This is a genomic window from Planococcus chinensis (assembly GCF_020071995.1).
Lineage (GTDB): Bacteria > Bacillota > Bacilli > Bacillales_A > Planococcaceae > Planococcus > Planococcus chinensis_A.
This window is the reverse complement of the sequence record NZ_JABWTK010000002.1, coordinates 1-57,671: the sequence shown is the minus strand read 5'-3', so window position 1 is coordinate 57,671 and position 57,671 is coordinate 1. Positions and strand designations below refer to the sequence as shown.

At 46.2% G+C, this 57,671-nt stretch carries 51 protein-coding genes (1 of these 51 running past the window's edge); all 51 read left to right on the top strand.

Annotated features, from left to right (window positions below; translation table 11 throughout):
- Nucleotides 1-2,321: the 3' portion of a chromosome segregation protein SMC gene (gene smc, locus HU147_RS03380; protein WP_224074912.1), read on the top strand. The gene continues 1,228 nt to the left of window position 1, outside the view; the window shows 2,321 of its 3,549 coding nt (coding positions 1,229-3,549); its start codon lies beyond the left edge, outside the window; it ends in the stop codon at nt 2,319-2,321.
- 13 nt (nt 2,322-2,334) lie between these two features.
- Nucleotides 2,335-3,351, top strand: a complete 1,017-nt coding sequence (ftsY, locus tag HU147_RS03375; RefSeq protein WP_224074911.1) for a signal recognition particle-docking protein FtsY — start codon at nt 2,335-2,337, stop codon at nt 3,349-3,351.
- A gap of 68 nt (nt 3,352-3,419) precedes the next feature.
- Nucleotides 3,420-3,743, top strand: a complete 324-nt coding sequence (locus HU147_RS03370; protein WP_224075284.1) for a putative DNA-binding protein — start codon at nt 3,420-3,422, stop codon at nt 3,741-3,743.
- 12 nt (nt 3,744-3,755) lie between these two features.
- Nucleotides 3,756-5,111, top strand: a complete 1,356-nt coding sequence (gene ffh / locus HU147_RS03365; protein ID WP_224074910.1) for a signal recognition particle protein — start codon at nt 3,756-3,758, stop codon at nt 5,109-5,111.
- Between the two features lie 92 nt (nt 5,112-5,203).
- Entirely contained in the window at nt 5,204-5,476 is a 273-nt protein-coding gene (gene rpsP / locus HU147_RS03360) for a 30S ribosomal protein S16 (RefSeq protein ID WP_224074909.1), read from the top strand.
- A 13-nt stretch (nt 5,477-5,489) separates the two neighbouring features.
- Nucleotides 5,490-5,723, top strand: a complete 234-nt coding sequence (locus tag HU147_RS03355) for a KH domain-containing protein (protein WP_036806711.1) — start codon at nt 5,490-5,492, stop codon at nt 5,721-5,723.
- A gap of 527 nt (nt 5,724-6,250) precedes the next feature.
- A complete protein-coding gene (gene rimM / locus HU147_RS03350) occupies nt 6,251-6,769 on the top strand; it encodes a ribosome maturation factor RimM (RefSeq protein WP_224074908.1) in 519 nt (172 codons plus the stop codon).
- The gene (gene trmD, locus HU147_RS03345) at nt 6,766-7,494 is read left to right on the top strand and encodes a tRNA (guanosine(37)-N1)-methyltransferase TrmD (RefSeq protein WP_224074907.1); all 729 of its coding nucleotides are present in this window, start codon (nt 6,766-6,768) and stop codon (nt 7,492-7,494) included. Before rimM ends, trmD begins: the two co-directional genes overlap by 4 nt.
- Before the next feature lie 133 nt (nt 7,495-7,627).
- The gene (gene rplS / locus HU147_RS03340) at nt 7,628-7,972 is read left to right on the top strand and encodes a 50S ribosomal protein L19 (RefSeq protein ID WP_036806705.1); all 345 of its coding nucleotides are present in this window, start codon (nt 7,628-7,630) and stop codon (nt 7,970-7,972) included.
- A 258-nt stretch (nt 7,973-8,230) separates the two neighbouring features.
- Entirely contained in the window at nt 8,231-8,788 is a 558-nt protein-coding gene (gene lepB / locus HU147_RS03335; protein WP_224074906.1) for a signal peptidase I, read from the top strand.
- An 11-nt stretch (nt 8,789-8,799) separates the two neighbouring features.
- On the top strand, nt 8,800-9,666 hold the full coding sequence (ylqF, locus tag HU147_RS03330) for a ribosome biogenesis GTPase YlqF (protein WP_224074905.1): 867 nt from the start codon (nt 8,800-8,802) through the stop codon (nt 9,664-9,666).
- 66 nt (nt 9,667-9,732) lie between these two features.
- A complete protein-coding gene (locus HU147_RS03325; RefSeq protein WP_224074904.1) occupies nt 9,733-10,524 on the top strand; it encodes a ribonuclease HII in 792 nt (263 codons plus the stop codon).
- A 121-nt stretch (nt 10,525-10,645) separates the two neighbouring features.
- Nucleotides 10,646-11,806, top strand: a complete 1,161-nt coding sequence (gene sucC, locus HU147_RS03320; RefSeq protein WP_224074903.1) for an ADP-forming succinate--CoA ligase subunit beta — start codon at nt 10,646-10,648, stop codon at nt 11,804-11,806.
- Nucleotides 11,807-11,824: 18 nt separating this feature from the next.
- Complete coding sequence (gene sucD, locus HU147_RS03315) at nt 11,825-12,727, top strand: succinate--CoA ligase subunit alpha (protein WP_036806696.1); 903 nt, start codon at nt 11,825-11,827, stop codon at nt 12,725-12,727.
- Nucleotides 12,728-12,790: 63 nt separating this feature from the next.
- Nucleotides 12,791-13,687 (top strand): DNA-processing protein DprA, encoded by an 897-nt coding sequence (gene dprA / locus HU147_RS03310; protein WP_224074902.1) that lies wholly within the window; start codon nt 12,791-12,793, stop codon nt 13,685-13,687.
- 101 nt (nt 13,688-13,788) lie between these two features.
- On the top strand, nt 13,789-15,858 hold the full coding sequence (gene topA / locus HU147_RS03305) for a type I DNA topoisomerase (protein ID WP_224074901.1): 2,070 nt from the start codon (nt 13,789-13,791) through the stop codon (nt 15,856-15,858).
- A 19-nt stretch (nt 15,859-15,877) separates the two neighbouring features.
- Nucleotides 15,878-17,188 carry an FADH(2)-oxidizing methylenetetrahydrofolate--tRNA-(uracil(54)-C(5))-methyltransferase TrmFO gene (trmFO, locus tag HU147_RS03300; RefSeq protein WP_036806690.1) on the top strand — a complete coding sequence of 437 codons (1,311 nt, stop codon included), beginning with the start codon at nt 15,878-15,880 and terminating at the stop codon, nt 17,186-17,188.
- Nucleotides 17,189-17,260: 72 nt separating this feature from the next.
- The gene (gene xerC, locus HU147_RS03295) at nt 17,261-18,154 is read left to right on the top strand and encodes a tyrosine recombinase XerC (protein WP_224074900.1); all 894 of its coding nucleotides are present in this window, start codon (nt 17,261-17,263) and stop codon (nt 18,152-18,154) included.
- Nucleotides 18,155-18,167: 13 nt separating this feature from the next.
- Entirely contained in the window at nt 18,168-18,716 is a 549-nt protein-coding gene (gene hslV / locus HU147_RS03290) for an ATP-dependent protease subunit HslV (RefSeq protein WP_036806686.1), read from the top strand.
- Nucleotides 18,713-20,110, top strand: coding sequence for an HslU--HslV peptidase ATPase subunit (hslU, locus tag HU147_RS03285; protein ID WP_224074899.1), 1,398 nt, complete (start codon nt 18,713-18,715; stop codon nt 20,108-20,110). Before hslV ends, hslU begins: the two co-directional genes overlap by 4 nt.
- A gap of 86 nt (nt 20,111-20,196) precedes the next feature.
- Nucleotides 20,197-20,976, top strand: a complete 780-nt coding sequence (gene codY / locus HU147_RS03280; protein WP_224074898.1) for a GTP-sensing pleiotropic transcriptional regulator CodY — start codon at nt 20,197-20,199, stop codon at nt 20,974-20,976.
- Nucleotides 20,977-21,377: 401 nt separating this feature from the next.
- A complete protein-coding gene (gene rpsB / locus HU147_RS03275; protein WP_036806680.1) occupies nt 21,378-22,094 on the top strand; it encodes a 30S ribosomal protein S2 in 717 nt (238 codons plus the stop codon).
- An 87-nt stretch (nt 22,095-22,181) separates the two neighbouring features.
- On the top strand, nt 22,182-23,066 hold the full coding sequence (tsf, locus tag HU147_RS03270) for a translation elongation factor Ts (RefSeq protein WP_053166445.1): 885 nt from the start codon (nt 22,182-22,184) through the stop codon (nt 23,064-23,066).
- A gap of 81 nt (nt 23,067-23,147) precedes the next feature.
- Nucleotides 23,148-23,873 carry a UMP kinase gene (pyrH, locus tag HU147_RS03265; RefSeq protein ID WP_224074897.1) on the top strand — a complete coding sequence of 242 codons (726 nt, stop codon included), beginning with the start codon at nt 23,148-23,150 and terminating at the stop codon, nt 23,871-23,873.
- Complete coding sequence (frr, locus tag HU147_RS03260) at nt 23,873-24,430, top strand: ribosome recycling factor (protein ID WP_224074896.1); 558 nt, start codon at nt 23,873-23,875, stop codon at nt 24,428-24,430. Before pyrH ends, frr begins: the two co-directional genes overlap by 1 nt.
- Before the next feature lie 153 nt (nt 24,431-24,583).
- The gene (locus HU147_RS03255; RefSeq protein WP_224074895.1) at nt 24,584-25,390 is read left to right on the top strand and encodes an isoprenyl transferase; all 807 of its coding nucleotides are present in this window, start codon (nt 24,584-24,586) and stop codon (nt 25,388-25,390) included.
- Complete coding sequence (locus HU147_RS03250; protein ID WP_224074894.1) at nt 25,387-26,178, top strand: phosphatidate cytidylyltransferase; 792 nt, start codon at nt 25,387-25,389, stop codon at nt 26,176-26,178. Before HU147_RS03255 ends, HU147_RS03250 begins: the two co-directional genes overlap by 4 nt.
- Before the next feature lie 16 nt (nt 26,179-26,194).
- Complete coding sequence (gene dxr, locus HU147_RS03245) at nt 26,195-27,340, top strand: 1-deoxy-D-xylulose-5-phosphate reductoisomerase (protein ID WP_224074893.1); 1,146 nt, start codon at nt 26,195-26,197, stop codon at nt 27,338-27,340.
- Nucleotides 27,341-27,382: 42 nt separating this feature from the next.
- Complete coding sequence (gene rseP / locus HU147_RS03240; protein WP_224074892.1) at nt 27,383-28,642, top strand: RIP metalloprotease RseP; 1,260 nt, start codon at nt 27,383-27,385, stop codon at nt 28,640-28,642.
- 167 nt (nt 28,643-28,809) lie between these two features.
- The gene (locus tag HU147_RS03235) at nt 28,810-30,513 is read left to right on the top strand and encodes a proline--tRNA ligase (RefSeq protein ID WP_224074891.1); all 1,704 of its coding nucleotides are present in this window, start codon (nt 28,810-28,812) and stop codon (nt 30,511-30,513) included.
- A 91-nt stretch (nt 30,514-30,604) separates the two neighbouring features.
- Nucleotides 30,605-34,912: a PolC-type DNA polymerase III gene (locus HU147_RS03230; RefSeq protein ID WP_224074890.1), complete on the top strand. Its 4,308-nt coding sequence runs from the start codon at nt 30,605-30,607 to the stop codon at nt 34,910-34,912.
- 251 nt (nt 34,913-35,163) lie between these two features.
- Nucleotides 35,164-35,649 carry a ribosome maturation factor RimP gene (gene rimP, locus HU147_RS03225; RefSeq protein ID WP_036806649.1) on the top strand — a complete coding sequence of 162 codons (486 nt, stop codon included), beginning with the start codon at nt 35,164-35,166 and terminating at the stop codon, nt 35,647-35,649.
- A 23-nt stretch (nt 35,650-35,672) separates the two neighbouring features.
- Nucleotides 35,673-36,800 carry a transcription termination factor NusA gene (gene nusA / locus HU147_RS03220; protein ID WP_224074889.1) on the top strand — a complete coding sequence of 376 codons (1,128 nt, stop codon included), beginning with the start codon at nt 35,673-35,675 and terminating at the stop codon, nt 36,798-36,800.
- Nucleotides 36,801-36,820: 20 nt separating this feature from the next.
- The gene (gene rnpM, locus HU147_RS03215) at nt 36,821-37,102 is read left to right on the top strand and encodes an RNase P modulator RnpM (RefSeq protein ID WP_224074888.1); all 282 of its coding nucleotides are present in this window, start codon (nt 36,821-36,823) and stop codon (nt 37,100-37,102) included.
- The gene (locus HU147_RS03210; protein WP_224074887.1) at nt 37,102-37,419 is read left to right on the top strand and encodes a YlxQ family RNA-binding protein; all 318 of its coding nucleotides are present in this window, start codon (nt 37,102-37,104) and stop codon (nt 37,417-37,419) included. Before rnpM ends, HU147_RS03210 begins: the two co-directional genes overlap by 1 nt.
- Before the next feature lie 4 nt (nt 37,420-37,423).
- Nucleotides 37,424-39,673: a translation initiation factor IF-2 gene (gene infB / locus HU147_RS03205; RefSeq protein ID WP_224074886.1), complete on the top strand. Its 2,250-nt coding sequence runs from the start codon at nt 37,424-37,426 to the stop codon at nt 39,671-39,673.
- Nucleotides 39,670-39,948, top strand: coding sequence for a DUF503 domain-containing protein (locus HU147_RS03200; protein WP_036806634.1), 279 nt, complete (start codon nt 39,670-39,672; stop codon nt 39,946-39,948). The genes infB and HU147_RS03200 overlap by 4 nt, the downstream gene beginning before the upstream one ends.
- Before the next feature lie 18 nt (nt 39,949-39,966).
- Nucleotides 39,967-40,320, top strand: coding sequence for a 30S ribosome-binding factor RbfA (gene rbfA / locus HU147_RS03195; protein WP_036806631.1), 354 nt, complete (start codon nt 39,967-39,969; stop codon nt 40,318-40,320).
- A gap of 116 nt (nt 40,321-40,436) precedes the next feature.
- Nucleotides 40,437-41,366 carry a tRNA pseudouridine(55) synthase TruB gene (gene truB / locus HU147_RS03190; protein ID WP_317985483.1) on the top strand — a complete coding sequence of 310 codons (930 nt, stop codon included), beginning with the start codon at nt 40,437-40,439 and terminating at the stop codon, nt 41,364-41,366.
- Nucleotide 41,367: 1 nt separating this feature from the next.
- On the top strand, nt 41,368-42,318 hold the full coding sequence (locus tag HU147_RS03185) for a bifunctional riboflavin kinase/FAD synthetase (protein ID WP_224074885.1): 951 nt from the start codon (nt 41,368-41,370) through the stop codon (nt 42,316-42,318).
- A 134-nt stretch (nt 42,319-42,452) separates the two neighbouring features.
- Nucleotides 42,453-42,722, top strand: coding sequence for a 30S ribosomal protein S15 (gene rpsO / locus HU147_RS03180; RefSeq protein WP_074509517.1), 270 nt, complete (start codon nt 42,453-42,455; stop codon nt 42,720-42,722).
- 268 nt (nt 42,723-42,990) lie between these two features.
- Nucleotides 42,991-45,105 (top strand): polyribonucleotide nucleotidyltransferase, encoded by a 2,115-nt coding sequence (pnp, locus tag HU147_RS03175; protein WP_224074884.1) that lies wholly within the window; start codon nt 42,991-42,993, stop codon nt 45,103-45,105.
- Nucleotides 45,106-45,162: 57 nt separating this feature from the next.
- Nucleotides 45,163-46,374, top strand: a complete 1,212-nt coding sequence (locus HU147_RS03170; RefSeq protein WP_224074883.1) for a M16 family metallopeptidase — start codon at nt 45,163-45,165, stop codon at nt 46,372-46,374.
- Between the two features lie 182 nt (nt 46,375-46,556).
- Nucleotides 46,557-47,567 (top strand): aspartate-semialdehyde dehydrogenase, encoded by a 1,011-nt coding sequence (locus HU147_RS03165; RefSeq protein WP_440137288.1) that lies wholly within the window; start codon nt 46,557-46,559, stop codon nt 47,565-47,567.
- Between the two features lie 136 nt (nt 47,568-47,703).
- Nucleotides 47,704-49,371 carry a ribonuclease J gene (locus HU147_RS03160; protein ID WP_224074881.1) on the top strand — a complete coding sequence of 556 codons (1,668 nt, stop codon included), beginning with the start codon at nt 47,704-47,706 and terminating at the stop codon, nt 49,369-49,371.
- Nucleotides 49,372-49,451: 80 nt separating this feature from the next.
- On the top strand, nt 49,452-51,764 hold the full coding sequence (locus HU147_RS03155) for an FtsK/SpoIIIE family DNA translocase (protein ID WP_224074880.1): 2,313 nt from the start codon (nt 49,452-49,454) through the stop codon (nt 51,762-51,764).
- A gap of 175 nt (nt 51,765-51,939) precedes the next feature.
- Nucleotides 51,940-52,668: a GntR family transcriptional regulator gene (locus HU147_RS03150; RefSeq protein ID WP_224074879.1), complete on the top strand. Its 729-nt coding sequence runs from the start codon at nt 51,940-51,942 to the stop codon at nt 52,666-52,668.
- 49 nt (nt 52,669-52,717) lie between these two features.
- The gene (locus HU147_RS03145; RefSeq protein ID WP_224074878.1) at nt 52,718-53,782 is read left to right on the top strand and encodes a BMP family lipoprotein; all 1,065 of its coding nucleotides are present in this window, start codon (nt 52,718-52,720) and stop codon (nt 53,780-53,782) included.
- 166 nt (nt 53,783-53,948) lie between these two features.
- Nucleotides 53,949-55,511: an ABC transporter ATP-binding protein gene (locus HU147_RS03140; RefSeq protein WP_224074877.1), complete on the top strand. Its 1,563-nt coding sequence runs from the start codon at nt 53,949-53,951 to the stop codon at nt 55,509-55,511.
- Nucleotides 55,501-56,547 carry an ABC transporter permease gene (locus tag HU147_RS03135; protein WP_224074876.1) on the top strand — a complete coding sequence of 349 codons (1,047 nt, stop codon included), beginning with the start codon at nt 55,501-55,503 and terminating at the stop codon, nt 56,545-56,547. Before HU147_RS03140 ends, HU147_RS03135 begins: the two co-directional genes overlap by 11 nt.
- Nucleotide 56,548: 1 nt before the next feature.
- On the top strand, nt 56,549-57,508 hold the full coding sequence (locus HU147_RS03130; RefSeq protein WP_224074875.1) for an ABC transporter permease: 960 nt from the start codon (nt 56,549-56,551) through the stop codon (nt 57,506-57,508).
- Nucleotides 57,509-57,671 lie beyond the last annotated feature (163 nt).

Here is a 57,671-nt window from a genome sequence, read left to right as displayed (position 1 = left end):
CTGCATCCAGCAGCCGGATTGCGGTGCAGCAAGCGGACTTTACAGCTGAAATCGCTAAGCTTGAGAAGGAAAAAGCTGCAGCGGACCAGAAAATGGTTGAAATCCAAAAGTTGCTGGCAGATAAACGAAACCAATACAAAGAAACGGAAACATCCTTCCGCGACATGAAAGAAGCTTTTGATAAAAAGCAATCAATGCTTTTCCAGGCATATCAATCGCAGAAGCAGTTAAACGCCCGCGTGGACACGCTTCAAGAATTGGAAGCGGACTTTTCCGGGTTTTTCCAAGGGGTGCGGGAAGTGCTCGTTGCTCGCGATAAACGCCAGTTAAATGGAATTGTCGGAGCAGTAGCGGAAATCGTTCAAGTTGAACAAGGCTTTGCGAAGGCCATTGAAACGGCGCTCGGCGCCGCCAGCCAGCACATCGTGACAGAAACGGAACAGCATGCCCGTGAAGCGATTGAATTTTTGCGCAAAAGACGTGCCGGCCGGTCGACTTTCCTGCCGATGACCGTAATGAAATCCAGAAAAATTTCAGGGCAGACGATTGCTTCGATTGAAAAGCATCCGTCATTTGTCAAAATGGCATACGAATTGGTGGGCTATGATGCGGCTTATGGCATGATCGTTGAAAATCTGTTAGGAAACGTCATCATTGCCTCCGACTTAAAAGGGGCTTCTGCGATTGCGAAATTGACAATGAACCGTTACCGTGTCGTTACGCTGGATGGAGATGTAGTCAATGCCGGCGGATCGATGACCGGGGGAGCGAGCAAATCACAGGCTTCTTTCTTTACCCGTAAAGCAGAGCTTGAGCAATTGATTGCCCAGTCGAAAGAACTGGCGGAAACGATTTTAAATGCGGAGAAAACGGTCCAAAAAGAACAAGCCGAAGTGCATGCTACAGAACAGCGGTTAAACAATCTTCGTTCTGAAGGCGAAAAATACCGCGACTTGGAATCCGAACGCACAATGATGCAAAGAGAAATTGAAGCCGTATTGAAAACGACGAAAGACCGTTTCCTCCTTTTCCAGGCGGAACGGAAAAACCGGGATTTCGATTTGACTTCAGTGGTGTCAAGAAAAGAAGCAGCGGCTGCGCGCCTTGATGAAATCGGCGGCGAACTGGATGCCATTTCCCGCCAGATCGAGGAATTGACGCAGTTTAAACAGCAAAATGAATCGGCGCGTGATTTGGTTCTGGCCAAGCTGTCGGATCAAAAATCCCAGCTGGCTGTCATGAAAGAACGTGTTGCCCAGTTGATGCGGAGCGAATCGGAACTTCTTGAGCGGAAACTGAAAAGCGACCGTAAACTGGAAGAAATTCAAAAAGAGCTAGAATGGATCCAGTCGGAAGAGGCGACGAAAGTCTATTCGGATGAAGAAATTATTCAGGAAATCGCTAAATGGACGGAAAAGAAAGTGCTTGAACAGCAAACCACTCAGAAATTGCGGCAGGAACGCACGGAGCGCCATGCCGAAATGACTGCGGTGGAAGAACAATTGAAAGAAATGCAGCGCATATATAAAGGTTATGTAGAAGCCATCCGCATATGCGAAGTGAAATCGACGCGCGTGGAAGTCCAAATCCAAAGCTTCCTTGCACAGTTGGAAACCAACTATCAAATCACATTTGAAGAAGCGAAAGCCTATGAATTGGCAGATGAAGAAGCGGTTGTCCGCAAAAAAGTGAAGTTATTGAAGCAATCCATTGAGGAATTAGGGCCGGTCAATATTGGAGCAATAGAAGAATTCGAACATGTCTCCGAACGGCACGGCTTTTTGACGGAGCAGCGCAACGACTTGAACGAAGCGAAAGAAACGCTGCGCACCGTCATCAGTGAAATGGATGAAGAAATGACGAGCCGCTTTGATGATACGTTCCATGCAATCCGGCAGCAGTTCCAGCGGGTCTTCAAGGAGCTGTTCGGCGGCGGTGCAGCAGATCTTGTCTTAACCGATCCGGACGATTTGCTGATGACCGGCATCGAGATCATCGCACAGCCTCCTGGCAAGAAACTGCAAAACCTCAGCCTGTTGTCAGGCGGGGAACGGGCTCTTACAGCGATTGCCTTATTGTTTGCGATTTTGAAAGTCCGGCCGGTGCCGTTCTGTGTGCTCGATGAAGTGGAAGCGGCGCTTGATGAGTCGAATGTTGTGCGCTACAGCCAGTATCTGAAGAAATTCAGCGAAGACACGCAATTCATTGTCATCACGCACCGCAAAGGCACAATGGAAGGCGCAGACGTTTTGTACGGCATCACGATGCAGGAATCAGGGATTTCAAAATTGGTTTCTGTTAAACTGCAGGAAGAACTATAAAAGGAGTGGTTACATGAGTTTCTTTAAAAAATTAAAAGACAAATTTGCAGGAAATCCGGAGGCTGAAGAGTCGACTGAAAAATATAAAGAAGGCTTAACCAAAACACGCACCGGCTTCACTTCAAAAATCAATGATTTAGTGGCGAAGTACCGCAAAGTGGATGAAGATTTCTTCGAAGAATTAGAAGACATCCTGCTTCAGGCGGATGTCGGGTTTGATACCGTGATGGAATTGATGGATCAGTTGCGCTTTGAAGTGCAGCGCAAGAACGTCAAGGATACTTCCACTGTGCAGTCGGTCATTTCCGAGAAATTAGTGGAAATCTACCAAGCCGGGGAAGAGGAAATCAATGAACTCAAATTCGCGGATGATTTGACGGTCATTTTATTTGTTGGCGTCAACGGCGTCGGCAAAACGACGACCATCGCAAAATTGGCGCACCGCCTGAAAAACGAAGGGAAATCGGTCCTATTGGCGGCGGGGGATACGTTCCGTGCCGGCGCAATCGAACAATTGGATATTTGGGGGCAGCGCGTCGGTGTTGACGTGATCAAGCAAAGCGAAGGGTCCGATCCGGCAGCCGTCATGTATGACGCTGTCCGAGCTGCCAAATCACGCGGCGTGGATGTGTTAATCTGTGATACAGCAGGCCGCTTGCAGAACAAAGTGAACTTGATGAACGAGCTGGAGAAAGTATACCGCGTCATTTCGCGCGAGATTCCGGGAGCTCCTCATGAAGTGCTTCTTGCTTTGGATGCCACAACTGGCCAAAATGCCTTGATCCAGGCCCAGATGTTCAAAGAAGCGACGGACGTAACCGGTATTGTTTTGACAAAACTGGATGGGACGGCAAAAGGCGGAATCGTTTTGGCGATTCGCAGCAAGCTGAACATCCCTGTGAAATTTGTCGGTCTTGGCGAGCAAATGGATGATTTGCAGCCGTTTGACCCTCAGAAATATGTATATGGCTTATTTGCCGAAGGCTTGGATAAAGAAGAAGAAACAGAAAACGCAGAAGCAGACAAGTAAAATTACTTGACGCTACTTGCGGTTTTCAGTATTCTAAACAGTAGAGTCAGTGGGGGTGAACAGCGATGATGGGGTTAGAAAAGACAACACGCATGAATTATTTGTTTGATTTCTATCAAGAATTGCTGACGCCAAAGCAGCGCAGTTATATGATGCTGTACTATTTAGATGATCATTCCTTAGGTGAAATTGCTGAAACTTATAACATTACGCGTCAGGCGGTTTATGACAATATCCGCCGGACAGAAGCGATGCTTGAAGAATACGAAGCAAAACTGCAGCTTTTCGAGAAATTCCAAAAGCGGCAGCAATTGGTTTCGTCATTTGAAAAACAGCCATTCACAGAAGACCGTGTCCGGGAATTGCTGGACCAGCTGAAAGAATGGGATTAGGAGGCGGAAACAATGGCATTTGAAGGATTATCCGAACGCCTGCAAGGCACGATCCAGCGCATCAAAGGCAAAGGGAAAGTGTCTGAAGCAGATGTAAAAGAGATGATGCGTGAAGTCCGTTTCGCATTAATCGAAGCGGATGTTAACTTGAAAGTCGTCAAAGAGTTTGTTAAAAAAGTCAGTGAACGAGCTGTCGGGGTAGACGTCATGCAAAGTTTGACGCCCGGACAGCAAGTTGTGAAAATCGTTAAAGATGAATTGACGACGCTAATGGGCGGCGAACAAAGCAAAATCGAGTTCTCGTCTAAACAGCCGACTGTCATCATGATGGTCGGATTGCAGGGTGCCGGGAAAACGACCACTACAGGGAAACTTGCAAGTTTGCTGCGCAAAAAACACAACCGCAAACCGTTAATGGTGGCAGCGGACGTGTACCGTCCGGCAGCGATTCAGCAGCTGGAAACCATCGGCAAGCAACTGTCTCTTCCGGTTTTCTCGAAAGGGACGGATATTTCTCCAGTGGAAATTGCGCGCCAGGCCATTGAATATGCAAAACAGGAACATATGGATACGGTCTTAATTGATACCGCCGGGCGTCTGCATGTGGATGAAAATCTGATGCAGGAACTGAAAGACATCCGTGCATTAAAAGAACCGGATGAAATTTTCCTTGTGGTTGATGCGATGACCGGGCAGGATGCAGTCAATGTTGCGCAAAGCTTTAACGATGCGCTGGGCATTACCGGCGTTGTTTTGACGAAGCTTGACGGGGATACCCGCGGTGGTGCTGCGCTTTCCATCCGTTCGGTAACCGAGAAACCGATTAAATTTGTCGGGATGGGCGAAAAAATGGATGCGCTTGAAGCTTTCTATCCAGAACGCATGGCATCGCGGATTCTTGGCATGGGCGATATGCTGTCGTTGATTGAAAAGGCACAGTCCAATGTCGATGAAGAAAAAGCACGGGAACTGGAAGAGAAGTTCAGAACTTCTTCTTTCACTTTTGATGACTTTCTTGACCAAATGACCCAAGTGAAGCAAATGGGGCCGCTTGATGAAATTTTGAAGATGCTCCCGGGCGCCAATAAAATCAAAGGCCTTGAAAATGCGAAAGTGGACGAAAGCCAGATGGGCCGCGTCGAAGCGATTATCCGGTCTATGACCAAACAGGAGAAAATCACTCCTGAAATCATCAATTCAAACCGCCGCAAGCGGATTGCGAAAGGATCGGGCACGTCCATCCAGGACGTCAACCGCCTGTTGAAGCAATTTGAAGACATGAAAAAAATGATGAAACAAATGTCCGGCATGAACCAAAAAGGCAAAAAGAAAATGTCAATGCCGGGATTGGACTCGCTTTTTAAATAAAATTTAAGGTGTTAAGAAAAAATACTTTACAAACTATTTAAAGCTTGCTAATATAATATCTTGTGTGAAACTATTCGGAGGTGCTTTAAGAAATGGCAGTAAAAATTCGCTTAAAACGTATGGGAGCTAAAAAATCTCCTTTTTACCGTATCGTAGTTGCTGATTCACGTTCACCACGTGACGGCCGTCAAATTCAAACAGTAGGTACTTACAACCCGCTAACAGTTCCAGCTGAAGTTAAAATCGACGAAGAATTAGCGTTGAAATGGCTTCACGATGGCGCAAAACCATCTGACACTGTTCGCAACTTGTTTTCTGAAAACGGCATTATGGAGAAATTCCATAACGAAAAATTAAGCAAGTAAGGGAGTTTTTCTTATGAAGCAGCTGATTGAAACCATTGTGAAACCGTTGGTTGATCATCCGGATGAAGTTCGAGTCGAAACCGACGAAAATGCAAGCCGTATTGTCTACAAGCTTTCCGTGCATTCAGAAGATACAGGGAAAGTGATCGGGAAACAAGGACGTGTGGCGAAAGCCATCCGCTCCATCGTGTATTCAGCAGCAAGCAACTATCATAAGAAAAAGACTTACGTCGATATCGTGGATTAAGCAAAAAAGGAAGGAGCCCTGGTTCCTTCCTTTTTTGTCAGATTAAAAGGAAATGAAAAACTAATAAAGATATGAATTTAGTTATTTATATAGGCTGAATAAATATTTTTGCTTTCTGATATTCCGCAAAACAGCTGCGCTTGCCGCGGGCGAGCGCCAAGCCTCCTCAGTCGCTTCGCTCCCTGCGGGGTCTCGGCTGTCTCGCTGTCCCGCAGGCAAGACAATGGCTGAAGCTTGCGAAGCCACGGCTTTGCGACGAGCTTGCGCAGGAGCAGTACGGTTTTCTCCGCTGTTTAGCTTCATATCTAAGTGAGTAATCTTTAAGGGGCTAACTAAATGAAGCTCTTTCCTATAAAAAAGTGTATCCAGCGCCGGCGCGTCCAGGGGCTAGGCGAGGCAATGAGACGAGTGGTCTTCTCGGCTTATTGCGGGAGCCATGCCCAAAGCGGCCGAAGCGGTGTGTTAAAGGATTATTCTTTAATTGAGAATAAAAATTGTTTAAATAGAAAGTGAAAGGGTGTTTTTGAGTGGAATGGTTTAATGTAGGGAAAATCGTTAATACCCACGGAATCCGAGGAGAAGTTCGGGTTTTATCGCGTACGGATTTCCCGGAAGAACGCTTTGCAATCGGCATGAAACTCGGCCTCTTTAAACCCGATGCCAAAAAACCGATCATGGTAACGATTGCCAGCCATCGCCAGCATAAGAATTTCGAATTGCTGACGTTTGAAGGGTATCCGAACATCAATGACGTAGTGGAATTCAAAGATTCCTACTTGCGTATTGCTGAGCATGATTTGACGGAATTGGAAGACCATGCGTATTACCACCATGAAATTTTGGGCTGCACCGTCTTTTCAGAAGAAGGCCGCGAAATCGGCACGATTACTGAAATTCTTGAAACCGGCGCGAATGATGTATGGGAAGTTACGCCGAAAGCCGGCAAAAAGCATTACATTCCGTATATCGAAGACGTCGTGAAAGAAATCGATGTAGACGAAAAGAAAGTGGTCATTGAAGTATTGGAAGGTTTGTTGAACGAATGAAGATAAATGTCTTGTCTTTATTTCCGCCTATGTTCGAAGGGGTCTTCAACCAATCAATTTTAAAAAAAGCGCAAGAAAAAAATGCGGTCTCGCTCAATGTCACGGACATCCGTGAGTTTGCTGACAACAAACGCCAAGTGGACGATTATCCGTTTGGCGGCGGAGCCGGCATGGTGCTGAAGGCGGAGCCGATTTTCAACGCAGTGGAATCCCTTGCGAAAAGTGAGAAAACCCGTGTGATCCTGATGTGTCCGCAAGGAGAGCGGTTCACGCAGCAAAAAGCGGAAGAGCTTGCCCAGGAAGAAGAACTGGTGTTTATCTGCGGCCATTATGAGGGCTATGATGAACGGATCCGGGAACACTTGGTAACCGATGAAATATCCATCGGAGACTTTGTGTTGACCGGCGGTGAACTTGCAGCGATGACGGTTATCGACAGCGTCGTCAGACTGCTTCCAGGCGTCCTTGGCAATGCAGACTCTCCGGTGCGCGACTCATTCTCGACCGGGCTGCTTGAACATCCTCAGTACACCCGTCCGGCTGATTTTAGGGGCTGGAAGGTTCCGGCTGTGCTGACTTCCGGAAACCACGCAAAAGTGGACCAGTGGAGAGAGCAGCAGGCCTTGAAACGGACGCTTGAACGCCGCCCTGATTTGTTGGAGCATATCGAGCTGTCGGCAAGCCAGCAAAAGCTATTGAATGAACTGAAAAAACAAGAAAATTAATTGGAATGTCTCTTGCATAAGCGCCTGTTTGGTGATACTATGGAGTCTGTACTTTTATGTGAAGTACAGGATCACGGTGTTCCGCTGCAACAGCCAATGTGTGCAAGAGCATCTGTAGAAGGAGAGAAAAAACATGCAAAACATTATTGCAGACATTACTAAAGAACAACTTCGTACGGATCTTCCAGATTTCCGTCCAGGAGACACTGTTCGTGTACACGTGAAAGTTGTCGAGGGAACTCGCGAACGTATTCAGATGTACGAAGGAGTTGTAATCGGTCGCCGTGGAGGCGGAATCAGTGAATCATTCACAGTCCGCAAAATCTCTTATGGTGTTGGTGTTGAACGTACATTCCCTGTACACACGCCAAAAATTGCACAACTTGATGTTGTTCGTCGTGGTAAAGTACGTCGTGCGAAATTGTACTACTTGCGTAACCTACGCGGTAAAGCAGCGCGCATCAAAGAAATTCGATAAGATTGCACTAATGAAAGAGGGCGGAAGCGCCCTCTTTCTTTTTGTTTTCACGACAATTGCGAGCATTTAAAATTTCTACTGCAGTCCTATCTGATAAGATTGTAAGAGAATCGTCTTATTCCTCTTTTAGACGGGTATACCAGCATTCGGGAAGGTGCCTGGATGCTTTTCCGGCAAAGGCTCCAGCCTTCGCTTTTCTTTGCTAAAAAGAGGGAATCCTTGTACAATTAAATGAGAAAGTTTAGGGAGGAACACGGTATGGAACCTGAAGTGAAGAAAAAAAATGAAGTATGGGAATGGTCTAAGGCTCTACTGATTGCATTTGGGCTTGCTGCAATTATACGATTTTTCTTTTTCACGCCAATTGTCGTTGACGGTGAATCGATGATGCCGACTCTTGAGCACGGCGACCGCATGATCGTTAACAAAATCGGCTATACCGTCGGGGATCCTGATCGATTTGATATTATCGTTTTTCATGCACCTGAAGAAAAAGACTATATTAAGCGGATCATCGGTTTGCCAGGGGACCATGTGGCATACGAAGATGACCAGCTCTATATAAACGGTGAAGCAGTGGAAGAACCTTATTTGGATGCCTATAAACAAGGCATTACCGGAACGTTGACAGAAGATTTTACATTAGAAGAAAGAACCAATGAAAGTACGATCCCGGAAGGCTACGTATTTGTAATGGGCGATAACCGGAGAGCCAGCAAAGACAGCCGCCATATTGGCTTAGTGCCGATGGATGAAGTCATCGGCAGCACCAATTTTGTGTTCTGGCCGATGCCGGAAGCGGGAGTCGTTAACTAAGGAGTGTTTTTATGACGATACAGTGGTTTCCAGGGCATATGGCAAAAGCAAGAAGAGAAGTTACCGAAAAACTGAAATTGGTGGATATCATTTTCGAACTTGTGGATGCCCGGTTACCTTTATCTTCACGAAATCCAATGATTGATCAAGTGATTCAGCAAAAACCGCGTTTAATCATTTTAAACAAGATGGACATGGCCGATGAAGTTGAAACGAAAAAGTGGATTCGTTATTTTGAAGAGCAAGGAACCCGTGCAGTTGCAATCAATTCCTTAGATGGAAGAGGGCTGCAATTAGTAACTAGAACATCGAAAGAAATATTGGCGGAAAAATGGGACCGGATGATTGCTAAAGGGATCAAACCCCGCGCCATCCGAGCCATGATCGTTGGGATACCGAATGTCGGCAAATCCACGCTCATCAACCGCCTTTCAAAGAAAAGCCTCGCAAAAACCGGCAATATGCCCGGTGTAACAAAAGCGCAGCAATGGATCAAAGTGGGCAAGGAAATTGAACTGCTGGATACGCCAGGCATTCTGTGGCCGAAATTTGAAGATCCGGAAACCGGCTTTAAATTGGCGGTTACGGGAGCGATTAAAGACTCGGTCATCCAGATGCAGGAACTGGCAATTTATGCTTTGAAGTTTCTCGAAGAACGCTATCCGGAACGTTTGAAAGAACGCTACGGCATTGAAAAAGTAGATGAAGATGTAGCTGTTGCATTTGAGATTATAGCTAAGAGACGAAGTTTCGTATTGCCGGGCGGAGAAATTGATTACGATATGACGGCTGAAGCTGTTGTCCGTGATATCCGGAATCAATACCTTGGCCGTGTCACTTTTGACTATTATGATGAAATGATCGTCGAAGAAGACTGAGGAAAAAGGCTGGCTCAAGCGATTGAGTCCAGCCTTTTTATTTTAGAGAAGAAAAGGAATGAGCGCATGATAAAGATTGGGGAAATTAAAGAACGCCTGGCACAAACCACTGAATGGGAGCCGTGGATGGCCGAGATTCAGCAAGATTCCCGGAAAAATGTCCAAGCGGCACTCGCTGGCTGGCTGCGCAAAAAAAGTATGCGCGACAAGCAGCAGTTTGCGCATAATGAAAAAATCGAGTTCGACGCTTCGTTTAGAATGCATCCGTCTGATCTTGTCTGCGGCATTGATGAAGCCGGTCGGGGACCGCTGGCAGGTCCGGTTGTCACGGCTGCGGTCATATTGCCTGATGATTGTTCCGCATTGATCGGCCTGGATGATTCCAAGAAGCTGTCGAAAGCCAAGCGCGACCAGTATGCCGCGCTTATCAAAGAAATGGCCGTCAGCTACGCCGTACACATCCAGCCGCCGGAAGAAATTGATGCCCAAAATATTTATCAGGCCACGAGAAGCTCGATGACCGAAGCGGCATTGCAGCTAAACCCGAAACCGGATATTATTCTGGCAGATGCCATGCAGCTTGATGCGGGAATCCGGTGTGAATCGATTATCAAAGGAGATGCCAAAAGTCTATGCATTGCTGCTGCATCGATTTTAGCGAAAACCGGCCGGGACGCCATTATGGCGGCATATGCCTTGGAATATCCGGCGTATGGTTTCGACAAGCATTCCGGATACGGAACGAAAGAGCATTTGATTGCGTTGGAGAAACATGGTCCGTGCCCGATTCACCGGAAGACGTTCGAACCTGTTAAATCAATGGTCGAACCGCTGCTTTCACTGGATTTAAATTCATAAAACGGGCGATAAACTGAAGTTTTTTTTAGGATAGCCGTCAACTGTGGACATTTTACGACAACTTTAATACAATGATAAAGGCACTACATAAAGATATAGATGTTTGATTGGAGGATGACAGATGAATATCCATGAATATCAGGGAAAACAAATCCTTAAACAATATGGAGTAGCAGTTCCTGAAGGCCATGTAGCTTTTTCTCCAGAAGAAGCAGTGAAAGCGGCTAAAGAACTAGGTACTGATGTTGTTGTGGTAAAAGCCCAAATCCACGCAGGTGGCCGCGGCAAAGCAGGCGGAGTCAAACTTGCGAAAAACTTGGATGAAGTGCGCACAATTGCGAAAGAATTGCTTGGCAAAGTGCTTGTAACTCATCAAACAGGTCCGGAAGGAAAAGAAGTGAAACGCTTGTACGTAGAAGCGGGAAGCGACATCCAGAAGGAATACTACTTAGGATTGGTGCTTGACCGCGAAACTTCTCGTGTAACTCTTATGGGTTCAGAAGAAGGCGGAATGGACATCGAGGAAGTAGCAGCAAACACTCCGGAGCGCCTTTTCTATGAAGAAATTGATCCGGTTGTCGGCTTAACAGGCTTCCAGGCTCGCCGTATGGCATTCAACATGAACATCCCGGCGAAACTTGTCAACAAAGCAGCTAAATTGATGCTTGGCCTTTACCAGGCTTACGTTGATACAGATGCAGCCATCGTTGAGATCAACCCGCTAGTAGTGACTGGAGACGGACAAGTAGTCGCATTGGATGCGAAATTCAATTTCGATGCAAACGCTTTATACCGCCACCAGAACATTATGGAAATGCGCGATTACGACGAAGAAGATGCAAAAGAAATCGAAGCTTCAAAATATGACTTGAGCTATATTTCCCTAGACGGAAATATCGGCTGTATGGTTAACGGTGCCGGACTTGCTATGGCAACGATGGATACCATCAACTACTACGGCGGAACACCCGCTAACTTCCTTGACGTTGGGGGCGGTGCCACTGCTGAGAAAGTAACGGAAGCTTTCAAAATCATTCTTTCTGATCAGAATGTAAAAGGAATTTTCGTTAACATTTTCGGCGGTATCATGAAGTGCGACATCATCGCAGAAGGTGTTATTCAAGCTGCGAAAGAAGTCAGCTTGAACGTACCTCTAGTTGTGCGCCTTGAAGGGACAAACGTAGAACTGGGCAAAAAACTGCTTAACGAATCAGGTCTTGATATTGTCGCAGCCGGCACAATGGCTGACGGCGCTAAAAAGATTGTAGAACTTGTAGGCTAAAGAAGGGCAGGGACAAAAATGAGTGTATATATTAACAAAGACACAAAAGTGCTTGTGCAAGGGATTACAGGGTCAACTGCCCTTTTCCATACAAAGCAAATGCTCGAATACGGAACTAAAATCGTTGCTGGGGTAACACCTGGCAAGGGCGGCACTGAAGTTGAAGGCGTACCTGTATTCAATACAGTTGAAGACGCTGTGAAAGCTACAGGAGCAAACGTATCGGTAATTTATGTACCAGCTCCTTTCGCTGCAGATGCAATTCTTGAAGCGGTTGATGCTGATCTTGATATGGCAATTTGCATCACTGAACATATTCCGGTATTGGATATGGTTAAAGTGAAGCGCTACATGGAAGGCAAGAAAACTCGCCTGGTCGGACCAAACTGTCCAGGAGTTATCACGCCTGACGAATGTAAAATTGGCATCATGCCTGGCTACATCCATAAAAAAGGCCATGTCGGTGTAGTTTCCCGTTCTGGTACGTTGACGTATGAAGCGACTCACCAATTGTCTGAAGAAGGCATTGGCCAGTCTACAGCTGTTGGTATTGGTGGAGACCCGGTTAACGGAACAAACTTCATCGATGTACTGAAAGCTTTCAACGAAGACGAAGATACTTACGCGGTTGTTATGATTGGTGAAATCGGCGGAACAGCTGAAGAAGAAGCTGCTGCATGGATCCAAGAAAACATGACAAAACCGGTTGTCGGCTTTATCGGCGGACAAACTGCACCAGAAGGAAAACGTATGGGCCATGCCGGTGCGATCATTTCTGGCGGTAAAGGGACGGCTGCAGACAAGATCAAAGCAATGAACGCTGCTGGAATCGAAGTTGCAGAAACTCCTTCCGTTATCGGCGAGACTTTAATCCGAGTAATCAGAGAAAAAGGCTTGTACGATAAGTGCAAAACGCATTAATATAAAAGATAAGGCGCATCTTGCTGATGCGCCTTATTTTTGTTTAAAAAAGGGAGGAATATGATGAGAGATGATTTCTTGCAGCGTTTGCTGGCGTTGCATTATGTTTACCCAAAACCGCTGAACCGGCTGCAGCGATTGATGTCTGACGATCCGGAACTGGAAAGGCTGGCCGCTCAAAGACCATCTGAATTAGCCAGCCGTCTGGAAATGCAGTTTGCCCAGGCAAACCAGTTGAAGAATGCCTACCTTGAAGCCTTAAGGACTCCATTTTGCGAAGTTTATGCAAAACATAAGATAACCCCCATATCTTATCGCCACCGACACTACCCCGACTCCCTCTTGGAACTGATTGATCCGCCGGCAGTCCTGTATGCGAAGGGACGGACCGAATTGCTGCTAGCCCCCGAAAAAATAGCAGTCATCGGCTCGCGGAACGCTTCTCCCTATTCCCAACAAGCCATCCATACGTTGGTGCCTTCTTTGATTGAGCAAAATATTGTCATTGTCAGCGGATTGGCGAAAGGCGCCGATGCCATGGCCCACACAGCGGCAATCGAGCTCGGCGGACAGACCATCGCTGTAACCGGCAGCGGCTTTATGCACCCGTATCCAAAAGAAAATGCCGGCTTGCATAATATAATAGAAGAAAAATATTTATCCATAACCGAATATCCGCCTTATATGCAGCCGAAGCGCTGGAATTTCCCTATGCGGAACCGCATTATCAGCGGGTTGTCGCAGGGCGTTCTCGTGACGGAAGCGAAAGTGAAAAGCGGTACCTTGAGCACAGTGGAACACGCTTTGGACCACGGAAAAGATATTTTTGCTGTTCCAGGAAATATATTTTCCGACTTGTCTGCCGGGCCGCATAAATTGATTGCAGAAGGCGCAAAACCGGTCTGGAAAGGCAGCCATATTCTTGAGGAATACAGGCAATTAATTGGGAAAAATGATTAGCAGCAAATGAAAAGCCTTGCATTCCGCTAAAAACTGTTATACATTTTGCAACAGGTAATTCTTTTATATATTTTAAGAAACCTCTATGAGGAGGAATATTCATGTCGGATTATTTGGTAATCGTTGAATCGCCTGCCAAAGCGAAAACAATTGAACGATATTTAGGGAAAAAGTATAAAGTCCGTGCATCTCTCGGGCATTTGCGGGATTTGCCCCGCAGCCAAATGGGTGTGGATGTTGAAAATAACTACGAACCCCGCTATATCACTATCAGAGGCAAAGGCCCTATTTTACAAGACTTAAAAAAAGAAGCGAAAAAAGCGAAGAAAGTCTTTCTCGCAGCTGACCCGGATCGCGAAGGGGAAGCAATTGCTTGGCATTTGGCCCATGCCCTCGGTGTTGACCAAAGCACTGAATGCCGAGTCGTGTTCAACGAGATTACAAAAGACGCCATTAAAGAATCATTTAAACACCCGCGGAAAATTGACATGGATTTAGTTGACGCCCAGCAAGCCCGGCGGATACTTGATCGCCTGGTCGGATACAGCATCAGTCCATTGCTGTGGAAAAAAGTGAAAAAAGGCTTGTCGGCTGGACGCGTCCAATCGGTCGCTCTTGGCTTGATCATCGACCGGGAAAATGAGATCAAAAATTTCGAACCGGAAGAATACTGGTCCATTACTGGCGAATTTGAAAAAGCGAAAAAGAAATTTGAAGCACAATTCTATGGAACTGCAGATGAAAAGGTCAAATTGCAAAATGAAAGCGATGTAAAAGCAGTCATGGCATCGATGAAAGGCAAGGACTTTTCGGTAAACCGCGTTGTGAAAAAAGAAAGAAAGAGAAATCCTTCCCCTTCTTTTACAACTTCTTCCCTCCAGCAGGAGGCTGCCCGCAAATTGAATTTCCGTGCGAAAAAGACAATGATGCTTGCCCAGCAATTGTACGAAGGCATTCAGATCGGCAAAGAAGGCATTACCGGGTTGATTACGTATATGCGTACCGATTCGACCCGCATCTCCGATACTGCGAAAAAAGATGCACTTGATTTTATCGTAGGTAATTACGGCGAAGATTATGTAACAAAAGCAACCGCTGCTAAGCAGTCCGCCAAATCGCAGGATGCCCACGAAGCGGTGCGTCCCACAAGCGTGCTGCGGACGCCGGAATCGATGAAAAGCATTCTATCCCGTGACCTGTACCGTTTGTATAAGCTGATCTGGGACCGCTTTGTTGCCAGCCAGATGTCGCCGGCTGTCCTTGACACTGTGATGGCAGAACTCCAAAATGGAGATGCTGTTTTCCGTGCTAACGGTTCACAAGTGAAGTTTCCCGGCTTTATGAAGCTTTATATTGAAGGAACTGACGACCAAACGGAAGACAAGGACAATATTTTGCCGGAAATGGCCGAAGGTGATACGGTTAAAGCAGTTGCCATTGAACCAAAGCAGCATTTTACACAACCGCCTCCGCGCTTTACAGAAGCCCGTTTGGTCCGTACGCTTGAAGAACTGGGCATAGGCCGTCCGTCAACGTATGCGCCAACACTGGATACCATCCAGAAGCGCGGCTACGTAGCGTTGGATGCTAAGCGCTTTATCCCGACTGAACTGGGAGAAATCGTCCATAGCCTGGTCAGTGAATTTTTCCCGGATATCTTGAATATCGAGTTTACCGCGAAAATGGAAAATGACCTCGATAGCGTAGAAGATGGGGAAATTGACTGGCGTGCCATTATCGACTTGTTCTATCTGGATTTCGAAAAAGATCTCCGGGTCGCAGAAGAAGAAATGGAGAAAGTGCAAATTAAAGATGAGCCTGCCGGAGAAGATTGCGAACAATGCGGATCGCCGATGGTCTTTAAACTGGGCCGCTATGGCAAATTCATGGCGTGCAGCAATTTCCCGGACTGCCGCAACACAAAAGCAATCGTCAAACACATCGGCGTCACATGCCCGACTTGTAAAGAAGGCGAAATTGTCGAACGGAAAAGCAAGAAACGCCGGATTTTCTACGGTTGTGAACGCTATCCGGAATGTGATTTCGTGTCATGGGACAAACCGATTGAGCGGCCGTGTCCGAAATGCGCGCAGCTGCTTGTAGAAAAGAAAGTGAAAAAAGGCGTGCAGATCAACTGCACAAACTGTGATTACAAAGAAGAAGTTCAATAATTGATAGAGGTGTTTTAAAATGACAAAATACGTAAACATTATCGGAGCTGGACTTGCAGGAAGCGAAGCAGCTTGGCAAGTGGCAAAACGGGGCATCAACGTGCGCCTTTACGAAATGCGCCCAGTCAAACAGACGCCAGCCCATCATACAGACAAATTCGCAGAACTGGTTTGCTCAAACTCGCTGCGTGCCAATTCCCTAACCAATGCAGTCGGCGTCATCAAAGAAGAAATGCGCCATTTGGATTCGGTCATTATCGAATCGGCGGATCGTGCTTCTGTTCCGGCCGGAGGAGCGCTTGCAGTAGACCGCCACGAATTTGCAGGTATGGTAACCGACAAGGTCCGCAACCATCCGCTTGTTGAAGTCATCAACGAAGAAGTAACGGAAATTCCGGAAGGCATTACGATTATTGCAACAGGTCCGTTGACTTCACCGGCACTTGCTGAGAAAATCCGTGAACTTACCGGGGAAGAATATCTGTACTTCTACGATGCAGCAGCTCCGATTGTGGAAAAAGACAGCATCGATATGGACAAAGTTTACTTGAAATCCCGCTACGACAAAGGGGAAGCGGCTTACTTGAACTGTCCGATGACCGAAGAGGAATTCAACCGTTTCCGCACTGCTTTGGTAGAAGCGGAAGTTGTGCCGTTGAAAGAGTTTGAGAAAGAAATTTATTTCGAAGGCTGTATGCCGATTGAAGTCATGGCAGCACGCGGCGAAAAGACTTTGACGTTCGGTCCGATGAAGCCGGTAGGCCTGGAAGATCCGAAGACCGGCAAACGCCCTTACGCAGTCGTGCAATTGCGCCAGGACGACGCAGCAGGTACACTTTACAACATCGTCGGCTTCCAGACGCATTTGAAATGGGGACCTCAAAAAGAAGTGCTGCGGATGATTCCCGGCCTTGAAAATGTGGAAATCGTACGTTACGGTGTGATGCACCGCAACACGTTCATCAACTCGCCACGCGTACTGCAGCCGACATATCAGCTGAAAGCAAATCCGAATATATTCTTCGCCGGCCAAATGACAGGCGTCGAAGGATATGTGGAATCGGCAGGAAGCGGCTTGCTTGCCGGCATCAACGCAGCGAAATTGGCACTGGGCGAAGAGCAGGTTGTGCTTCCGGCAGAAACGGCTCTTGGCAGCATGGCCCGTTATATTACCGAAGCGGACAGCAAGAACTTCCAGCCGATGAATGTGAACTTCGGATTGTTCCCGGATCTTGGCGAACGCATCCGTTCGAAGCAGGAACGTGCAGAAAAGCATGCTGAACGCGCGCTTGCTGCAATTCACAATTATATGAATACAGTGACTGTTTAATTTGAAAAAAGCCTCTAAATGTTGGTATAATTTAGAGGCTTTTTTATTAGCAAAAAAAGGTGGGTGCATTGGATGCAGAAAGAAGAAATGCTCAAATCTTTTATGGCTTATATTCAACTGGAAAAAAATTATTCCGAACACACCGTCCACCATTACGAGAAAGATTTGGAGGATTTTTTTCTTTTTCTAAATAAAGAAAATGTGCAGGATATCCGAGAAGTGGAATATTTGCATGCCAGAAATTATGTCACTCAACTTTACGAAGCCAAATTGTCGCGTACGACAATTTCCCGGAAAATTTCATCAATCCGTTCGTTCTTCAAATATGGCAACCGGGAATTTGCTTTAAATGAAGCAGCATTCCGTTCGTTGTACCATCCGAAAAAAGAAGAAAGGCTTCCTCAATTTTTCTATGAAGAAGAAATGGAGGCCTTGTTTGCGTCCGTGCAAGGAGAAGATAAATTGTCAATCCGCAACACGGCGCTGCTCGAATTGTTGTATGCCACAGGCATGCGGGTCAGCGAATGTGTCTCTATCCGGATGCAGGATTTGGACCGGCAGATGCAGATTGTGAAAGTCATGGGAAAAGGGCGGAAAGAACGCTATATCCCGTATGGCCAGTTTGCGCATGATGCTTTGGAACATTATATCGAGGAAGTTCGTCCTAGATTGATGAAGAAGCAGGACCATCAAGGCCTATTCGTCAATAACAGAGGGGAACAGCTGACGGACAGAGGCGTTCGCCATATATTAAGCGAATGCATGAAAAAGGCTTCCGTCAACTCATCTATTTATCCCCATATGATCCGCCATACATTTGCGACTCATTTATTGAATAACGGAGCGGATATGCGGACTGTGCAGGAATTGCTTGGGCATTCTCACTTGAGCTCGACTCAAGTATATACGCATGTAACAAAAGAACATTTAAGAAAAACGTATTTAAATTCACATCCAAGAGCCTAGGGAGGACATGTATATGCAGGAATTTCATGCAACAACGATATTTGCGGTAAAGCATAACGGTGAATGTGCCATGGCTGGAGACGGCCAAGTCACTTTCGGAAATGCAGTGGTCATGAAACACACTGCGAGAAAAGTCCGGAAATTATACAATGGGCAAGTGCTTACCGGATTTGCAGGATCCGTTGCGGACGCCTTCACTCTTTTTGAAATGTTCGAAGGCAAGCTGACGGAATACAACGGCAATTTGCAGCGTGCTGCGGTTGAACTGGCCAAGCAATGGCGTGGAGATAAAATCTTGCGCCAATTGGAAGCCATGCTGATCGTCATGAACAAAGACGAACTTTTGCTGGTGGCAGGAACCGGGGAAGTCATCGAGCCGGATGACGGCATTTTGGCCATCGGTTCCGGCGGCAACTTTGCCCTTGCTGCCGGAAGAGCGTTGAAAAAGTATTCGGGCGACCAATTAACAGCCAAAGAAATCGCGAAAGCGGCTTTGGAAACAGCTGCTGATATATGTGTTTACACCAACCATCAAATCATTGTGGAGGAGCTGGACAAATGAATAAACAGCAGGATTTAACTCCAAGACAAATAACCGATCATCTTGACCGCTACATTGTCGGGCAAAAAGATGCAAAACGTTCCATCGCCATCGCTTTGCGCAACCGTTATCGCCGGAGCCGGCTTGATGAAGAGCTTCGTGAGGAAGTAATTCCGAAAAACATTTTGATGATCGGCCCAACAGGTGTCGGGAAAACAGAAATTGCCCGCCGCATTGCGAAGTTGACCGGCGCCCCGTTTGTTAAAGTCGAAGCCACGAAATTTACGGAAGTCGGCTATGTCGGGCGCGATGTGGAATCCATGGTCCGCGATTTGGTAGAAGCGGCTGTCCGGATTGTAAAGGAAGAAAAGTTTGAAGCTGTGAAGGTTCAGGCAGAAGCTGCGGCGAACGAACGGATCGTTAAATTATTGGCTCCGTCACGCCGTAAAAAACAAAACAGCCAAAATCCGTTGGAAGTTCTTTTCGGGCAAAAAATGGAAGCGGAAGAAGATGATACGACCGCTGAAGTGGAAGTCCGCGTGAAGAGAAGAGAGATTGCAGCAGATTTAAAAGCCGGCAAACTGGAAGACGAATGGGTCGTTGTGGAAGTGGAAGAAAATATTCCGTCCATGTTTGATGCCTTGCAAGGTTCGGGAATGGAACAAATGGGCGCAAACATGCAGGATGCTTTATCCTCGTTAATGCCGAAGAAAAAGAAAAAGCGCCGCTTGCAAGTAAAAGAAGCACGCCGGATTTTGGCGGCTGAAGAAGCAGCGAAAATGGTGGACGATGAAGAAGTGGCAATGGAAGCCATTCAGCGCTCTGAACAGCAAGGGATAATCTTCATCGATGAAATGGATAAGATTGCGAGCAAAAACAATTCTTCGTCAGCTGATGTGTCGAGGGAAGGAGTGCAGCGGGATATTTTGCCGATTGTCGAAGGATCGACAGTTTCTACGAAATACGGTGCGGTCAAAACCGATTATATGCTGTTTGTGGCAGCGGGTGCCTTCCATATGACGAAACCGTCTGACCTGATTCCTGAATTGCAGGGGCGTTTCCCGATCCGGGTGGAATTGCAGAAGTTAGAAGTAGATGATTTTGTCAAAATTTTAACAGAACCAAAACATTCTCTAATAAATCAGTATAAAGCTCTTCTCGAAACAGAGGGAGTTGTGGTACACTTCAATGATGCGTCTATTGTCAGACTCGCGGAAATTGCGTATGAAGTGAATCAGGATACCGATAATATTGGAGCACGCCGGCTCCATACAATATTGGAACGCTTACTTGAGGATTTATCTTTTGAAGCTTCTGAAATTTCGCCGGCACAAATTGACATTACCCCTCAATATGTGAACGAAAAGCTTGAAAATGTGGCAAAAAATAAAGATTTGTCACAATTTATCCTGTAATTCGAGGCAAAAGAGTTTCATTAAAGAGTAAAAACCTTTAGAATATTTAATAAATAGTGTTTGAAAACTGTAGGAGGTTCATTTAAATGAATTTATTGGAAAAAACAAGACGTATTAACTCAATGCTGCAAGCGGCAGCAGGAAAACCTGTAAACTTTAAAGACATGGCTGAAACATTAAGCGAAGTAATCGAATGCAACGCTTTCGTTGTTAGCCGCAAAGGGAAATTGCTAGGATTTGCAATTAACCAGCAAATCGAAAACGAGCGTATGAAAAAAATGCTTGAAGAGCGTCAATTCCCGCTTGAGTACACGCAAAACCTTTCAAACATCCATGAAACATCTGCTAACTTGGATGTAAACAGCGAACATACAATCTTCCCAGTAGAAGAACGTGAACTGTTCAAAGGCGGTTTGACAACAATCGTTCCGATCATCGGTGGAGGAGAGCGTCTAGGTACACTTCTTCTTGGCCGTGTAAACGAGCCGTTCGAAGACGATGATTTAATCTTGGGTGAATACGGCGCTACAGTAGTAGGGATGGAAATCCTTCGCGAAAAAGGCGACCGCATCGAAGAAGAAGCACGCAGCAAAGCGGTTGTTCAAATGGCGATTTCTTCACTTTCATACAGTGAGCTTGAAGCAATCGAACACATTTTTGAAGAATTGGACGGCAACGAAGGTTTGCTGGTCGCTTCAAAAATCGCTGACCGTGTAGGCATCACTCGTTCAGTTATCGTTAACGCATTGCGCAAACTTGAAAGTGCCGGCGTTATCGAATCGCGTTCTTTAGGAATGAAAGGGACATACATCAAAGTATTGAACACAAAATTCCTAGCTGAATTAGAACAATTGAAAATGAACTAATCAAAACCAAAAGGCGCCGGGTCTAATCCGGCGCCTTTTTTATTTTGCTTTCCAGTTAGCTGAAGGCAAGATCAAGCAAAGTAGCCCAGTAACACTTTTTTAATTCAAGAACGAAGGCTGGAACCTCACTGGCCAGCACGGGGAATGGGAGTTTATGATTGAGCTCTGCAGTTAAAAAAGGTTATCCGTGCGCCGCCCGCTCGAAGAATCGAAAATGCATCGCAGCTCTTTTCCGACTTTATAAGAGAAACTTGTTGCAGAACAGAGAACAGCCGTGGTATAATTTCAAATGGTGTTAAATACACACGCATTCCGATTTGTTCCGTAGGTGCTTTTTAAAAGTAACGGTTCAGAGAAGAAGAATGCGGAGGGAAAAAATAACCTATCAGGAGGAAACACACATGTCAGTAATTTCTATGAAACAATTGCTTGAAGCTGGGGTACACTTTGGCCACCAGACTCGCCGTTGGAACCCGAAAATGAAAAAATATATTTTCGTTGAGCGTAACGGTATCTACATTATCGATCTTCAAAAAACAGTCCGCAAATTGGAGGAAGCTTACAGCTTCATGAAACAAGTGGGCGAAGAAGGCGGTAAAGTACTATTCGTTGGAACGAAAAAACAAGCTCAGGACGCAATCAAAGAAGAAGCAGAACGCTCTGGCAACTACTACATCAACCAACGTTGGTTGGGTGGAACACTTACTAACTTCGGTACAATCCAAAAACGTGTGAACCGTTTGAAACAAATCGAGCGCATGGAAGAAGATGGAACTTTCGAAGTTCTACCGAAAAAAGAAGTTGTTCAATTGAAGAAACAACACGAACGTCTTGTTAAATTCCTTGGCGGTATCCGTGATATGAGTTCACTTCCGGACGTAATGTTCGTAGTTGACCCACGCAAAGAACGCATTGCTGTAGCAGAAGCAATGAAATTGAACATCCCAATCGTAGGTATCGTTGATACTAACTGTGATCCGGATGAAATCGATTATGTAATTCCTGCAAACGATGATGCAATCCGTGCCGTTAAACTATTAACTGGTAAAATGGCAGACGCTTTGCTTGAGTCTAAACCGGAAGAAGACGAAGAAACTCCAGCTGTTGCTGCTGAGTAATTCACAAGTAGTACAGGTGATAAGCGGCCAACCCCACTTATCACCTTTTTTTGAGAAAACGCAGATATTCTAAGGAGGAAATTAATCATGGCAGTTACAGCTCAAATGGTAAAAGAATTGCGCGAAAAAACAGGCGCAGGTATGATGGATTGCAAAAAAGCACTAGTTCAGACAGACGGCGACATCGATGCAGCAATCGATTTCTTGCGTGAAAAAGGTCTTTCAAGCGCTTCTAAGAAAGCTGACCGCATTGCAGCTGAAGGGATTACTTCAATCCTTGTAAAAGACAATGACGCAGTAATTTTTGAAGTAAACGCTGAAACTGACTTTGTAGCGAAAAACGAAGGCTTCCAAACTTTGGTTAAAGAATTGGGCGAGCACTTGATCGAAACGAAACCGGCTACGATTGAAGAAGCAACTGCTTCAACAATGTCTAACGGTGTTACAGTTGCAGACCACATCTCAAACGCAATCGCTAAAATCGGTGAAAAAATCACTTTGCGCCGCTTTGAAGTCCGCACAAAAACGGACGCTGACGCTTTCGGACCATACCTTCACATGGGCGGACGCATCTCAGTACTAGTGGTTCTTGAAAACTCTACAGACGAAACTGCAGCGCGCGACATCGCAATGCACATCGCTGCATTAAACCCTAAATACGTTTCACGCGACGAAGTTTCTGCTGAAGAAGTAGAACACGAGCGCAAAGTATTGACTGAACAAGCTCTTAACGAAGGAAAACCTGAAAAAATCGTTGCTAAAATGGTTGAAGGCCGCCTTGGCAAATACTTCGAAGACGTTTGCTTGCTTGACCAGGCATTCGTTAAGAACTCTGACCAAAAAGTACGTGACTTCGCAGCTTCAACTGGTGGATCTGTAAAAGAATTCATCCGTTACGAAGTTGGAGAAGGCATCGAAAAACGCGAAGATAACTTTGCTGATGAAGTAATGAGCCAAGTCAACAAAAAATAAGGTCTAATCTTATATGATTCAACCTGGGGAACACTGAAAGGTGTTCCCTATTTTTCAATAAAAGTGTAACGGAGGGTACCGATGAGTGTTCAACAGTATAAACGCATTGTACTAAAACTAAGTGGAGAAGCGATGGCAGGCGGACAAGGGTTCGGTTTGTCTCCTGAAATCATCAAGACAGTCGCCAGCCAAGTAAAAGAAGTAGTGGAACTTGGCGTAGAAGTTGCAGTCGTTGTAGGCGGCGGCAATATCTGGAGAGGCAAAATCGGATCTGAAATGGGAATGGACCGGGCAACTGCAGACTACATGGGTATGCTGGCAACTGTCATGAATTCATTGGCGCTGCAAGATTCATTGGAAAAACAAGGCGTCGAAACACGCGTCCTGTCTTCGATTGAAATGCGCCAAGTCGCAGAACCGTATATCCGCAGAAGAGCAATTCGCCATTTGGAGAAAAAGCGGGTTGTTATTTTTGCAGCCGGAACAGGAAATCCTTATTTCTCAACGGATACGACAGCCGCACTTCGCGCAGCTGAAATTGAAGCCGATGTTATTTTGATGGCGAAGAACAATGTAGATGGCGTCTATTCTGCAGACCCTAAAACAGATGATTCGGCAGTCAAATACGATGAGTTGTCTTACTTTGATGTAATTCAGCAAGGCTTGCAAGTTATGGATTCCACTGCTTCTACACTTTGTATGGACAATGATATCCCACTCGTAGTATTCTCAATTATGGAAAACGGAAATATAAAACGGGCTGTACTCGGTGAAAAAATCGGGACAGTAGTGAGGAGAACATTATAATGCCGAAAAATGTGATGAACGAAACGAAGACGAAAATGGAAAATGCCATTTCAGCTTTTTCACGTGAACTTTCTTCAATTCGTGCAGGACGTGCGAACCCTTCTATCCTGAACAAATTGACAGTCGATTATTACGGAGCACCAACACCGATCAACCAGGTTGCGGGTGTATCTGTACCGGAAGCTCGTCTGATTGTGATTCAGCCTTACGATAAAACAATCATGGGCGATATCGAAAAAGCGATTATGAAATCGGATCTTGGCTTGAGCCCTTCGAATGATGGCACAGTAATTCGCCTGGCAATTCCGGCTTTAACGGAAGAACGCCGCAAAGACTTGGTGAAACAAGTGAAAAAAGAAGCGGAAGAAGCAAAAGTGGGCATCCGCAACATTCGCCGTGATGCGAACGACGATCTCAAAAAGCTTGAGAAGAAGAGCGAAATCACGGAAGACGATTTGCGCAGCTATGGAGATGAAGTCCAAAAATTGACGGATTCCTATATTGGCAAAATCGACGAAGTTGCAAAAACTAAAGAAAAAGAAATAATGGAAGTCTAAACCGAACTTTCACTATAGCTGAGCGTCCTGTATTACAGGACGCTTTTTCATGCCAAAAATTGTCTTACATCGTGAAAGTAAGCGCACAATGTTGATTTTTTTGATATGATAAGCAATAGACATGCCGATTTGTAACAGGTGGAGGATTAAACTATGTTCAATAAATTATTAAAACGTATGGCAGACCCAGCTTTGGATGATGCAGCGCAGGGATACGAAGAGCGCTTATATGAGGTTGCCAAAGAAGGAGTTCCGGCTCATATCGCCATTATTATGGATGGCAATGGACGCTGGGCCAAAAAACGTTCTTTGCCGAGAGTGGCAGGCCATCACGAAGGAATGAAAACGGTCCGCAAAATCACGAAGCTGGCCAACCATTTAGGCGTTGAGGTTTTGACCCTTTATGCGTTTTCTACAGAAAACTGGAAACGGCCAAAAATGGAAGTCGATTTTCTGATGCGTTTGCCGGAAGAATTTTTATCCACGTTTCTGCCAGAATTGATAGAAGAGAATGTCCGTGTTGAAATGATAGGCTACCATCACAATTTGCCTTCACATACAATTTCTGCGATTCGAAAAGCCAAGGAAGCCACGAAGCACAATACAGGGCTTGTGCTCAATTTTGCGTTGAACTATGGCAGCCGTTCGGAAATCGTCGATGCCGTCAAAGATATAGCAGCTCAAGTAGCTGCAGGAAAGCTGGATTTGGAAGACATCACAGAAGAACGTATTACTTCGGGATTGATGACGAATAATTTGCCGGAGCCTGATTTATTGATCCGTACAAGCGGAGAAGTCCGATTGAGCAACTTTATGCTTTGGCAATTGGCTTATACGGAATTGTGGTTTACGGAAACCTTATGGCCGGATTTCGGGGAAGAATCTTTGCTGGAAGCAGTTGAGAATTACCAGAAGCGAAATCGTAGATTTGGGGGATTGAAAGGGGAAGAAGCAAATTGAAACAGCGCATCATAACTGGATTAATTGCTGCAGCTCTTTTCATTCCTTTTGTATATATCGGTGGAACTCCATTTATTCTATTGATGTATGCATTAGGAACGATTGGATTGCAGGAATTATTAAAAATGAAAGGCCGGTCACTTTGGAGCATTCCAGGGCTCATTTCTCTTTTTGGATTGTACGCATTCATGCTGCCCGATCAATGGGCAGCTCAAATTTTTGAGTGGACCGGATACATAAAAGTGGAGTTTGCTTTTTTAGCAGTTATTTTGCTCCTTATACATACGGTTGTGGTTAAGAATAGCTTTACCTTTGATGACGCAGCATTTGCTGTGCTAGGCACGCTGTATTTAGGAATGGGCTTTTACTACACGATTGAAACACGCGAGTATGGTCTTGCTTATATCATTTTCGCATTGTTCATCGTCTGGTTTACAGACTCCGGGGCATATTTTACGGGCCGCAAAATCGGCAAACGCAAACTATGGCCGGAAATTTCGCCGAATAAGACCGTAGAAGGCTTTATCGGCGGCATCGTTTGGGCAATTGGCATCGGCTTGATATTGAATTATTTTGTCGATTTGGACAAACCGATTCTGATTATTATCGCCGTATCGATTATTGCCTCCATCTTTGGCCAGATGGGCGATTTAGTGGAATCAGCATTAAAGCGCCATTTCAACGTCAAAGATTCAGGGAATATCCTGCCCGGGCATGGCGGCATACTGGACCGCTTTGACAGCATTCTGTTTGTCATGCCGTTGCTGCACTTTTTACATTTCATCTAAGAAAGGGATTTTTTAAATGGCAAAAAGCATTATTTTGCTGGGTGCCACCGGTTCAATCGGTGTGCAGACAGCCGACATTATCCGTGAGCATCCAGAAGATTTTTCATTGACCGGATTTGCTGCCGGCAAAAACATGGCGGTAACCCGTGAGTTTATCCGTGAATTCCATCCGGAAATTGTTTGTGTACAAAACGATGAAGATGCCGTTTCCTTGAAAAATGAGTTTCCCGGCGTCCATTTCGTTTCCGGCGATTCGGGCCTAATTGAAACCGCTACATACGAAGCGGATGTTTTGGTGAATGCTGTCCTTGGCAGTGTCGGACTGAAACCGACTTTAGAAGCAATTAAACTGGGGCGGACGGTAGCGATTGCCAATAAAGAAACATTGGTGACTGCCGGCCACTTGGTCATGGAAAGCGCTAAACAATACGGAGCGACCATCCTTCCGGTCGACAGTGAGCATTCAGCGCTGTTCCAATCACTGAACGGAGAAAAAAGAGAACAGGCCAGCCGCTTGATCTTGACCGCTTCCGGAGGCAGCTTTAGGGATGCCACCCGCGACGATTTAAAAAACGTCACGGTAAAAGAAGCATTAAACCACCCCAATTGGTCGATGGGTGCAAAAATTACGATTGATTCGGCGACCATGGTCAATAAAGGGCTTGAAGTAATTGAAGCCCACGTGTTATTTGATTTTGACTACAACGACATCGATGTCTTGCTGCACCGCGAAAGCATCATTCATTCCATGGTGGAATTCCAGGATACGAGTGTGATGGCGCAATTGGGTACACCGGATATGCGCGTGCCGATCCAGTATGCGCTCACTTATCCGGATCGCTTGCCGCGTCCGGAAGCCAAACGCTTGAATTTGGCGGAAATCGGCAAACTTCATTTTCAGGAAATGGATTACGACCGTTTCCGGGCATTGAAAATGGCTTTCGAAGCTGGCCGGGCAGGCGGTACGATGACCACTGTTTTAAATGCTGCCAATGAACAGGCTGTGGCCATGTTTTTAAATGAAGAAATTACATTTTTGCAGATTGAAGAGTTGATTGAACGCGCGATGCATAGCCATCAAGTGATTTCAACGCCGGATTTGGAAACAATTTTACACGTAGATGCTGAAACAAGAAAATCCGTCAAAAACATGCTAAAATAACTAAAGATTAAAACCGAAAACGGTTTATAAGGATGGGTTTAAATGGAAACAGTACTAGCGTTTATAATTATTTTCGGTGCTTTAGTATTTTTTCATGAATTTGGCCATTTTCTGTTTGCAAAACGTGCCGGCATCTTAGTGCGTGAGTTTGCAATCGGGATGGGCCCGAAAATTCTGGGCATTACGAAAGGCGAGACGATCTATACGCTGCGGTTATTGCCAATCGGCGGCTATGTCCGTATGGCGGGCGAAGACATGGACACCATCCATCTGCAGGCAGGGCATCGCATCGGGGTGCTGTTGAATAAGGATGGACAAGCTACAAAAATTATCATGAACCAAAAAACGATGTATCCGGACATTCTGTTTATGGAAGTGGAAGAAGCTGATCTGGATAAAGACCTGTACATCAAGGGCTACGATGAAGAAGACAAATTTGTCCGAATTGAAGTAGCGCGTGATGCCGTAGTTGAAGAAAACGGCAGGGAAACGGTTCTTGCTCCTTATGACCGCCAGTTCGATTCAAAGAGCCTTGGCCATCGTTTTATGACAATACTGGCCGGGCCGTTGTTCAACTTTATCCTGGCATTCTTCATTTTTACCGCCATCGGGTTGATGCAGGGAATACCGACCAACGAACCGGTGATTACGGAAGTTACAGAAGACAGCCCGGCTGCTGAAGCCGGTTTGCAAAACGGGGATTTGGTGAAGGAAATTGACGGCAAGCCTATCGCTTCATGGAATGAGTTAGTGGAATCTGTCCAGGACAACGCGGGCAATCCACTGCCGTTTGAAGTAGAGCGCGGCGGTGACACGCTTGACTTCACTATCACACCGGAAGTGTCAGAAGAATCTCCTGAAAAAGTGGGCGTTATCGGCGTGCTTTACCGAAGCCCGCTTGAAAAAGATTTCCTGGGTTCTTTCGCTTATGGAGCTGAACAAACCGTATTCTGGTTTAAAGAAATCTTCCGCTTGCTCGGAATGCTGGTAACCGGCCAGTTCACAATTGATGCGTTATCCGGTCCAGTGGGGATATACAAAACGACTGAAGAAGTTGCGAAGTACGGCATCTTTACGTTGATGAGCTGGGCAGGTATGCTAAGCATCAACTTAGGCATCATGAACTTACTGCCGCTTCCGGCACTTGACGGTGGCCGCTTGATGTTCTTCATCATTGAAGGCATCCGCGGAAAACCGGTCGACCGCCAAAAAGAGGGCATGGTCCATTTTGTCGGCATTATGCTGCTCATGCTATTAATGATTGTCGTCACCTGGAACGATATCCAGAAATTCTTTTTTTGATTGAGTAATATGCAGCTGCCCGCTAAGCCCCGACAAGCGCCGGAAGGCAAGGGGCCATGGCGGGCTTTGCTATTTCCATCAAGTATGAAGTAAACTTGAAAGACTAGGCATTAAACTTAGAATTAACCGCAATAAAAATTAAATAGTCAGTTGAGGTGCATTTTGGAATGAAACAAACAGCAACTTTTATCCCTACATTAAGAGAAACACCTGCGGATGCAGATGTTAAATCGCATCAGCTTTTGCTGCGGGCTGGATTTATCCGCCAAAATACGAGCGGCGTTTATTCGTTTCTGCCTTTAGGCAAACGCGTTCTGCAAAAAGTGGAAAACGTCATCCGCGAAGAAATGGAAGCAGTCAACAGTGTGGAAGTCTTCCTTCCAGCGCTGCAGCAAGCAGAGCTTTGGCAGGAAACCGGCCGCTGGTATTCATACGGCGACGAGTTGATGAGGCTTACCGATCGCAACGACCGTGAATTTGCTCTTGGAGCAACGCATGAAGAAGTCATTACAAGCCTGCTTCGCGACGAGATTAAATCCTACAAGAAACTGCCGTTGAATCTGTTCCAGATCCAGTCGAAATTCCGCGACGAAAAACGTCCGCGCTTCGGCTTGCTTCGCGGACGCGAGTTCTTGATGAAAGATGCTTATTCGTTCCATGCAACGAAAGAAAGTTTGGATGACACTTACAATGATATGATGCAGGCTTATACGAATATTTTCACCAGACTGGGATTAAACTTCCGTGCAGTCATCGCTGACTCGGGAGCCATCGGCGGAAAAGACAACCATGAATTTATGGTATTGTCTGAAATCGGGGAAGATACGATTGCCTATTCTGACACGTCCTCCTATGCTGCAAACATTGAAATGGCAGCAGTAAGCATAGAGTATCCAAAGTCGGATGAAGCGATGAAAGAACTTGAAAAAGTGGCGACGCCTGACCAGAAAACCATCGTGGATGTTGCTGCCTTCTTGAACACAACACCGGAACAATGCATCAAGACTTTGGTATTCAAAGCGGACGATGAATTGGTGGTGGTTTTGTCCCGCGGCGACCATGAAATCAATGATGTTAAAGTGAAGCATGCGACTGGCGCGACAATCGTCGAGCTTGCCGAACCGGAAGAAGTGCAACAAGCGTTGGGCTGTGAAATCGGTTCTTTGGGGCCGGTGAAATTGCCGTCTTCAATCAAGGTCTATGCAGATCATGCAGTTCAATCGATTGTCAACGGCGTAACGGGTGCGAACGAAGATGGCTTCCATTTCATCAACGTCAACCCTGAAAAAGACTTCTCCGTTGAATCTTATGCGGATCTTCGTTTTATCCAAGAGGGAGACCCTTCTCCGGACGGTGAAGGCACCATCCAATTTGCCAAAGGCATCGAAGTCGGCCATATCTTCAAACTGGGCACGACATACAGCGAGCCGATGAAAGCGACATTCCTTAACGACCAGGGCAGAGCCATGCCTTATATCATGGGCTGCTACGGCATCGGTGTATCGCGTGTGATGGCCGCAGTAGCTGAACAGTTCCAGGACGACAATGGCTTTATCTGGCCGGATGCAATTGCGCCGTACGAAGTGCATATCTTGCCAGTCAATATGAAAGATGAAACGCAGCGTGAACTTGGCGAAGATTTATACAAATTATTAAAATCCTATCGCTACGAAGTGCTGCTTGACGACCGCAACGAGCGTGCAGGCGTTAAATTCACAGATGCTGATTTGATCGGCTTGCCGGTCCGCATCACTGTCGGCAAAAAAGCTTCCGAAGGAATTTTGGAAGTGAAATACCGCCGCACTGGAGAAACGTTTGAGTGGAAACGGGAAGAATTGCTCGATCACCTGCAGCAATTCTTTAAAAAATAATCAGCAAATCTGATATGATGGAGAGGAAAGTACAACTGTACTTTCCTTTCTTTATTCTTATTTGGATTAATTTTTTACGAAGGGGATAGTTATGACAAACCAGCAAGATTCAAAGATGCGATTCAAGCTACTTCTTCAGCATCTCGACCTGACAGACGATGTACACATGCCTTTTTTCGAAGAGGCTGAACTGACACGGATGACGGTCCATAAAAAAGAGCGGACCTGGCGTTTTCTGATTAAAGTAAAACAGACTTTGCCGCTGAAATTATTTTTATTATTAAAAGAACGTCTAAATACAACTTTTGCGACCATTGCGAACGTCCAGCTTTCGATTGAAAGTGAGGCTCAATCAGCAGATGGAGATCTTGTCATGGAATACTGGCGCTATGTCGTGGAAGAATTTTCAGATATGGCTCCGCCGCTTCGCGATCAGCTGCTTTCTCAAGTGCCGGAATGGAACGGCAGCAAGTTGATGTTATGCTGCAGCCACGAGCATGAAATGATGGCTCTGAAATCGAAGTATACGGATAAATTGTCGGGCGCGTTTCAACAATTCGGTTTTCCGCGCGTCGCCATTGAGTTCCAACTCGCTGAAGGCGACCAGGAAGCGGCACATTTGGCCTTTATGGAACAGCGCCGCATCGAAGAAGAAGAAATGGCGAAAAAAGCGTTATCGGATATGAAGAAACGGGAAACCGACCGCAAAGAAAATGGTGTGCCATCCGGTCCGTTCCAGATGGGTGTGGCCATCAAGCCGGATGAAAAAATTGTGGAGATCAAATCGATCATCGATGAAGAACGCAGAGTGACAATCGAGGGCTTTGTCTTTGACGTTGAAGTCCGCGAGCTCCGGAGCGGCCGTTCGCTGCTGACTGTAAAAATGACGGATTATACCGATTCAATTTTAGTGAAAATGTTCTCGCGCGACAAAGAGGATGCCGAATTGATGGGCAGCCTGAAAAAAGGCATGTGGCTGAAAGCACGCGGTTCGATCCAAACCGATACATTTGTGCGTGATCTGGTGATGATGGCGCAGGATATGGTGGAAATCAATCCTCAGCTCCGCAAGGATACAGCGGAAGAAAAACGGGTGGAACTGCATCTGCATACGCCAATGAGCGCTATGGATGCCGTTTCATCAGTTGACTCCCTGGTATCACAAGCTGCTAAATGGGGCCATCCCGCCATCGCGATTACCGACCATGCCGGCGTGCAATCGTTCCCGGACGCATACGCCGCCAGCAAAAAATACGGCATCAAAGCGATATTCGGTCTGGAAGCAAATTTAGTGGACGACGGCGTGCCGATCGCCTACGAAGAGCGCCATGCCTTACTTGAAGAAGAAACGTTTGTCGTCTTTGACTTGGAGACGACCGGACTGTCGGCCGTTTACGATACCATCATCGAACTTGCTGCTGTCAAAATCAAAGGCGGCCAGATCATTGATAAATTCGAAAGCTTTGCCAATCCGCACCATGACCTCTCCGCAACGACTATAGAGCTGACGGGCATAACGGATGACATGGTGAAAAATGCACCGGAAGTGGAAGAGGTCATCCGCAAATACCATGAATGGGCAGGCGACCACATCATGGTCGCGCACAACGCATCATTCGATATGGGCTTTTTATACGTATCTTATAAAAAATACGGCATCGATATGAAGCATGCCACGATCGATACATTGGAACTGGCCCGCATGCTGCATCCGGAATTGAAAAACCACCGGTTAAATACGCTTGCGAAGAAATTCGGCATCGAATTGACCCAGCATCACCGGGCCATCTACGATACGGAAGCAACTTCTTATTTGCTGACGCATTTGCTGAAAGAAGCACACGAAAAAGGCATCCTTTACCATGACCAGCTGAATGATTATGTCGGGGCCGGTGATGCTTATAAACGTTCACGCCCTACCCATTGCACTTTGCTTGCGCAAAACGACGAAGGGCTGAAGAATCTGTTCAAACTGGTTTCTGCTTCGCATATCGATTATTTCTACCGGGTGCCGCGTATTCCGCGTTCGCTTCTGCAGCGCCACCGAAAAGGGCTGCTTGTCGGATCGGGCTGCGACAAAGGGGAAGTATTCGAAGCGGTGATGCAAAAATCGATGGAGGAAGTCGAACAGACGGCCAAGTTCTATGATTATCTGGAAGTCCATCCAAAAGAAGTGTACTCCCATTTGATTGAAAAAGAATTGATCCGTGATGAATGGAATCTCGAAGACGTCATGCGCAAGCTGGTGAAAGTCAGCCGCAAACTGGAATTGCCATTGGTGGCTACCGGCAACGTCCATTACCTGGATGAAAACGACGCTATTTTCCGGCAAGTGCTGATCGGTTCCCAAGGCGGCGCGAACCCGCTGAACCGCCAGAAATTGCCGAAAGTCCATTTCCGGACGACGGATGAAATGCTGGAAGCCTTCGATTTCCTTGGAGCCGAGACGGCGAAGGAAATCGTGGTGACGAACTCCAATAAGATAGCGGATATGATCGATACGGTAAAACCGATCAAAGATGATCTGTATACGCCGAAAATTGAAGGTGCGGACGAGGAAGTACGCGAACTGAGCTATGATATGGCCCATAAAATCTATGGTCCGGATCTGCCGGAAATCGTCGAAGCCCGCATCGAAAAAGAATTGAAATCGATTATCGGCCACGGTTTCGCCGTAATTTACCTCATTTCGCATAAGCTGGTAAAGAAATCCCTCGATGACGGCTATCTGGTAGGTTCACGGGGGTCGGTCGGTTCTTCGCTGGTTGCGACATTGACGGAAATTACGGAAGTCAACCCATTGCCGCCGCATTATATTTGCACGAAATGCAAAAAGTCCGAGTTCTTTGATGACGGGTCTGTCGGATCCGGATTCGATTTGCCGGATAAAAACTGCCCGGATTGCGACATTCCTTTCCAAAAAGAAGGGCAGGATATTCCGTTTGAAACCTTCCTGGGCTTTAAAGGGGATAAAGTTCCCGATATCGACTTGAACTTCAGTGGTGACTATCAGGCCAGAGCCCACAACTATACGAAGGAATTGTTCGGGGAAGACAATGTATTCCGCGCGGGCACCATCGGTACGGTAGCGGAAAAAACGGCGTACGGCTATGTCCGCGGTTATGCCAATGACCACAATTTATCGTTCAGGGGTGCGGAAATCGATCGTCTTGTCCAAGGCTGTTCCGGCGTTAAACGGAGCACAGGCCAGCATCCGGGCGGGATTATCGTTGTACCGGATTATATGGACATCTATGATTTCTCGCCGATTCAGTTCCCGGCCGATGCACAGGATTCGGAATGGAAAACAACGCATTTCGACTTCCATTCCATCCACGATAATTTATTAAAGCTCGACATACTCGGACACGATGATCCGACGGTGATCCGGATGCTGCAGGATTTATCCGGCATCGATCCGAAGACAATTCCGACGGATGACCCGGAAGTGATGAAAATCTTTTCCGGTGTAGAGTCGCTTGGCGTTACGGAAAAACAGATTGGCTGCAAAACCGGAACATACGGAATTCCTGAGTTTGGTACGCGTTTCGTGCGCCAGATGCTCGAAGAAACAAAACCGACGACGTTTTCCGAGCTTGTCCAGATTTCCGGGCTTTCCCACGGAACAGACGTATGGCTCAGCAATGCACAGGAATTGATCCAAAACGGTACGTGCCAATTGTCCGATGTAATCGGATGCCGGGATGATATCATGGTTTACCTGATTTACCAGGGGCTTGAATCTTCATTGGCGTTCAAGATTATGGAATCGGTCCGTAAAGGGAAAGGGCTGACTCCGGAAATGGAAGAAGCGATGAAAAAAGAAGGGGTGCCGAACTGGTATATTGAATCATGCAAAAAGATTAAATACATGTTCCCGAAAGCCCACGCCGCCGCTTATGTGTTGATGGCTGTGCGCATCGCTTATTTCAAAGTCCATTTCCCGATCCTTTACTACGCAGCATACTTCACAGTCCGGGCGGAAGATTTCGATGTCAACGCGATGGCTAAAGGCTCGCAGTCCATCCGTGCCAAAATTGATGAGATCAATGCCAAAGGACTTGAAGCTTCAACAAAAGAAAAGAACTTGCTGACGGTTATGGAATTGGCGCTTGAAATGGTGGAACGCGGCTATTCGTTCCAGAAAGTCGATTTGTATAAATCGTCTGCCGACCAGTTCATCATAGATGGCAAAACGCTGATTCCGCCGTTTAACGCAATTCCGGGACTTGGAACGAACGCCGCCAAATCGATTGTTGCTGCCCGTGAACAAGGAACATTCCTGTCGAAAGAGGACTTGCAGCAGCGAGGGCGCGTTTCCAAAACCATCATCGAATACATGGACGACCACGGCTGCTTGGAAGGCATGCCGGATGCCAATCAGCTTTCACTGTTCTAGGAAGTTGCATGGCACCGGGGATTATGGTATTATTGTAATAACATTTACTGATAGCTCTGTCGCAGAAGAGTGGGATTTCCCGCTCTTTTCTGTTGTTATGGCATAAAGTGAAACTTCACACAGTGGATATTTTGACCCGCCACTGCGTGTGGGTTCAACCAATCAAACTTTGACCGTCAGTTAATCTCCCATGTGCAATACTGGGAGATTTGCTAACTGTTAAAGTGAGATAAAAACCGCGGGAGGCATATATGAGCAAAATTACAGAACAAATTGAACAACTTGCTTTGCCCATCACAGAAGAACTCCAATTGGAGCTTGTGGATGTGGAATTTTTAAAAGAAGGACGCAGCTGGTTTTTGCGTGTCTATGTAGACAATCCGGCAGCGCCGATCGACATCGATCAATGCGCGCTGGTCAGTGAAAAACTGAGCGAGATTCTGGATAAACTGGATCCGATTGAACAAAATTATTTCTTGGAAGTTTCTTCACCTGGTGCAGAGCGTCCATTGAAAAAAGAACAAGATTTCGAAAAAGCGCTCGGGAAGTTCATTTACATCAAAACGTATGAACCCGTTGAAAACGCAAAAGAATTCGAAGGTTACCTGTTGTCTTATACCGATGAAGAAGTTGAAATTGAAGTTAAAATCAAAACACGCAGAAAGAAAATTGTCATTGAACGGAAAAAGATCGCTGTTATCCGATTGGCCATTGATTTTTCTGCAAAACTTGATTGAAGAACATAGGAGTGAATAAGAAGATGAGCAATGAGTTATTGGATGCATTGGATGCTTTAGAAAAGCAAAAAGGGATTTCAAGAGATGTTTTGATTGAAGCGATTGAAGCAGCGCTAGTTACAGCTTACAAACGCAACTTCAACCAGGCGCAGAACGTGCGCGTGGACTTGAATTTGAATACAGGGACGATGCTGGTCTATTCACGCAAAGACGTCGTCGAAGAAGTGGAAGACGATCGTTTGCAAATTTCGCTGGAAGACGCGAAAGCAATCAATCCGGCATACGAACTGGCGGACATCGTAGAAGAAGAGGTAACTCCTCGGAACTTCGGACGCATTGCTGCGCAAACTGCGAAGCAAGTAGTTACGCAGCGCGTGCGCGAAGCAGAGCGCGGATTGATTTTTGAAGAATTTGTGGACCGTGCCGATGATATTGTCAACGGCATTGTCGAACGCATGGATGCCCGCAATCTATATGTGGGCCTTGGGAAAGTGGAAGCTGTACTTCCGCAGACTGAGCAAATGCCGAACGAATCCTATCAGCCGCATGACCGCATCAAAGTGTATATCACTAAAGTGGAGCGCACAACGCGCGGGCCTCAGGTGTTTGTATCCCGTACACACCCTGGATTGCTTCGCCGTTTGTTTGAAAACGAGGTTCCTGAAATTTTTGAAGGAATCGTTGAAATCAAATCGATTGCCCGCGAAGCTGGAGACCGTTCGAAGATTTCTGTCGTTGCACACCGCGACGATATTGATCCGGTCGGCTCATGTGTTGGAGCAAAAGGCGCACGCGTTCAGACAATCGTCAACGAATTGAACGGCGAGAAAATTGATATCGTTGAATGGTCCGAAGAACCTGTAGTCTTTGTCGCAAATGCGCTGAGCCCTTCAAAAGTTCTGGACGTCCAAGTCAACGAAGCCGAAAAATCGACAACCGTTGTGGTACCGGATTATCAATTGTCATTGGCAATCGGTAAACGCGGACAAAACGCGCGGCTTGCTGCGAAACTGACAGGCTGGAAAATCGATATCAAGAGCGAAACGGATGCCCGTGAACTTGGGATTTACCCAAATGAAAATTCAACAATCGAACTGGTTGAGTCCGGTGAAGAGCTTGACGATTTTGATTTTTATGAGGAAAAAGAATAACGTAGAGAAGGTGATGTCCGTTGGCTCTGCAAAAGAAAATTCCATTGCGTAAATGCGTCGCCACTGGCGAGATGCATCCTAAAAAAGAAATGATCCGTGTAGTCCGCACAAAAGAAGGCGAAGTGTTTGTCGATTTGACTGGCAAAAAGTCAGGCCGCGGCGCTTATGTCTCCAAATCGGAGGACGCCATTGAATTGGCGCGGAAAAAGAAAGTTTTGGACAATCAACTGGAAGTTAAAGTTCCGGCTGAAATTTACGACGAATTAACGCGCGTAGTCCTAAGAGAGCAGTTGAAAAAATAATGAACGATCAAAAAATCCTACAATTATTGGGATTGGCCACGCGTGCACGAATGACCATTACCGGAGAAGAAATGTCCGTCAATGAAGTGCGTAGCGGCAATGCAAAATTAGTTATATTGGCTGAAGATGCTTCAGACAATACGAGCAAGAAACTGCATGATAAATGCAAGACATATAATGTCGAGATTCGAGTATTCGGAACACGTTTCGAACTTGGACATGCGATCGGCAAAGAAGAGCGAGTAGTTGTTGCAGTTACTGATTCAGGATTTGCAAAAAAACTAACAAGCTTGTTCGATGAAAAAACCCGGGGGTGAGCAGATGACCAAAATTCGAGTACATGAATACGCTAAAAAAGTAGATAAGCCAAGCAAAGAGATTATTGACCAGTTATCAAAGCTTAATATTGAAGTGGCCAACCATATGGCGACATTGGAAGACAATGCTGTAACAAAATTAGACGGCATTTACAAAAAACCTGCTGCAGGACGTACACAAGCACGCCAACAGCACCAGGCACAAAACCGTCCAGCAGGACAAGGCCAGTCCCGTCCGCAAAACAGCGGACAAGGGCAATCCCGTCCAGCAGGACAAGGTCAGTCCCGTCCACAGAGCAGCGGACAAGGGCAGAACCGTCCGGCAGGCGCCAAAGGATCGAACTTTACGCCAAAAGCAGCAAAACCGACTGCAGGTCCAGGACAGCGCAACAACCGTCCAGGCGGCGCTGGCGGCCGCGGCGGCCAAAACCGCAATCGCAAAGGCAGACAGCAGCAGCCAGTGAACCCGCTGCCGCCAATGCCAAAACGCGAGAAAGAATTGCCGGCTAAGATTACGTTCAGCGAATCGTTGACTGTAGCGGAACTGGCAAAAAAATTAGGGCGCGAGCCGTCTGAAATCATCAAAAAATTATTTATGCTTGGTGTAATGGCAACAATCAACCAAGAATTGGATAAAGATGCAATCGAATTGATTTGTGCGGAATACGATGTGGAAGTTGAAGAAGAAATCCTGGTGGATAAAACCGACCTGGAAGTCTACTTCGAGCCGGAAGACGAAACGCTTCAAGAAGAGCGTCCACCGGTTGTTACCATCATGGGACACGTTGACCATGGTAAAACGACTTTACTGGATTCGATCCGCAACACGAAAGTGACTGCTGGAGAAGCAGGCGGAATTACGCAGCATATCGGTGCTTACCAAGTGGTTGAAAACGGCAAAAAAATCACATTCCTTGATACACCGGGACACGCAGCGTTTACAACAATGCGTGCACGCGGAGCTAAAGTGACAGACCTTGCTATTATCGTTGTAGCTGCTGATGACGGCGTAATGCCGCAAACAGTAGAAGCAATCAACCATGCGAAAGCTGCTGAAGTGCCAATCATTATCGCGGTCAACAAAATGGATAAGCCAAGCGCCAATCCTGACCGTGTTATGCAGGAACTTACAGAACATGGCCTAGTACCGGAAGCTTGGGGCGGTGAAACGATTTTCGTGCCGATTTCCGCTTTGAAAGGCGAAGGCATCGATGCTTTGCTTGAAATGATCTTGCTTGTATCTGAAGTAGGCGAGTTGAAGGCCAACCCGGCACGCCGTGCAATCGGGACTGTTATTGAAGCCGAGCTTGATAAAGGCCGCGGTTCGGTAGCTACTTTGCTTGTACAAGACGGTACTTTGCATGTTGGTGATCCGATTGTTGTCGGAAATACATTTGGACGTGTACGTGCAATGGTCAACGACCTTGGCCGCCGTGTGAAAGATGCGGGCCCTTCAACTCCTGTTGAAATTACGGGATTGAACGATGTACCGCAGGCCGGTGACCGTTTTGTCGTCTTTGAAGATGAGAAAACAGCTCGCCAAGTCGGTGAAACCCGTGCGACTTCAGCGCTTCAAGTACAGCGTTCTGAAAAAACACGCGTTACGCTTGATAATTTGTTTGACCAGTTGAAACAAGGGGAAATGAAAGAATTGAACCTGATTGTCAAAGCTGACGTTCAAGGTGCAGTTGAAGCAATGGCGGCTTCATTGATGAAAATCGATGTAGAAGGCGTCAATGTGAAAATCATTCATACAGGAGCCGGTGCCATTACCGAATCCGACATTTCCCTTGCGGCTGCATCAAATGCAATCGTCATCGGTTTCAACGTTCGTCCGGATGTAAATGCGAAACGCGCTGCAGAAGCAGAAGGCGTCGATATTCGTTTGCACCGCATCATCTATAAAGTAATCGAAGAAATTGAATTTGCGATGAAAGGATTATTGGATCCTGAATTCGAAGAAAAAATCATTGGGCAAGCTGAAGTGCGCAGCACGTTTAAAGTATCTAAAGTGGGCACGATTGCCGGAAGTTATGTAGTGGAAGGCAAAATCACTCGAGACAGCGGCGTGCGCGTGATTCGTGAAGGCATCGTTGTGTTCGAAGGCGAACTCGATACACTGAAACGTTTTAAAGATGACGCAAAAGAAGTTGCCAAAGGATACGAATGCGGAATTACGATCAAAAACTTTAACGACATCAAAGAAGGCGATGTTATTGAAGCATTCGTTATGGAAGAAATCGAACGCAAATGATCGTATACATGGAATGTGAATTCTTCATTCCGGTTGCGCATTCATTGAAAGAAAAACGGTCGGTATTAAAAAGCATGCTGACCCGCACCAAACAGAAATTCAACGTTTCAGCTGCGGAAGTTGATCACCAGAATGTATGGCAACGAACCCGCATCGCCTTTGTTACCGTTTCTTCCTCAAAAGAGATGGCGGATAAGGAAATGGCGCAAGTATTGCAATACTTGGAAAGCAACCCCGCCTGGGAATGCCTTGAAGTTCAGCAAGAATATCTGTAAGAACGAGGTGAATATACAATGACGATGCGTTCAAATCGTGTAGGCGAGCAGATGAAGAAAGAACTTAGCGAAATCATCAGCCGCAAACTGAAAGATCCAAGAATCGGCTTTGTCACAGTGACAGACGTCGAAGTAACAGGCGATCTTCAGCAGGCAACTGTGTACATCAGTGTGCTGGGTGATGAAAAAGTGAAAGAACAGACTTTGCTCGGTTTGTCTAAGTCAAAAGGATTTATCCGTTCCGAAATCGGACAACGGATCCGTTTGCGCAAGACGCCGGAATTGTCGTTTGAATTTGATTCATCTATCGCATACGGTAATCGAATTGATTCATTACTCCGTGACATTCAAGAACCAAAAGAAAACCAGTAAAAAATGTTTCGCCCAGAACATTTTAGGCTGGCGCGAAAGCATTGGTTAAACTGGAGCCTGCTAATTTCATGATTAGCAGGCTTTTTTTATACATATTAAGCAAGGGGCTGAAGCAAATGGCAATGAATGGTGTGCTGCCTTTATGGAAAGAAAAAGGGATGACTTCCCACGACTGTGTATTCAAATTGAGAAAAATTCTAAAAACCAAAAAAGTCGGCCATACCGGCACGCTTGACCCGGACGTGGACGGTGTGCTGCCGATCTGCATCGGAACGGCGACCAAAGTGGCGGAATACATTACAGACCAGGGCAAGACCTATGAAGCCGAAGTCACTATCGGCTATTCTACTGAAACGGAAGATGCGAGCGGCACGGCCGTAGATATAGACGATTCCGAGAAGCATTTGACGAGAAGCCGGCTGTTGGAGGCACTGGAAAGTTTGACGGGTGAAATCAAACAAATTCCGCCGATGTATTCGGCCGTTAAAGTAAATGGGAAAAAGCTCTATGAGTATGCCCGCCAAGGCCTTCAAGTGGAACGCCCCGAGCGCATCGTCCGGATCGATTCCATTGAGCTGCTGGATGAACAAGCGGAATGGAGCGGAAAAGAGTTGAAATTCTCTATCCGTATTAAGTGTGGAAAAGGAACGTATATCCGGACATTGGCCGTTCAAATCGGCGAAGTGCTCGGCTTTCCTGCACATATGTCGAAGTTGACGCGGACCGAGTCGGGGAAATTTGCGGCAAAAGATTGCGTAACACTTGCCGAAGTGGCCGAACTTGCTCAAAATGGAGATATCAGCTCTGTTTTAAAGCCGCTCAGCTATGGATTAAGCAATTTTCCGTTTGCCGAAATTGATAAGAAAGAGATCTTTGCCGTCAAGAATGGACAAGTTATGGATAAGCATCCATTGCTGGAAACGGAGAACTTTCTCGTATTGACGGTCAATGGACAGCCAATGGCGCTTTATAAAAAGCATCCTGAGCGAGCAGATAAAATGAAGCCTGAAAAAATGTTCGGAATCCCGAGTATCGACGAGGTGTAATATGGAAATCATTCATTTAAGCTATCCCAACCACATCAAACCCGAAAAAGAGCTTGGGCCCATTTCCATGGCGCTTGGTTTTTTTGACGGCGTACATAAAGGGCATCAGCGAGTCATCGGAGAAGCAATCGCTCAAGCCCAAAAGCGCCAGGTGAAATCCGCAGTTATGACCTTCGATCCTCATCCGTCACTCGTACTTGGCGGAAGAAAAGAAGAAGTTTTTTACATTACGCCGATGCAGCAGAAGCTGGAGATTTTGGAAAACATGGGACTGGATATTTGTTTTGTGGTCCGGTTTACTTCTGATTTTGCCCAGCTGACGCCGGAGCAGTTTATTGAAACGTTTATTAAAGAATTGAACGCCGTGCACGTTACTGCAGGATTTGATTTTTCATTCGGCTCCAAAGGAAAGGGCAATATGAAGGTAATGGAAGAAGCCGGCCGAGGCCTATTCAGTGTGACCACGATTGAAAAACAAGTTGACGCAGAAGAAAAAATCAGTTCAACAAGGATCCGCAGTTTGCTGAAAAGCGGAGATGTAGGCGAAGTGTGCCGTCTGCTGAACCGGCCATTCCGGATTTCCGGGACTGTCGTAAACGGCGACAAACGCGGCAGAACAATCGGTTTTCCCACGGCCAATGTCGAGCCGGAAATCGGATCTTATGTGCCGGGGCGCGGTGTTTATGCGGTAAGGATTTGGGTGCAAGGAATCGAATATAACGGTGTCTGCAATGTCGGATACAAACCGACGTTCAACAATCCGGATGTGAAAAAGCAGACGGTGGAAGTCTACATTCTGGAATTCGATAAAACAATTTACGGAGAAATGGTAGATGTGGATTGGTACCGGCGAATCCGGGACGAACAGAAATTCTCCGGCATTGATGAACTGAAAGCGCAGATTCAGCGGGACAAGGAAACGGCAATCCAGTTTTTCAAAAGCTTAAACTAAGGTGACCGGTTGATTTTGAAAAGCTGTTATGCTATGATTTAAAAGTACTAAAAGTACGAACCATTGCTTGGCAAATCGATTCACCAACGGTTGCTCGGTAATAGGGGATATTAGAAATTAGGAGGTGGAACAGTATGGCAATCACTCAAGAACGTAAAAATGAATTGATCAATGAATTCAAAGTGCATGACACAGATACTGGGTCTGCAGATATTCAAATCGCCATTCTTACAGAAGACATCAACAACTTAAATGAGCACTTGCGTACTCATAAAAAAGATCACCACTCACGTCGTGGTCTATTCAAAATGGTTGGACGCCGTCGTAACTTGTTGAAATACTTGCGCGAAAACGATGTACAACGTTACCGCGAGTTAATCGCAAAACTTGGCCTACGCCGATAATAGCAATTAGTAAAAGCGGGATTCGTCCCGCTTTTTCTTTATGGATAAAAATTAAAACATTCAATCGCACAGTGAATGCTTTTTTGATACACTACTATTGGATACATAAAGAGAAACTTTAATCAGTGGGAAGTTTCTTTATTCCCACTGATTAATAGTTGATCCAATCGGGCTTTTACGGCTAGTGGATCTCCCGCGGGAGATCTTACTGACCGTTAAAGCGGGATAAAGAGAATGATGAAACAGTGTAAGAGAGAGGAGCTCGATTATGGAGCAAACGAAAAAAGTTTATACATTTGATTGGGCAGGCCGCGAATTACAGGTTGAAGTTGGCCAATTAGCGAAACAAGCCAATGGTGCAGCGTTGATCCGATACGGCGATACGGCAGTATTGTCGACTGCTACAGCGTCTAAAACTCCAAAAAATACCGATTTCTTCCCGCTCACAGTAAACTACGAAGAGCGTTTATATGCAGTCGGCAAAATACCAGGCGGTTTTATCAAACGGGAAGGTCGCCCTTCTGAAAAAGCGACTTTGACAAGCCGTTTGATTGACCGTCCTATCCGTCCATTGTTCCCTGACGGCTTCCGCAACGAAGTCCAGGTCATTTCAATGGTCATGTCTGTTGATCAGGATTGCCCTTCTGAAATGGCAGCAATGTTCGGATCATCTCTTTCATTGATGATCTCTGATATTCCATTTGGCGGACCGATTGCCGGTGTTATCGTCGGCATGATCGACGGGGAGTACATCATCAATCCGACAAACGACCAGCTGGAGAAAAGTTCCATGAACTTGACCGTTGCCGGTACGAAAGATGCGATCAATATGGTGGAAGCTGGAGCGAAAGAAGTTTCAGAAGAAGCGATTCTTGAAGCCATCATGTTCGGCCACGAAGAAATCAAGCGATTGATTGCTTTCCAGGAACAAATTGCAGAAGAAGTCGGCAAAGAAAAAACGGCTATCCAACTGTATGAATTAGATCCTACTTTAACAGAAGCGATCAAAGCGCTTTCTGAAGACGATATGAATGCAGCTGTGCAAACAGCAGAAAAAGTGGCGCGCAACGAAGCGATTGCAGCGGTTAAAGACCGTGTCATGGAATCATACGCTGAAGCGGATGAAGATGTGAAAAAACAAGTGGGCCAAATCCTTGATAAAATGGTAAAAGATGAAGTCCGCCGTTTGATCACGGACGAAAAAGTCCGTCCGGACGGTCGTACACCTTCAGAAATTCGCCCATTGTCTTCTGAAGTCGGCATTTTAAACCGCACGCACGGTTCTGGTTTGTTTACGCGCGGCCAGACGCAGGCAATGAGCATTTGTACGCTTGGCGCACTCGGCGACGTTCAAATTATTGACGGCCTTGGAATCGAAGATACAAAACGCTTTATGCACCATTACAACTTCCCGTTGTTCTCAGTAGGGGAAACTGGATTCCTTCGCGGACCGGGACGCCGTGAAATCGGCCATGGTGCGCTGGGTGAACGGGCTCTTGAAGCTGTTATTCCAGATGAAAAAGAATTCCCTTATACAATCCGCCTGGTTGCAGAAGTTCTGGAATCCAATGGATCCACTTCCCAAGCAAGTATTTGTGCATCAACGCTTGCAATGATGGATGCTGGAGTGCCGCTTAAAGCACCTGTAGCCGGAATTGCGATGGGATTGGTTAAAAAAGGCGAGAACTATACGGTTCTTTCAGATATTCAAGGCATGGAAGACCACCTTGGCGATATGGACTTTAAAGTAGCCGGTACTGCCAAAGGCATTACAGCTCTTCAAATGGACATCAAGATTGACGGATTGTCGCGTGAAATTCTGGAAGAAGCATTGACGCAAGCCCAGATTGGAAGAATCCACATTCTGGAATCAATGATTGCGACCATTTCAGAACCACGGGAACAGCTGTCTAAATTTGCTCCAAAAATCATCATGGTTAAGATCAATCCGGACAAGATCCGCGACGTTATTGGACCTGGCGGCAAAGTGATCAACAAAATCATCGATGAAACAGGCGTTAAAATCGACACAGAACAAGACGGCACCATCTTCATTTCTTCGGTTGACCAGGAAATGAACGCAAAAGCGAAAGCGATGATTGAAAACATTGTCCGCGAAGCGAAAGTGGGCGAATACTACGAAGGCAAAGTGAAACGCATTGAGAAATTTGGTGCTTTTGTGGAGCTATTCCCAGGCAAAGACGGACTTCTTCACATTTCAGAAATCCAGGAAGAACGGACAAAAGAAGTGGAAGACGTCTTGAAATTGGATGATGTAGTCAAAGTCAAAGTAATCGAAATTGACCGCCAAGGCCGTGTAAACCTTTCACGCAAAGTGGTTTTAAAAGAAGAAAAAGAAGCAACTGAACAAGCAAATCAATAAGCAAACGAAATTGCCAGCATATGTTGGCAATTTTTTCGTATCAGGAGGAATGATGGATTGGTAACTACACATGTATGCAGCAACGGACTTCGAATTGTTTCCGAATCGATACCGCATTTTCGTTCTGTTGCAGTAGGTGTATTTGTAAAAGCGGGTTCACGCGATGAGCTGCCGAAAGAAAATGGCATGACGCATTTTATCGAACACATGCTGTTTAAAGGCACAGAAACACGGACCGCCAAGCAAATTGCGCGGGAATTTGACCGGATTGGCGGAGACATCAACGCCTATACGTCAAAGGAATATACCTGCTATTACGCCAAGGTGCTGGATGAGCATGCGGAACACGCAGTCGCAGTTTTGGCCGATATGTTCTTCCATTCAAAATTAGACCCGGCTGAAATCGACAAGGAACGCCAAGTGGTCATTGAAGAAATCAGCATGACGGAAGATATGCCGGACGATGACGTCCATGAACAATTATGGAAAGTGATGTATCCGCATCATTCCATGGGAGCTCCGATTTTGGGGACCGTCCATACCTTGAAGAGTTTTACCAAAGATAAAATTGAGCGCTTTATGGAACGGCATTACACGCCGGACAATACTGTGATTTCGGTCGCGGGAAATATCACGCCTCATTTGATCGAGTTGATTGAGCAGCTGTTTGGGTCATTCCAACGGAAAAACCATGACAAGCAGTACCGGTTCCCAGGCTTCACAGCGGGCCATTCGTTAAAGCATAAAGAAACCGAACAAGGGCATCTTTGCTTAGGGTATCCGGGCATGTCTATAAAGGACGAAAGCATCTACAATCTTGTGGTTTTGAACAATATCATCGGAGGGTCCATGTCGTCCCGCCTATTCCAGGAAATTCGGGAAGAACGTGGATTGGCTTATTCGATTTACTCCTACCACTCGGCCTATTCCGACCACGGTGCACTTGCTATTTACGGCGGAACGTCGAATGAGCAAATGCCTGAACTTCAGGAAGTCATCGTTTCTTCGCTGCTCGACATGCGGAAAAACGGGCTGACTCTGGAAGAAGTGAGTGATTCAAAAGAGCAGATGAAAGGCAATATCATGCTTGGGCTTGAAAGTACAAGTGCCCGCATGAGCCGCAACGGAAAAAATGAATTGCTGCTCGAAAAGCATCAGCCGTATGATGAAGTGCTTCGTTTAATCGATCAAGTATCCATTGAAAAAGTGACTTCATTGATGGAATTGCTCGCAGGCGATCCGGCAATTTCCATTATCCGTTCCAAGTAAGCTTCCTTGAAAAAGGGAGCTTTTTTTATAGCTTTTTTTAAGAACGCATGTTAAATAGGGCAAAAAGCAACAAAACTGAAGATTTTAAAACAAGCCATTCCTCTAGTGTGTTAAATTGTGTTACAATTACGCCAATCATCATTGAAGGAGAGAGTTGTGTGAAAACTTATAACGTAGCAATTATGGGAGCAACTGGTGCAGTAGGACAGCAAATGAAAGAGCAGCTTGAGAAAAGAAATTTTCCAATCAATCAAATAGTTTTCCTGGCGTCGAGCCGTTCGGCGGGGCAGGAAATTGAATTTAAAGGGGAAACTTATACCGTGCAAGAAGCAAAGCCGGAATCGTTTGAAGGCATTGACATCGCATTGTTCAGCGCAGGCGGCAGCATTTCAGAGAAATTTGCGCCGGAAGCGGTTAAACGGGGGGCAGTCGTCATCGATAATACGAGTGCGTTCCGCATGGACAAAGAAGTGCCGCTTGTCGTGCCGGAAGTCAATCCGTCCGATATTGCTCAGCATAAAGGGATCATCGCCAACCCGAACTGTTCGACGATTCAAATGGTTTGCGCTTTGCAGCCTTTAAAAGAGCAGTTTGGCCTGAATAAAATCGTCGTTTCCACTTATCAGGCGGTGTCTGGTGCCGGCATTAACGCCATCAACGAATTGAAGGACCAGGCCGCCGATTTTGATAATGCGCCGAATGCAGACGCAAAAGTGCTGCCGGTGAAGTCCGCTGAACGCCATTATCCGATCGCCTTTAATGCCATTCCACAAATCGATCAGTTCACGGAAAACGGCTATACGTTTGAAGAAATGAAAATGATCAATGAAACGAAGAAAATCATGCACGACGATACTTTATCCGTTGCAGCGACATGCGTGCGCCTTCCGGTAGTCACAGGCCACTCAGAATCGGTTTATATCGAATTGGAAGCTGCACCAACCCTTGAGGAAGTCAAGCAGGCCATTGCTGCAGCTCCGGGTGTGGAGTTGATGGACGACCCGTCAAACCAGGTATATCCAATGCCGTTGATGGCGGCAGGGCTCGATGAAGTTTTTGTCGGACGGATTCGCCAGGACTTGGATAATCCACGAGGCTTCCACCTGTGGGTCGTTTCGGATAACTTGATCAAAGGCGCATCATTGAATTCAGTCCAAATCGCTGAATCGATGATTGAACAAGGCATTGTCTAAACAAAAAATTGAATAAAAAATCCCTACACGATAAACCGGACTGGGGTCCGGTTTATTTTTTCTTTGGACTGTTTCCTTGTATTCCCGTATAATAAGGTCTATGGATGTGTACGGGTAAATTATAGGAGGAAATATATTGAGTAAAATAAAAAACGAATTAATTAGAGTAATCCCGCTTGGCGGAGTCGGCGAAATCGGTAAAGCGATGTACGTCATTGAAATTGATGAAGATTTATTTGTAGTGGACAGCGGGTTGATGTTCCCGGAAGATGAAATGCTGGGCATTGACATTGTCATTCCGGATATCTCTTTCCTGGAAGAAAACAAAGACCGGGTGAAAGGCATTTTCCTGACGCACGGCCATGAAGATGCAATTGGCTCCATTGCTTACTTGCTGAAGAAAATCCAGGCACCGGTATACGGCTCGAAGCTGACGATTGCCTTGGCAAAAGAACATATCAAAGAACAGGGTTCATTGAAACATGTGAAGTTTTTCGAAGTAACGAACAAAAGCCGCATGAACTTCGACAAAACGCATGTGACGTTTTTCCATACAACACACAGCATTCCGGATGCGCTTGGAATTGTCTTCCATACATCTGAAGGCGCAATTGTCCATACGGGAGAATTTAAATTCGACCAGTCGGCAAGAGGAAGCTATAAGCCGGACATCGCCAAAATGGCGAAATTGGGCGAAGATGGCGTCTTGATCTTATTGTCCGATTCAACTGAAGCGGAGCGTCCAGGGCATACAACGCCTGAAACGGTTGTTTCCGATCACTTATTGTCTGCATTTTTAGCGGCAGAAGGCCGTATTCTAGTATCGCTGTATTCATCCAACTTTATCCGGATTCAGCAAGTATTTGATAATGCCAAAGCTACAGGCAAAAAAGTGGCAGTCGTAGGAAAAAGCCTGGAGAGCAGCTACGAAGTCGGCTTGCGCCTCGGTTACTTGGCAGTCGATGAAGAAACCGTCATCTCCATCAAAGAGCTGGAACAGTACCGCGATGAAGAAGTCGTCATCATTGTAACAGGCAACCAGGGGGAACCTTTGGAAGCACTGGACAAAATGGTGCGCAAACAGCATAAAGATGTGAAAATTAAAGACACGGACACGGTTATGATTACATTTACACCGTCTCCAGGCATGGAAGTCCAAATGTTCCAGACGATGAACAAATTAGCGAAAGCCGGCGCCAATGTATTGACTTCCAGCAAAAAAGTCCACGTTTCCGGGCATGGCAGCCAGGAAGACTTGAAAATGATGCTGAACATGATGAAGCCGAAATACTTTATCCCGATCCAAGGCGAATACAAAATGCTGATTGCCCATTCCAAATTGGCTCAGCAAATCGGTATGCACAAATCCGATATCTTTATCGCGGATAAAGGGGATATTGTCGAATACAAAGGCGGGAAAGTCCGCATGAGCGGCCGTGTTACTGCAGGAAATGTCCTGATTGACGGCATCGGCATCGGTGACGTCGGCAACATCGTCCTTCGCGACCGGAAACTCCTGTCACAGGACGGCATCTTTATCGTGGTTGTCACGTTGAACCGCAAAGAGAAGAAAATCGCTTCCGGACCGGAAATGATTTCCCGCGGATTTGTATATGTCCGTGAGTCCGAACAGCTTATGGAAGAGTCCACTCAATTGGTGCGCAAAATTGTCGAAAAATACGTAGTAAAAGACGCTTTTGAATGGAATAATATCAAACAGGAAATTCGGGACACGTTGAATTCTTATTTATTCCAGCAAACAAAACGCCGTCCGATGATTATTCCAATTATCATGGAATACTAAGAGACAGAAAGTGAAAGGATTTCCATACCGAACTACTCGGTGGAAATCCTTTTTCAATTTTAAGGGAAAGAGGGATCGATATGCCACGGGCACAGGCAAAGAAAAAACCGAAAACAGTTGCACGGAAAAAGCCGGCAGCCAAAAAGAAAAAACAGCCGATGTCCATGATCGGGTATGAAGTGATCGGATTGCTGCTGATTGGTGTTGCGGTTCTCATGGCTTTTCAGCTTGGAGTGATCGGAAAGATATTATTGAATACTGCTGAATTATTGACGGGGTATTTGGCGATTTTTGTGCCAATTCTCTTGCTGCTGTTAGCGGCCCATATCATGGTGAAACGGCACTGGCCGAAACCGCGGATGAAAATTGCGGCAAGCTCTGTATTTCTCCTTACCGGTATTTTATTGATTTGCCATTTGATTTGGGCAGCAGGATCGATTTTGCCCATCACTTCAGGCAATGTGCTTGGTGAGACAATGCGATCGACGCAAGTCACCGGATCGCTTTGGGAAACTTATACGGCAAGCGGCGGCGGATTGTTTGGAGCTGTGCTTTATGCCATGTTCCACGTGCTGTTCGACACAGCGGGCACTTGGATTGTAGCGTTTATCTTGCTGTCAATCGGCGCCATTATTTTGACCGGCAAAACGGCCGCTCCGTATATTGCGGAAAAAGTGCCAAGTTTGCGTCCGGCACTCGAATCTACTTTGGCCCGCTTGAAACCAAGCAAGCCAAAACAAAAACGCCTGCCGGCACCGCGGAAGAAAGAACAGCCTGAGCAAGTGATTGAAGTTGATGATGCACTGGAATTCGACGAAGAAGAAACGGTTCATGTAATGGAACAGGAAGAGCCGATCATTTCAGCGTTCACAGAGAACGTCCGGCCGAAAAAAGCGGAAGCACCTCCTGTAGAGCAAGTCGACACAGAGACAGGAGAAGTGACTTTATCTACCGGAGAAGAAATGGAAAATGAAGAATACCAGCTGCCGCCTCTCGATTTACTGACGTTGCCTCCGCACTCTGACCAAAGCGGCGAGTATTCCGGAATCCAGAAAAACGCGAAAAAGCTGGAAAAAACATTCCAAAGTTTCGGCGTCCGCGCCAAAGTGACGCAAGTCCATTTGGGGCCAGCTGTCACAAAATATGAAGTGCTTCCGGATACAGGCGTCAAAGTCAGCAAAATCGTGTCCTTGCACGACGACCTGGCACTGGCACTAGCTGCCCGGGATATCCGGATTGAAGCACCGATTCCCGGCAAGTCCGCCATCGGCATCGAAGTGCCGAATTCCGAAGTGGCGATTGTCAGCCTGCGTGAAGTGCTGGAATCGGAAGAAAACGACAAGCCGGAATCGAAATTGCTGTTTGGACTGGGCCGCGATGTAACAGGCCAAGCCGTTATGACCGAGCTCAATAAAATGCCGCATTTGCTTGTTGCCGGTTCGACTGGAAGCGGGAAATCTGTGTGCATCAACGGCATCATTACGAGCATCATCATGCGGGCAAAGCCGCATGAAGTGAAAATGATGATGATCGATCCGAAGATGGTTGAACTGAATGTCTATAACGGCATTCCGCATTTATTGGCCCCTGTTGTGACAGATCCAAGAAAAGCTGCACAGGCCTTAAAGAAAATCGTGTCCGAGATGGAAAGAAGATACGAATTGTTCTCGCATACCGGAACACGGAACATCGAAGGCTACAACGAGTATGTCCGGGTTTTCAATGAAGAAAATGAAGAAAAGCATCCGAAATTGCCATTTATCGTGGTAATCGTCGATGAATTGGCGGATCTGATGATGGTCGCTTCAAATGAAGTGGAAGATGCCATCACGCGTTTGGCACAAATGGCGCGTGCAGCGGGCATCCATCTGATCATTGCCACACAGCGCCCGAGCGTCAATGTCATCACAGGCGTCATCAAAGCGAATATCCCGTCCCGGATTGCGTTTGCTGTTTCTTCTGCCATCGACTCCCGGACGATTCTGGATATGGGCGGAGCAGAGAAATTGCTGGGCCGCGGCGACATGTTGTTCCTTGGCGCCGGCAAATCGAAACCGGTGCGTGTGCAAGGCGCTTTCTTGTCAGACTCGGAAGTGGAAAAAGTGGTTGATTTTGCAATTGAACAGCAAAAAGCCCAATACCAGGAAGACATGATTCCGACCGAAGTGGAAGAATCGGCGATCGACGATGACACGGACGAGATTTACGATGAAGCAGTGCAATTGGTTTCGGAAATGCAGACAGCATCGGTTTCCATGCTGCAACGACGCTTCCGCGTCGGCTATTCCCGTGCGGCCCGCATCATAGACCAAATGGAGCAGCGCGGCGTCGTTGGCCCTTACGAGGGCAGTAAGCCCCGTACGGTTTTAGTTCCAAAGCAGGAAGACTATTGAAAAAACAAGCGTTTTTTGTGACGATATGATTACACCTGTTAAAAGTTTTGGAACGAAAATTCGCGAAATTCGACAAAAGACTATTTATTTAGTTTTGAATAAGTGTTATAGTAATTTTGATTAGTAGGAATGTTTTACATCAGATGTCTGATCTCTGTCATTGGTGGTGAATCGCATGACAATAAAATCGGATCATCGTGCTCTGTATCTTCAAGTGATCGATCGGATGAAGCAGGATATTGCTGCCGGATTGTACAAAGAAAAAGAAAAGTTGCCTTCCGAATTCGAATTGGCAAAAACACTTGGAGTCAGCCGCGCAACTTTGAGAGAAGCGCTGCGGTTGTTGGAAGAAGATAATATCATTGTTCGTCGGCATGGCGTCGGCACATTCGTCAACCCGAAGCCCGTCTTTTCATCGGGCATTGAACAATTGACGAGTGTGTCGGACATGATCCGGCAAGCTGGAATGGAGCCGGGTGTCATCTACTTAAGCACTTCAGAGGCTCCTCCTTCAGAGGATGATTTAAAACGCTTTCATTTTGAAGCCGATGAGACAATTATTACTATTGAACGCGTCCGAACAGCCAACGGAGAACCGGTCGTCTATTGCCTCGATCAAGTTCCTTCGAGTTATTTGCCGGCTGATTTTCTCGGGCGCAAAGAAAGTTCCATTTTCTCTGCAATAGAGGAATCCGGGGATGTGCGTATATCCTATGCGGTCACCTTTATCGATCCAGTCGGCTATCATGAACAAGCTTCGCCGATTTTGGAATGCGATCCGGAAACTGCTTTACTTGAGTTAAAACAGCTCCATTACGATGAAGACGATCGTGTGGTGCTTTATTCAAAGAACTACTTCCGGGCTGATAAATTCAGTTTCCATGTAGTTCGCAAACGTGTGTAAAACGGCAAATTCCTGCTAATATGAAAAAATTACCTTGGGGGTTATTACATTGACAAAACGTAAATTTGGTCTGGGTCTTTCGATGATGCTTGCTGCAGGAACTATGCTGGCTGCTTGCGGCAGTGAGGAAGGCACTTCAACTGGCGATTCTGGAAGCGGCGAAGAGAAGAGCGATTTCTCAGTTGCCATGGTTACAGATGTCGGCGGTGTGGATGATAAATCATTCAACCAATCCGCTTGGGAAGGATTACAAGCATTTGGTGAAGAAAACGGCCTGAAAAAAGGTGACGGTGGAATTGACTATCTGCAATCAGCTTCTGATGCTGATTACAATACCAACCTGAACAATTTGATCCGCCGCGATTTTGATGTAGTCTTCGGTATCGGATTCTTGATGGAAGGCGCTGTAAAAGAAATTGCTGAACAGCAGCCGGAAGCTCAAATCGGGATTATCGATGCAGTCGTTGAAGCTGATAACGTAGCAAGCGTATTGTTCAAAGAGCAAGAAGGAGCTTACCTTGCGGGTGTAGCAGCAGCTTTGATGACAGAATCGAAGAAAATCGGCTTTGTTGGCGGGATGGAAATTCCAGTTATCGAACGTTTTGAAGCAGGATTCAAAGAAGGGGTTAAAGCAGTAGACCCTTCAGTTGAAGTTGATGTTCAATACACAGGGGCTTTTGATAAAGCTGAATTGGGTAAAACAACAGCTAACCGCATGTACTCTGCTGGTGCAGATATCGTCTTCCACGCAGCAGGCGGTACAGGTAACGGTGTATTCACTGAAGCAAAAGAGCGCAAAGAAGCTAACCCGGATGCAAATGTTTGGGTTATCGGCGTAGATGCTGACCAGTACGACGAAGGACAAGTTGGCGATGCGAACGTAACATTGACATCCGTTCTTAAAGGGGTAGACAAAGCGGTTATCGATATTTCAAACAAAGCCAAAGAAGGAAACTTCCCAGGCGGCGAAACAATCACTTACGGTTTGGCTGAAGACGGTGTAGGCCTTGCAGATTCACGCGGAGCAATCCCGGAAGACGTTATGGCTAAAGTCAATGAGTACAAAGAGAAAATCGCCAGCGGCGAAATCACTGTACCAGAAACTTTGAAATAAGCACACTAGATACGGTCATCATAAAGACCGGGGAATCCGGTCTTTATGATTTTTTTTCGTCTATTTTTGGAAAATTAATAATAGATGAAAGGTTTTTAGTAATAAAAGCCTTTCCTGTATTAATTAAAAAAATAAGAAGTCAGCAGTTTTCGAAGGAGTGGAAACAGTGGAACATGTAATCGAAATGCTCAATATCCGCAAAGTGTTCGGGAATTTTGTTGCGAATGACAATATAACCCTGCAGTTGAAAAAGGGCGAAATTCACGCATTACTCGGTGAAAACGGAGCAGGCAAGTCAACCTTGATGAATGTCCTTTTCGGTTTATATCAGCCGGATGGCGGAGAAATCCGGGTACGCGGCAAAAAAGTCGACATCACGAATCCGAACGTCGCAAACGATTTGGGCATCGGGATGGTGCATCAGCACTTTATGCTGGTCGAAAACTTTACCGTCACCGAAAACATCATCTTGGGAAGCGAACCGACCAAATTCGGCATCACCAATAAAAAAGACGCAGCAAAACGTGTACAAGAAGTGTCGGAGCAATACGGACTGAACGTAGATCCGCATGCAGTCATCCAAGATATTTCAGTCGGCATGCAGCAGCGTGTGGAAATCTTGAAAACCTTGTACAGAGGCGCTGAAATTTTGATTTTTGATGAGCCGACGGCTTCGTTGACGCCGCAGGAAATCGTGGAATTGATCCAGATCATGAAACGACTGATCGCCGAAGGGAAATCAATTATTTTAATTACCCATAAACTGAAAGAAATCATGGATGTCTCGGACCGGGTAACCGTTATCCGTAAAGGGCAGGGCGTGGGAACCGTCACGACTTCTGAAACAAGTCCGGCTGAATTGGCTTCACTGATGGTCGGGCGGCAAGTGGAATTTAAAACGGTTAAAACGCCGGCAAATCCAAAAGACGTTATTTTGAACGTTCAAAAGCTCGTTGTCGAAGACTACCGAGGCGTTGAAATGGTGAAAAGCCTGGATTTGAATGTCCGTCAAGGTGAAATTGTCGGAATTGCGGGAATCGACGGCAATGGACAGTCGGAATTGATTGAAGCGATTACCGGGCTCCGCAAAGTGAAAAGCGGACTTATCACTATTCACGGAAAAGACATCACCAATATGAAACCGAGAAAAGTGACCGAATCCGGAGTTGGGCATATTCCTCAGGATCGACACAAACACGGCTTGGTTTTGGACTTCCCGATAGGCCATAACATTTCTTTGCAGACTTACTACACGGCACCGATTTCCAAAGGCGGAATTATCGATTACGACAAGATTGACCAAAAAGCAAAAGACATTATTGCCGCCTACGATGTCCGGACGCAAGGGCCGCATGAACCGGCGCGGGCATTGTCCGGCGGGAACCAGCAAAAGGCCATTATCGGCCGTGAAGTGGACCGCAATCCGGATCTGCTGATTGCTGCATTGCCAACCCGGGGGCTGGATGTTGGAGCAATTGAATTTATCCATAGCCGCCTGATTGAGCAGCGGGACAATGGAAAAGCTGTACTATTGATTTCGTTTGAACTGGATGAAGTCATGAACGTTTCTGACCGCATTGCGGTTATCCATGACGGCGAAATCGTCGATATCGTAAAACCGGAAGAAACAACGGAACAAGAATTGGGATTGTTGATGGCTGGTCATCACGTCCGTGAAAAATCGAAAAACGGGTTAGAAAGAGAAGGTGAGGATCAGCATGTCGACTAAAGCAACAAATATTCTGGTCCCTGTCATTTCCGTTATTTTAGGGTTAATCGTCGGAGCGATTATTATGCTGGTCAGTGGATACAATCCAGTCGATGGCTACCTTGCTCTATGGAACGGAATTTTTGGAGACTTATATACAGTCGGGGAAACATTGCGGCAAATTACGCCGTATCTATTAGCCGGTTTAGCGGTGGCTTTTGCTTTCCGTTCCGGGTTATTCAATATCGGAGTGGAAGGGCAATTGATTGTCGGCTGGTTCGCTGCAGCATATGTCGGCGTAGCAGTCGAATTGCCGAAAATCATCCACTTGCCGCTTGCGATTTTAGCAGCTGCGGCAGCGGGCGCACTTTGGGGATTTGTGCCGGGTCTGTTAAAGGCGAAGTTCCATGTTCATGAAGTTATTGTCACGATCATGATGAACTATATTGCACTTCATGTGACAAATGCATTGATCAAAACCGTTTCAGACGGCGGAGACCGCACTGAATCCATTTTTGCCAGTGCGTCATTGCGCTCTGAGTTTTTTGAAAACCTGACAGAATTCTCCCGTCTTCACTACGGCATTATCCTTGCATTAGCGATGGTCGGTGTAATGTGGTTCATCTTGGAAAAGACAACCTTAGGCTTTGAATTAAAAGCAGTCGGCTTTAACCATAATGCCTCTCAATATGCCGGGATGAATGTTAATAAAAACATTGTCCTTGCAATGGTGATTTCCGGAGCTTTCGCCGGTCTTGGCGGCGCAATGGAAGCACTGGGAACATTTGAATATGTATCTTCGAAAGCCGGATTTACCGGAATTGGATTTGATGGAATCGCCGTTGCCTTATTGGGCATGAACACGCCGCTTGGTGTTATTTTTGGAGCTACGCTTTTCGGTTCCCTGAAATACGGAGCGCTGAATATGCCGAACGCAGCTGGTATTCCGTTGGAGATTGTTGAAATTGTTATTGCCGTAATTATTTTCTTTGTGGCATCAGGATATGTCATCCGCTTGTTCCTGCTGCGTGCGGCTAAGAAGAAGGAGGCGAAGTAATATGAGTTTCTTAGAAGTTTTGTATTTCATCGTTCCTTCAGCGATATTTTATGCAGCCCCGCTCATTTTAGTTGCTATCGGCGGTGTGTTTTCCGAGAGATCGGGTGTCATCAATATCGGCCTCGAAGGTTTGATGGTCATTGGTGCCTTTGTGGGCATATTGTTTAACTTGTTTTTTGCCGATACATTCGGAAATGCAACACCTTGGCTGGCATTAATTGCGGCAATGGTTGCCGCTTTGCTATTATCGCTTGTCCATGCGGTTGCTTCGATTTCATTCCGTGCAGACCAAACAGTATCCGGTGTTGCCATCAACTTATTGGCTATTGCATTGGCGTTGTACTTAGTGAAAAAGATTTTTGGCAAGGGGCAGACGGACTTTATCACAGAGCGTTTTTCGCGCAACGATATTCCGTTTTTGTCTGATATTCCAGTAATCGGACCGATGTTCTTCAGCTCGGTTTACTATACTTCGGTCTTGGCGATCGCGGTTGCGATTTTTGCCTGGTTTGTTATTTACAAAACGCCATTCGGCCTGCGTCTTCGCTCTGTCGGCGAACACCCGATGGCTGCAGATACCATGGGGATCAACGTTGCGAGAATGCGTTATGTAGCTGTTATGATTTCCGGTGCTTTAGCGGGAATCGGCGGCGCAATCTACGCACAGACCATCTCTGGCGACTTTGGCCACGCAACGATCAACGGCCAAGGGTTCATGGCGCTTGCAGCGATGATCTTCGGTAAATGGCATCCGCTTGGCGCAATGGGCGCAGCGTTGTTCTTCGGATTCGCCCAATCCTTGAGTATTGTCGGGCCATCCATTCCGTATATTCAAGATATTCCAAACGTCTTCTTGCTGATTCTGCCGTACGTACTGACTATCCTGGCTTTAGCAGGGTTCATTGGCCGTGCCAATGCACCAAAAGCGAATGGGATTCCATACATCAAAGGACAGCGATAAGAAAACAAAAAAGAGCCGTTGCGACGGCTCTTTTTTCAGCTTGTTGAGAAACTAAGGTTTTGACCATCAAGCTCTTTGTTTTTGAATGAAAAATCAATTGAACATCGAGTTTTTAGACCCTCCTGTTAAGCAGGAGGGTCATTTTTTTGATATTCTGCGCTGC

Excerpts from the sequence above, each read along its gene's own strand:
- ftsY (WP_224074911.1), top strand. The coding sequence starts at position 2,335 with ATGAGTTTCTTTAAAAAATTAAAAGACAAATTTGCAGGAAATCCGGAG.
- HU147_RS03370 (WP_224075284.1), top strand. The coding sequence starts at position 3,420 with ATGGGGTTAGAAAAGACAACACGCATGAATTATTTGTTTGATTTCTAT.
- ffh (WP_224074910.1), top strand. The coding sequence starts at position 3,756 with ATGGCATTTGAAGGATTATCCGAACGCCTGCAAGGCACGATCCAGCGC.
- rpsP (WP_224074909.1), top strand. The coding sequence starts at position 5,204 with ATGGCAGTAAAAATTCGCTTAAAACGTATGGGAGCTAAAAAATCTCCT.
- HU147_RS03355 (WP_036806711.1), top strand. The coding sequence starts at position 5,490 with ATGAAGCAGCTGATTGAAACCATTGTGAAACCGTTGGTTGATCATCCG.
- trmD (WP_224074907.1), top strand. The coding sequence starts at position 6,766 with ATGAAGATAAATGTCTTGTCTTTATTTCCGCCTATGTTCGAAGGGGTC.
- rplS (WP_036806705.1), top strand. The coding sequence starts at position 7,628 with ATGCAAAACATTATTGCAGACATTACTAAAGAACAACTTCGTACGGAT.
- lepB (WP_224074906.1), top strand. The coding sequence starts at position 8,231 with ATGGAACCTGAAGTGAAGAAAAAAAATGAAGTATGGGAATGGTCTAAG.
- ylqF (WP_224074905.1), top strand. The coding sequence starts at position 8,800 with ATGACGATACAGTGGTTTCCAGGGCATATGGCAAAAGCAAGAAGAGAA.
- HU147_RS03325 (WP_224074904.1), top strand. The coding sequence starts at position 9,733 with ATGATAAAGATTGGGGAAATTAAAGAACGCCTGGCACAAACCACTGAA.
- sucC (WP_224074903.1), top strand. The coding sequence starts at position 10,646 with ATGAATATCCATGAATATCAGGGAAAACAAATCCTTAAACAATATGGA.
- sucD (WP_036806696.1), top strand. The coding sequence starts at position 11,825 with ATGAGTGTATATATTAACAAAGACACAAAAGTGCTTGTGCAAGGGATT.
- dprA (WP_224074902.1), top strand. The coding sequence starts at position 12,791 with ATGAGAGATGATTTCTTGCAGCGTTTGCTGGCGTTGCATTATGTTTAC.
- topA (WP_224074901.1), top strand. The coding sequence starts at position 13,789 with ATGTCGGATTATTTGGTAATCGTTGAATCGCCTGCCAAAGCGAAAACA.
- trmFO (WP_036806690.1), top strand. The coding sequence starts at position 15,878 with ATGACAAAATACGTAAACATTATCGGAGCTGGACTTGCAGGAAGCGAA.
- xerC (WP_224074900.1), top strand. The coding sequence starts at position 17,261 with ATGCAGAAAGAAGAAATGCTCAAATCTTTTATGGCTTATATTCAACTG.
- hslV (WP_036806686.1), top strand. The coding sequence starts at position 18,168 with ATGCAGGAATTTCATGCAACAACGATATTTGCGGTAAAGCATAACGGT.
- hslU (WP_224074899.1), top strand. The coding sequence starts at position 18,713 with ATGAATAAACAGCAGGATTTAACTCCAAGACAAATAACCGATCATCTT.
- codY (WP_224074898.1), top strand. The coding sequence starts at position 20,197 with ATGAATTTATTGGAAAAAACAAGACGTATTAACTCAATGCTGCAAGCG.
- rpsB (WP_036806680.1), top strand. The coding sequence starts at position 21,378 with ATGTCAGTAATTTCTATGAAACAATTGCTTGAAGCTGGGGTACACTTT.
- tsf (WP_053166445.1), top strand. The coding sequence starts at position 22,182 with ATGGCAGTTACAGCTCAAATGGTAAAAGAATTGCGCGAAAAAACAGGC.
- pyrH (WP_224074897.1), top strand. The coding sequence starts at position 23,148 with ATGAGTGTTCAACAGTATAAACGCATTGTACTAAAACTAAGTGGAGAA.
- frr (WP_224074896.1), top strand. The coding sequence starts at position 23,873 with ATGCCGAAAAATGTGATGAACGAAACGAAGACGAAAATGGAAAATGCC.
- HU147_RS03255 (WP_224074895.1), top strand. The coding sequence starts at position 24,584 with ATGTTCAATAAATTATTAAAACGTATGGCAGACCCAGCTTTGGATGAT.
- dxr (WP_224074893.1), top strand. The coding sequence starts at position 26,195 with ATGGCAAAAAGCATTATTTTGCTGGGTGCCACCGGTTCAATCGGTGTG.
- rseP (WP_224074892.1), top strand. The coding sequence starts at position 27,383 with ATGGAAACAGTACTAGCGTTTATAATTATTTTCGGTGCTTTAGTATTT.
- HU147_RS03235 (WP_224074891.1), top strand. The coding sequence starts at position 28,810 with ATGAAACAAACAGCAACTTTTATCCCTACATTAAGAGAAACACCTGCG.
- HU147_RS03230 (WP_224074890.1), top strand. The coding sequence starts at position 30,605 with ATGACAAACCAGCAAGATTCAAAGATGCGATTCAAGCTACTTCTTCAG.
- rimP (WP_036806649.1), top strand. The coding sequence starts at position 35,164 with ATGAGCAAAATTACAGAACAAATTGAACAACTTGCTTTGCCCATCACA.
- nusA (WP_224074889.1), top strand. The coding sequence starts at position 35,673 with ATGAGCAATGAGTTATTGGATGCATTGGATGCTTTAGAAAAGCAAAAA.
- HU147_RS03210 (WP_224074887.1), top strand. The coding sequence starts at position 37,102 with ATGAACGATCAAAAAATCCTACAATTATTGGGATTGGCCACGCGTGCA.
- infB (WP_224074886.1), top strand. The coding sequence starts at position 37,424 with ATGACCAAAATTCGAGTACATGAATACGCTAAAAAAGTAGATAAGCCA.
- HU147_RS03200 (WP_036806634.1), top strand. The coding sequence starts at position 39,670 with ATGATCGTATACATGGAATGTGAATTCTTCATTCCGGTTGCGCATTCA.
- rbfA (WP_036806631.1), top strand. The coding sequence starts at position 39,967 with ATGACGATGCGTTCAAATCGTGTAGGCGAGCAGATGAAGAAAGAACTT.
- truB (WP_317985483.1), top strand. The coding sequence starts at position 40,437 with ATGGCAATGAATGGTGTGCTGCCTTTATGGAAAGAAAAAGGGATGACT.
- HU147_RS03185 (WP_224074885.1), top strand. The coding sequence starts at position 41,368 with ATGGAAATCATTCATTTAAGCTATCCCAACCACATCAAACCCGAAAAA.
- rpsO (WP_074509517.1), top strand. The coding sequence starts at position 42,453 with ATGGCAATCACTCAAGAACGTAAAAATGAATTGATCAATGAATTCAAA.
- pnp (WP_224074884.1), top strand. The coding sequence starts at position 42,991 with ATGGAGCAAACGAAAAAAGTTTATACATTTGATTGGGCAGGCCGCGAA.
- HU147_RS03165 (WP_440137288.1), top strand. The coding sequence starts at position 46,557 with ATGGGAGCAACTGGTGCAGTAGGACAGCAAATGAAAGAGCAGCTTGAG.
- HU147_RS03155 (WP_224074880.1), top strand. The coding sequence starts at position 49,452 with ATGCCACGGGCACAGGCAAAGAAAAAACCGAAAACAGTTGCACGGAAA.
- HU147_RS03150 (WP_224074879.1), top strand. The coding sequence starts at position 51,940 with ATGACAATAAAATCGGATCATCGTGCTCTGTATCTTCAAGTGATCGAT.
- HU147_RS03135 (WP_224074876.1), top strand. The coding sequence starts at position 55,501 with ATGTCGACTAAAGCAACAAATATTCTGGTCCCTGTCATTTCCGTTATT.
- HU147_RS03130 (WP_224074875.1), top strand. The coding sequence starts at position 56,549 with ATGAGTTTCTTAGAAGTTTTGTATTTCATCGTTCCTTCAGCGATATTT.